Raw genomic sequence first — 45,953 nt, 5'->3', positions numbered from 1 at the left:
GCAACTTTCCAAACTTACCCGGCTTCAAGACTCAAAGCAAATCAGCGTTTCCGCGATCCGCCGGTCATCAAGACCAACCCCGCCGTCGCACAGCACGCCAAGTGGCGAACCGTTTTTCAGGCTGTTTAGAAGGGGATTTGGCCGCCTTCGGTAACCAGCATCTCGCCGGCCCCCTCTCGGCGACTTAGAAAACAATACACCTACTTTGGCCCCACCGCAAACCCTCCCCGGTATGGGTGCCAGCCCCCGCCAATCCGGGCCAAAACAGCCATCGGCTGCACTTTCCGCCGCGTCGGCGCCGTTCTTGGTTTCTGTGGGCTGTGTCACCGCGCCCGGACCCGGCGCGGGAACCTGGCGGCGGAAGCCTGTACCAGCGTCGCCCCGGAACCCTGCCCGGCAGCGCCCGCCAAGGTTAAATGCAAGAAGGGCCGGCAACCGTGAGGTTGCCGGCCCTTCTTAGACCGCTGGAATCAGCAGTGCTGGCTTAGCAGCAGTGTTGAATTACCAGGAAGACTTGGTGATGCCCGGGAGCTCACCGCGGTGAGCCATGTCGCGGAAGCGAACACGGGAGATACCGAACTTCTGGAAGGTACCGCGCGGACGACCATCGATGATGTCGCGGTTACGCAGACGTACCGGTGAGGCGTTGCGGGGCAGCTTCTGCAGGCCGAGGCGTGCAGCTTCGCGTGCCTCGTCGGTCGACGCGGGGTCAACCAGGGCCTTCTTCAGTTCGAGGCGCTTTGCAGCATAGCGCTCGACGATGACTTTACGCTGTTCGTTCTTAGCGATCATTGACTTCTTAGCCATAGTGCTTAGCGCTCCTCTCGGAATTCGACGTGCTTACGGATGCGGGGGTCGTACTTCTTCAGAACCATGCGGTCCGGGTCGTTACGACGGTTCTTGCGCGTGACGTAGGTGTAACCCGTGCCAGCGGTCGACTTGAGCTTGATGATCGGACGTACGTCCTTGTCCTTAGCCATTAGAGCTTCACTCCTCGTGCCAGGATGGCGGCTACGACTACGTCGATGCCACGCACGTCGATGGTCTTGATGCCACGTGCAGAGACCTGCAGGGTGACATTACGGCGCAGGGACGGAACCCAGTAGCGCTTCTTCTGGATGTTCGGGTCGAACCGGCGCTTGTTGCGGCGGTGCGAGTGCGAAATGCTGTGTCCAAAGCCCGGCTCGGCTCCGGTCACCTGGCAGTGTGCTGCCATGACGACTCTCCTCATGAAAATAAATGAAACGGTCCGCAGCGTTCCGCGTACCGTGCGACAGGGGGCGTCTGCATCCAGCGTTCACATCTCGGGTGTTCCGCAGGCGTGGACATCCGGCGAGAGCCGGCTGTCTTCCGCACTGCGGCGAAGATGATTGGCCACAAGTACCGGGCAGAGGAATCCACTGCGAAGTACCGGGATGCTGGGCGAATACAGGAGTGCACGCAACTTGAGCCCCTAACTACCGGCCTTGAGGACTGCCATCATTGAGGACAGATCCCGCCAACCGGAGCAATTGCACACGCTCCGCGCCACCTAGCGCCTACCAAGTCTACGAGCTTGACTAATTAAAGGCCAATCGGGTAACCGTCAATGCCGCCCACGGGTGTATAAGCCCGCCGCCCTCACCGTTCCGAAGTCACATCGGCACCGCAGCCTTTTCACAGCAGAATGAAAGGGTGCCGCCGGAGTCTTGAGGCATGAACACAGAGCTCCTGCCGGCGTTGGCCGCCAGTCCTCGGGCCGCAGATGCCCGGGGCACCATCAAAGCCAGGCACCGCCGTCGGCTGTTTCACGCCGACCTGCTGGTAACTGTTGCCTGGGCGTCCGTGGCTGCTGCGGTGGCTTTGTGGCTGGCCGACGGCGGAGCAACAGGATTCTCGACGCTCGCCGGATCATTTACCGCCCTGGGCATTGTGGCCGGGCTGGCCGGCATGGACTTGGTCCTGCTGATGCTGCTGCTGGCGGCACGGATTCCGCTCATTGACCAGACCGTCGGCCACGACCGCGCCCTGGAATTCCACCGGAAGCTCGGCAAACCGTCACTCTACCTCCTGCTGACGCACGGAATCCTGATCGCCATCGGCTACGGGATGGCCGAAGGGCTGGATCCCGTCAGCGAAGCCGTGTCCCTTTGGGTGCTGGTACCGGATATGTGGCTTGCCTATATCTCCATGGGGCTGTTCATCGCCGTCGTGGTGACATCCCTCGTGGCCGTCCGCCGTCGTTTTCCCTACGAGTTCTGGTACGCCGTGCACCTGCTGACGTATGCCGCAGTCGCAACCTCCCTTCCCCACCAGTTCAGCGTGGGCGGGCTGTTCGCTGAAGGGACGTGGCAGCGCTGGTATTGGCTGGCTGTGTGCATTGCAACAGGCGCAACCCTGCTGCACTACCGTGTCCTGGAACCCGTCATTGCAACGTTCCGGCACCAGCTCACGGTCAGCCGCGTGGTGACGGTGGCGCCCGGTGTGGTCAGCATTGAGATGCACGGGCTAAACCTCAACGAACTGGCCGGAACCGGGGGCAGGTTCTTCATCTGGCGGTTCCTGGCCCGCGGCCTGTGGTGGCATCCGCATCCGTTCAGCCTCTCCGCCGAACCGCTCCAGTTCGATGCTTCGGGGCGGGGCCTGTTGAGGATCACCGTCCGCAATCTTGGGCGGGGATCGGCCCAACTCGCCGGGCTGAAGCCCGGAACCAAGGTGGCGTTGGAGGGGCCCTACGGAATCTTCAGCACGGCCGCCCGGAGCCGGGACAAAGTGGTGATGATCGGCGCCGGCATCGGCATCACGCCGCTGCGCGCGCTGCTTGAGTCGACGCCGTTCACGCCGGGGCAGGCGACCGTGATCCTCCGGGGCCGCAGCGAGCAGGAACTCTACCTCGGCGACGAAATCCTGGACCTTTCCCGGCGCCGCGGCGCCACGCTGTTCCACCTGACCGGTGCCCGCTCGGGACGGCACGCGGACAGTTGGCTTCCTGACCATGCCACCGACGCCGGCCACCGGCTGACGGATTACGTGCCCGGCATCGCGGATGCGGACGTCTACGTCTGCGGGCCGGCAGCGTGGGCACGGAACGTGCTCATGGAGGCCCGCGCCGCGGGCGTCAAGGAAGACCAGCTCCACTACGAAAGGTTTGACTGGTGAGAATACGGGCAGCAGTATCCGCAGCACTTGCCTCGGCCGGGATCCTCCTGGCCGGCTGGCAGTCGGGCACCTATGTGGAGGACGCCGGGAGCGCCGCGGCAAGCACATCGGCCGGGACAACGGGCACGGCCGCGGAACCCACAACCGGTGCCACGGCGAATGCCGGCGGAACCTACGCGGGCAGTGTGGCGCAGACCAGATTCGGTGCCGTCCAGGTGCAGATCACCGTGAAGGCAGGGTCCATTACCGACGTCGAGGCCCTGCAGCTGACCGACGACGACCGCAAGTCCATCCAGATCAGCAACCGGGCAGCACCCCTCCTCAGGGCCGAAGTGCTCGCTGCCCAGTCAGCCGACGTGCAGACGATCGGAGGCGCCACTGTGACCAGTGACGCCTACCTGAATTCCCTCCAGGCGGCCATCGATGCTGCGAACCTCTGATCTCCCGGGCGCCGCGCTCCAGGAGCCGGTTCCGAAAGAGAGCCGGCCGGCGCTGCAGGCGAGGACATTCAACTGCATGGGAACGGTCATCAGCCTGACCCTGCCCTCAGCCTCGGGTGAGGATGAGCTGGTGGCCGCCACCGCCGTCGTCGAACGGCTCTTTGCGGGCCTGGACGAGACGTTCAGCCTGTACCGTCCCGAATCGGAGGCGAGCCGGCTGGCACGGGCTGAGATCAAACTGCCCGACACCTCGGAAGACATGCGCCGGCTCTATGCCGATGCGGTTGGCTGGAGGCTGGCCACTGAAGGTGCCTTCAGTCCAGAGCGGCCCGACGGCGTCCTGGACCTTTCCGGAATCGTCAAGGGACATGCCATCAAGGAAGCCGGAACATCCCTGTTGGCGCTGGGCCTGCGCGACTGGTGCCTGAACGCCGGCGGCGACGTGCTGGTCAGCGGCTCGCCCGGGTCCTCGAGCGTGGTGCCCGCAGGCGTGGAACCCGGGAACAGGGAGCCGTGGCGGGCCGGGATTGTGGATCCGGAGGACCGCCGCACGCTGATTGCCGGTTACCGGCTGGGCGGCCAGGCCGGTGCGGATCTGGCACTGGCAACATCCGGCTCAGCTGAACGGGGAGACCACATCTGGACCGCGGGAGCGGGCAGCCTGCTCCGTACAGGATCGGCGGCGTCCGTGTTCCGCCAGGTATCAGTGGCTGCGGCGGACATCGTCACGGCCGACGTGCTGGCGACGGCGATCGCGGCCGGCGGGCTGCCGATGCTCGACCGCGCCACGGACGGGTGGGACATTGAGGTGCTGGCCGTGCGCGCCGACGGCGAACTCCTCGCGACGCCGGGCTTCCGGCGCTAGCTTGCGGTGGCGCTAGAGGCGGGTGAGCGCCGGGTACCGAGGCTCGAGGCCGTCGCCCGAAGACTTGCCCGTGACCCGGCGCATCACCCACGGGCCCGCGTGCTCCCGCACCCAGCGCGCATTTGAGCGGATTGCTTCGGCCCGGCTGAGCTCGGGCACAGGTGTCATCGGCGGCACTTCGATGGAGTGGTTGTGCTCAAGGACTGCCAGGACCCTTTTGGCCATGTTCGCGTGGCCGGCAGCGGACATGTGCATCCGGTCCTTGGCCCACATGCCCCAGTCGTAGTACTCGCTGAAACGCCAGTAGTCCACCAGCAGCGCGCCGTGGTCACCTGCGATCCCGCGGACCAACTCGTTGTAGATGGCAGTGCGGCCGCGCATGGTGCCGAAAATCTTGGAACCGCGGGCGTCAAAGCCCGTAAACATCACCACAGTGGCGCCGGTGGCGCTCAACTTGCGGATACCGGCGTCGTACTCCTCCAAAAGGCCGTCTATATCGATCTTGGGGCGGAAGATGTCGTTGGCCCCCGCGTAAATGGTCACCAAGGAGGGTTTAAGTTCGACGGCGGCGTCCACCTGCTCGGCCATGATCTGCCGGAGTTTCCTCCCGCGGATGGCCAGGTTGGCGTAGCCGAAGGAAGGGTCAGCCGCGCCGAGTTGCTCCGCCACCCGGTCCGCCCAGCCGCGCACACCGTTGGGCCGGTCCGGATCGTCGTCGCCGAGGCCTTCGGTGAACGAATCTCCAAGGGCTACGTAGCGGGCGGCAAAATCCATATCGATAGTCTGCCACCTGTTGCCGGGAGCAACAAAGCGGGACGGCCGGGGCTCCGGGCAGGAAAGTCAGGACTCGCGCAGGATCCAGTGATCAGAGTCCAGGCGGCCCACGATCTTCTCGCCAATGCGGGCCAGGTCAGCAACATCGCGTTCGGACAGTGCGTCAAGGAACAGGGAACGGACAGCTTCCACATGACCTGGCGCGAGCTCCACGATGGTGGCCATTCCGGCGTCGGTCAGGTGGGCGGTGGTGACGCGCGCGTCGCGCGGATGCGGCTGGCGTTCCACCCAGCCCCGGTTCTGCAGCTTGGTGACCACATGCGACAAGCGCGACAGCGAGGCGCTGGTGCGGGCGGCGAGTTCGCTCATGGGCAGGAAGCGGCCTTCCGCTTCGGAGAGCATGGCGAGCACGTTGTAGTCGAAGAGCGAAAGTTTGCCCGCCGCGTGGAGTTTCGTGTCCAGCGCTGCCGGTAACAAGGTATTAATGCTGAGCTGGGCCAGCCAGGCACGGCGTTCGTCGGCGTTGAGCCAGCGCGGTTCGGTCATGGATACATCCTAGATTGCGGAACCGGTAGGCTGACCGCATGTACGTAGTCTCCCTGACCTACAAGGTTCCCGAAGAGATCGTCGATTTCCATCTGAAGGCGCACGTCGAGTGGCTGCAGGACGCCTTCGACCAGGGCATCTTCATTGTCGCCGGCCGAAAAATTCCCCGCACCGGCGCTCTGCTGCTGTCCAATGCGGACCGTGCCAGCCTGGATGCGTCGCTGGTCAAGGACCCCTTCTACACGAACGGGGTGGCGGAGTTCGACGTCGAGGAATTCCACGCCGGCAGGGTGGCACCGGGCTACGAGAACCTGCTCGATAGCTAGCTCTTCTTCGGTGCCGCGTCCGGCGACTTTGCCGTCAGTTTCTTCAGTCCACCCTTCCGCGGCACCTTCACCGGTTCCGGCCAGCGCGGGCTGAGGCTGTCCCCGAGGGTGACGCCGCGCAGCTTGCGACCAAAGAGCGGCAACACCCAGTCGTGCACCCAGCGCCGCTGCAGCTGTTCCCACTCCCGCAGGGTGAGCCTCGCTGGCGGCTCCCACTCCAAGGGACTGATCTTGTGCGGCACGCCCAGATGGTCCAGGACCTGCGCGGCAAGGTATTTGTGGCCTGCCTTGGACATGTGCAGACGGTCCGAATCCCACATCCGCCGGTCATGGAACGCATCGAAGCACCAGTAGTCCACCAGCACGGCGTTGTACTTGGCCGCGATTTCCCGGACCCGGCGGTTGTAGGCCGTGTTGCGCTTCTTCAGGGGCTCCAGGACGGCGGACACCTTGACGTCGAAACCTGTGAACAGCACCACCGTGGCACCCGTGGCGGCGAGCCGGGACACCAGGGTTTCATAGTCGGCCATGAGCGCATCCACATCGGTTCCGAAGTCGAGGATGTCGTTGCCGCCGGCATACAGGGTCACCAGTGTGGGCTCCATGGCCAGCGCCGGCTCCAGCTGCTCGTCGATGATGTGGCGGAGCCTCTTGCTGCGGATGGCAAGGTTCGCGTACTGCCACCCCGGTTCGGCCTTGGCCAGCTTCTCCGCCACCCGGTCAGCCCAGCCGCGCACGCCATTCGGCAGCCGCTTGCTGCGGTCCCCCACGCCCTCGGTGAACGAATCCCCCAAGGCAACAAACCGCCGTCGCCCTTCCCGGTCCGGAAGCAAAGGAAATGAACCCACCCCGGCACCCTACCCACCGAAAGAAACGACAGGGTTAACGGCCAGCCACAGGAAGTGCAAGAGCGTTTGCGATTGAGCGACAGGAAGTGCGAGAGCGTGCCAAGAAAACGCGCAGGAACTGAGAGAGCGTTGGAGTCAGCGGGGAAGCCGGCGGCTGAGGCGGAGGAGGAGCGGACCGCGCTGGAGGCTAGACCTCGGCTTTCCCCTGACGCCAGTAGCCCATGAAGGCGACCTGCTTGCGGTCGATCCCGACGTCGCGCACCAAGTACCGGCGCATGTCCTTGATGACTCCTGCTTCGCCGGCAATCCAGGCGTAGAACGGCATGGCGCCTGCGGGCATCCCGGGGTTCTTCGTGGCGGCGATGGCTGCGGTTTCCATCCTCGCGGGCGTCTCCCAGAGGATGTCCTGGTCCACGTCCACGTCTTCCGGTTCCGGGCCGGCGCCGCCGGAGGCTGATTTGATGCCGACCCAGCCCGGCTCGGGAACAGCGGCGCGGACGGCTTCCTGCAGGAGTTCGCCGTGCGGACGTGAGCGCCCGATGGAGGCGCCGCGCGCAAGCCAGGTGATCTCGACATCGGCATCCGACTTCAGGTCCAGGAAGTCGCCGGCCTCGGGGACCTCAAGGAACGCGTGCCCGGTCATGTAGGCCGGGAGGCTTTCCAGGATGGCACTGATGGCGGGAACAGCGGTTTCGTCACCTGCGAGCAGCACCCGCTGGGCCAGGCCCGGCCGCCATTCGATGCCGGAGTAGATCTCGGCCGTGACGCAGTGCGCGGCCCGGTTGTTGGGTCCGATGAGGGTGAGGGCGTCCCCGGGCTTGGCGTTCAGGGCCCAGTTTGCCGCGGGACCGCCGTTGCCCGCGGAGTCGAAGTGCATCACGAAGTCCACGTCGATCTCGGGGTAGACGGCGTCGAGCCGTTCCTGGCGCACGGTGTAGGTGCGCATGGAACCGCGGGTCGCGGGATCCATGGCCAGCCATTCGCGGTACCAGCCGGACTGCTCCATCTGGAAAACCGGAAGCGGCAGTTGGGTGCCGTCCTCGGCAAGGGACGGGATCATCAGCTTGACGCGAAGGTCCAGGGTTCCGCCGTGGACGCCGAAGTCACGTAGGGAGTACCCGCCCAAGGTGATGCGGCGGAAGTTGGGGCTGAGTTCCTGAACGGCGGAGACCGTCACGTCGAACGCCAGGGTCATGGGTTCGGTGGCCGGCTGGTCCCTGACCGCCGAATTCGCACGGGTCCCGTTTGCACGTCGTGCCCGTGCCTGGCTGATGTCTACTGCTTTGCTGTCGGCTGCATTGCTGTTAACTGCCCTCATAGGACCAACTCCAGGGTTGTGGTTTCGGCTTTTGGGAAATCAGTGTGGTGCCGGCCGAGCGGAATGATCAGCGGCGTGCCGGAAATGGGGTCGGGAAGCACCCGCGAGTCCAGGCCGAACACGTCCCGGACCAGGTCCTCAGTGACCACGTCGGTGGAGGCGCCCTCGGCCACGATCCTGCCGCCCTTCATGGCGATCACGTGGTCCGCGTAGCGCGCCGCGAGGTTCAGGTCGTGCAGGACGATGGCCACGGTGGTGCCCCGCTTGCGGTTGAGGTCCGTGATCAGGTCCAGTACTTCCACCTGGTGGGCGAGGTCCAGGTAGGTGGTGGGTTCGTCCAGGAGCAGCACCTCGGTCTCCTGGGCCAGTGCCATCGCGATCCAGACCCGCTGGCGCTGGCCGCCGGACAGTTCGTCCACGTTGCGCCCGGCGAGTTCCAGCGTTTCGGTGGCCTCGAGCGCGCGCTGTACGGCGGCGTCGTCGTCCGTTGACCAGCTGCGGAAGAAGCCCTGGTGCGGGTAGCGCCCGCGTCCCACCAGGTCGCGGACGGTGATGCCGTCCGGGGCGGTGGGATGCTGGGGCAGGAGGCCCAGGGTCCGGGCCACGTCGCGGGCGGAGCGGGCGTGGATGTCCTTGCCGTCCAGTGTCACAACGCCGGCCGCCGGCTTCAGCAACCGGGACAGGCCGCGGAGCAGCGTGGACTTGCCGCACGCGTTGGCGCCCACGATCATGGTCACTTTGCCTTCGGGGATCTCCGCGTGCAGCCCTTCAACCACGGTGCGCTGGGCATATTTAAGGGTGAGGTCCGTGGCGCGTAGAACAGCCATCTCAGGCATCCTTTCGGTTGGAAGTGACCAGCAGCCACAGCAGGAACGGGGCGCCAAGTGCGCCGGTGATCACGCCTACCGGCAGGACGGTGCCGTCCAGCAGCAGGGGGGCGATGTTCGCGGCGAAGTAATCCGCGGCCAGCACGATCAGTGCTCCGACGAGGGCCGACGCCGGGAGGCTGGCTTTTGCGGTGAAGCGGCGGGCGATGGGTCCGGCCAGGAAGGCGACGAACGCGACCGGGCCGGCTGCCGCCGTCGCCACTGCCGCGAGGGCCACGGCGACGACCACCACGGCCAGCCGGGTAAAGCCGACCCGGATGCCGAGCCCGGCAGCAGCGTCATCGCCCAGCTCCAGGATGCGCAGGGGGCCGGACAGGGCAGCCACGGCAGGGACGAGGACCAGCAGGGCCAGGCTGAGGACTCCGGCGCGGTCCCAGTTGGCGGAGTTGAGGGAGCCGTTGAGCCACACCAGGGCGTCGGCCGCCGTGCGGATGTCCGCCCGGGTCATGAGGAAGCTGACCACGGCGTGGAGCGCGGCGGCGATGCCCACGCCCGCCAGGATCAGCCGGCTGCCGGCCGCGTTGCCGCTGTTCCCGCCGCCCGACCCCAGTGACCCGCCCCGCGAGATGCCATAGATGAGCGCGGCAACACCCAGGGCGCCGGCGAGGGCAGCGCCGGAGACCACGGCGCCGGACGCTCCGAAAACAACGATTGCCGTGACGGCGGCGGCGCTGGCCCCGTAGCTGATGCCGATGACATCCGGGCTGGCCAGCGGATTGCGAAGCATGGTCTGGAAGAGGCCGCCGGCGAGGCCGAACGCGGCACCGATCATGGTGCCAATCACCGCCCGGGGGAGCTTGTTTTCCATCACTATGAAGCTTGCGCCGGGGATTTTCTGGCCGCCGGTGAGGTGGGCGAGCAGGATCTTGAAGAAGTCGGGGATCGTCACGGTGTAGCTGCCCAGCAGCACACTCACGGCGAAAAGGACCACAACGGTGAACGCCAGGACGGCGGTCCGGTTCAGGACGGTGCGGCTCAGCATGCTGGCGCGAACCGGCAGGCAATGCCCTGTTTCCGCGGTTTTGAGGGCATTATCTGCCCGTTCGCGCCCGAGGGAGGCGAGGTCTGACTTGCTCACAGCCCGGCCCCCTTCCCGCGACGGACCAGCCACACGAAGACGGGGGCGCCCACGAGGGCGGTCATGATGCCCGCCGGGACTTCGCCGGGCAGGAGGATCACGCGGCCCAGGATGTCGGCGGACAGCAGGAGCACCGGGGCCAGGACGAGGGAAAAGGGCAGGATCCAGCGGTAGTCGGGCCCGGTCAGGAATCGGACGGCGTGCGGGATGACGAGACCCACGAAGCCGATGGGGCCGGCGAGGGCGGTGGCGGCTCCGCACAGCAGGACGATGCCGAGGGCGGTGACACCGCGGACCAGCCCTACCCGCTGTCCCAGACCGCGGGCGATGTCGTCACCCAGGGCCAGGCTGTTCAGGATCCGGCCGGTGGCCAGCACAATGCCCGCACCAAGAATAAGGAACGGCACGCCGGGCAGCACCACTGACCAGTCTCGCCCGGCGATTCCGCCCACCTGCCAGAACCGGAACCGGTCCAGGGTGTCCTGGCTCGAGACCAGGATGACGTTCATGAGCGAGTAGAGTCCCGCGCTCAGGGCGGCGCCCGCAAGGGCAAGCTTCACCGGCGTCGCACCGTCCCGGCCCAGCGAAGCGACCAGGTAGACGACTGCGGCAGCGGCCGCGGCGCCGATGAAGGCGAACCAGATGTAGCCGGCCAGGGAAGAGATTCCAAAGACGTAAATGCCGGTGACCACTGCCAGCGCGGCTCCGGCGTTGACCCCCATGATGCCGGGGTCGGCCAGCGGGTTGCGGGCCACACCCTGCATGGCGGCGCCGGCCAGGCCGAGGGCCCCGCCGGCGAGCAGGCCCAGGACGGTGCGCGGGATGCGCGCATGGACCACGGCGTGATCACCGTTGGTGGGATCAAACTGCGTCAGCGCCTGCCACACGGTTTCCAGGGGAAGCCCGCGGGCACCGACGGCCAGTGACACTGCGGAAACGACAACAAGTACGACGACGGCGGCCAGCAGCCAGGCGGTTTGCTTGCCTGCTGCGCTTTTGCCGGCGCGAACGGGCAGTTGCGGCCCCTGTTCAGGCGTTTTGAGGGCCTCAACTGCCCGTTCGCGCGTGGTGCCGGGGGCCGGGGGTGCGCCGGGCGCACTACCGGCGGCCGCCGTCGTCGTACTTTTCGTCATGGAAAGGCTGTTACTTTACTGCGCCGGTAACTTTGTCCGCCGCGCTCGCCAGCTGCGGCAGGAAGGTGTCCAGCGACCACGGCAGGCTCAGCGGCGAGGAGGCCGAGATGGACAGCGTGAGGGTGTTGTCCGAGTCAGCAACCAGGGCGCCGCTCTTGATGGCCGGGATCTGGCCCAGCAGGGGGTCCGCCTTGATGGAATCGGTGGTGGCGGCATCCGGAACCCAGGTGACAAAGATGTCCGATTCGAGTTCGTTCGCCTTCTCAGCGGACCACGGGATGAAGAACTCCTTGGAGCCCTTCGAGTTGTCCTCAACGACCGGGGCCAGCTTCATGCCGATCTCGCTCAGGAAGCGGGGGCGGTTGTCGTTGGCGGTGTAGACGTTGACGCCGTCGCTCTTGGCCGGTTCCAGGTTGCCGTAGATGAAGCTCTTGTCGGCCAGCTGCGGGTACTTGGAGACCTTGTCCTTGATGGTGGATTCGGTGTCGGAGACCAGCTTGGTGGCCTCCGCTTCCTTGCCCAGGGCCTTGCCGATGATGTTCGTGGAGTCCTGCCAGGAGGTGCCGTAGGCGATCTCGGGGTGGGCCACGACCGGTGCAATCTCGCTGAGCTTCTTGTAGTCCTCCTCCGTAAGGCCGGAGTAGGCACCCAGGATGACGTCCGGGTTGAGCTTGGCGATCTCAGTGAAGTTGATCCCGTCAGTCTCGGAGAACTGGACCGGAGCCTTCTCGGTGCCGAAGCCGGCGCCCAGCTCTTCCAGCTTGGCGTCCTTCCACGGCGTGGAGCCCTTGTCGTTGCCGCCCCATTCGTTCTTGGGGACGCCCACGGGAACAACGCCCAGGGCCAGGGCAACATCGTCGTTAACCCAGGAAACCGTGACCACGCGCTGGGGCTGGGACTTGATGGTGGTCTCGCCGAAGACGTGCTTGATGGTGACGGGGAAAGCAGCCGATGCGGCCCCGGTCGACGCCGGAGCGGTGGTGGCGGGCCCAGTGGAGCAGCCGGTGAGTGAAAGGGCGACGGCGGCCAGGGTGACCGTCGCGGTGCCTGCGGTCTTCAGCAGGGCGCGGCGTGGGAGAAGGGTAGCCACGGGACTCCTTAAGTAGGTGATGCGAACCCGAGTAAGGCTAGCCTATCCTTCTGTGAATTAAGTAAGGTTTGCGTAACGTAATTGTCTCAATCCTCCCGCGGGACCGCATTGGCGGGCAAAAGTGGCGCGTCACACGGTGAAATTGGTTGATGCCGCGCGGTGAACGATGGTTCACTTCTAGGAGAGTAAACGCGCGTTCACCCCTTGTGGCCGCCTCCATGCCCAGAAGGTCCCGCCCCATGTCCCAACCCCGCAGCAGATCCCTGTCCCCCGGCGCCATTACGGCGGTCCTCGCACTGAGCGGCACCGTGGTGGCGCTGATGCAGACCCTCGTGGTGCCGCTCCTTCCGGATTTTCCCAAGATCCTGGGCGTGACTGCCGACGACGCGTCCTGGCTTGTGACGGCGACCCTGCTCTCCAGCGCCGTGGCTACCCCGATCGTGTCCCGGAGTGCGGACATGTACGGGAAGCGGAAAATGATGGTGATCTGCCTGGCCATCATGGTGGCCGGCTCCATCGTTGCGGCGGTCGGCGGCAGCTTCCTCTGGCTCATCGTCGGGCGGGCGCTGCAGGGATTCTCCTCGGCCCTGATTCCGGTGGGCATCAGCATCATGCGCGACGAACTTCCCAAGGAAAAAATGGGGTCCGCCGTCGCCCTGATGAGCGCCACGCTGGGCATCGGCAGCGCCCTGGGCCTCCCTCTCGCCGGACTGCTTTACGAAAGCCTGGGCTGGGAATCCATCTTCTGGGTATCCGGCGCCGCCGGCACCCTGCTGCTGGCCGCCGTCGTACTGGTGGTCCCCGAATCCAAGGTGCGCACCCCCGGCCGGTTCGACTACCTCGGCGCCGTGGTTCTGTCCGCGGCCCTGGCGGCACTGCTGCTGGCCATCTCCAAGGGCGGATCGTGGGGCTGGGGTTCCGAGCCGGTGCTGCTACTGTTCCTTGCCGCCGCAGTCCTCCTGGCCATCTGGCTGCCGTACGAACTGAAGGTCAGCCAGCCGATGGTGGACCTCCGCACGTCCGGCCGGCGCTCCGTCCTCCTGACCAACCTGGCGTCCCTGCTGGTTGGCTTCGCAATGTTCGCGAACATGCTGCTCACCACCCAGCAGCTTCAGTTGCCTGCCTCCACCGGCTACGGTTTCCAGCTGAGCGTCATCACGGCAGGCCTCTGCATGGTTCCCTCCGGCCTGGCCATGGTGGTTTTCGCACCCGTTTCCGGCGGCATCATCAGGCGGTTCGGCGGGAAGTCAGCTCTGATCTCGGGCGCGGCCGTCATGGTGGTGGGCTACGTGGGCCGCGTCTTCTTCTGGGATTCCATCACCTCGGTAATCATCGGCTCCACGGTGGTCAGCATCGGCACGGCAATCGCCTATGCGGCAATGCCCACCCTGATCATGGGTGCCGTTCCCATCACCGAAACAGCCTCGGCCAACGGCCTGAACAGCCTGGTGCGGTCCATCGGAACCTCGACGTCGAGTGCAGCCGTCGCTGCGGTCCTCACGTCCGTGACCATCACCGTGGGATCCACCCGGCTGCCGTCCTTCGAGGCGTTCAAGGATGTCTTTTGGCTGGCTGCCCTCGCGTCTGCGGCGTCTATGGTGGCTGCGGTGTTCATTCCCCGGGCCGCGGCCGCCGCGAAGGCCGTGGTCCCGGTGCCGGCTGCCACCGAACTGGTGGTGCAGGGCCGTGTCCTCACGTCCGACCGCCGCACCGTTACTCCCGCCGTCGTCACCGTCCTGCAGACCAGCGGCGACCCGGTGGACTGGAGCCGGGTGGACAGCGACGGCAACTATTCGGTGGCGCTGCCCGGCGCCGGCAAATACCTGATGGTGGCCAACGCCGCCGGCTGGGCGCCGATGGCGGAGGTGTTCGATTTCGACGGCCGCACGCTTCAGCAGAATTTCCACCTGGACCACCGCCTGGAGCTGGCCGGAACCGCCACCGTGGGAGGCGCAGTCCTTCCGGACGCCGTGGTGACGCTGCTGCAGGCCTCCGGCGAACACGTGGGCACCACCACCACGGACTCCCGGGGCCGGTATGCACTGCCGCTGCCCTTGGCCGGCCGCTACATCGTGACCTTGCTGCATCCGGAGACCCACCAGGCCATGGCCCGGAAACTCGCTGTGGACAACCGCTCCGTGACGGCGGACTTGGCGATGGACGCTCCGGCCGGACAGCTGGTGGACGCATGAGCGCGGGCAGTCCTGCGGTTCGTGCAGGTGGCGCCGGCGCCGGCCGCGACGGCGTTTCCAGCCGCGACGCCATCCTGGATTCCGCCGGCAGGATGTTCGGTGAGCGCGGCTACCGCGGCGTGACCGTCCGCGACATCGCCTCCGACGCCGGTGTTTCCGCAGCGCTGGTGATGAAGCTGTACAGCTCCAAGGAAAAGCTGTTCGCCCAGGCCAAGCCGGACGAATCGCTGCTGTCCGACCTCGACGTGCCGGCCGCAGAACTGGGCAGCGCCCTCGTGTTCCGCGTGCTGATGCGCCGGGAACGCGGGCTGAAGGAGCCGTGGGCCATGCTTCCGTTCATCATCCAGGACTCCCCCACGCCCGACGACGCCCGTGCCGAAACGCGCGAACGGTACCTTTCCAGCATTGCCGGCCTCCTGAAAGACACGACGCCGGAGCGGCGTTACGCTTCCACCGTGGTGGCGCTCATGACCGGGTTCGGCGAGGCGGTGCGCACGCTCGGCATGTTCGAAGGCTGGGACTTCGACGAACTGGTGGCCCACTACGGGGCGATCGTCCAGGCGCAGGTCGACGCCTGCCGGGCCGCCTGCCCCTGACACCCCCAACGCTCTCTCACTTCCTGCGTCCCTTTCCCGAACGCTCTCTCACTTCCTGCGTCCCTTTCCCGAACGCTCTCTCACTTCCTGCGTCCCTTTCCCGAACGCTCTCTCACTTCCTGCCGCCCTTCCCCCAACGCTCTCTCACTTCCTGCGTGTGGCAGCGTTGCCGAGATGTCGCGGATTTGGGAGGATGGCGAGGCGGGCCACTGGCGCCCGGCCAAGAGGCGGTTCGGATCGGACCGGCCGGGAACGAGGGGATGAGCATGCTGAAGACCATTGAGGTCATCGCAGCCGTGGGAAGCGGGGCGGCCGCAATGGCCTGCTTTGCGTCCGCAGCGACGTCAGCCTTCCCGCACCGGATCTGCCAGTAGTCGACCCGACAAACAATGCCCACGAATGGGCCTTCTTTAATGTGCGCGGATTCTGCTGACACGGACCGTCATTTCCCCCATGGGACCACACGACTTCGAAGGCTCACCACCATGCAAAAAATCACTGCCCAGCAGATCCGTTCATCCTTTGTAAATGCGAGCCGTTCCGAGGCTGCCAAGCTGACCTTGCCCCGGACCTTCGACACGCTGAACTGGGACAGCCTGGACTTCCTCGGGTGGCGGGACCCCAAGATGCCGCTGCGCGGGTATCTCGTTCTGCCTCGGCCCGGAGACCTCACCGGGATCATGCTTCGTGCGCCCGAAGGCGGAGCAAGGAAAAGCCGTTCCGTGCTCTGCGAACTCTGCCGCGACGTGTTCTCCAAAGATGACGTGCTGATGTGGGTTGCCAAGCGTGCCGGACAGTCCGGCAGGGACGGCAACACCGTGGGGACGCTCATCTGCGCCGATTTCCTCTGCTGCGACAACGTCCGCGGGGAGCCACCGGCCAACGAGATCAACCCGGACCCTGCCGCCGTCGTACTTCGGCAGATCGACGGACTGACAGCCCGGACCGGCCTGTTCCTGGACCGGGTGCAGGGACGCTAGCGACGCAGCTACGTCCGCCTCAGCCGCGGACGCTCCCTCACCTCAAGTGAGAGAGCGTCCGTGGAAACCCTGCGAAAAGTGAGAGAGCGTCGGCCGTTTCGCCGCAGGAAGTGAGAGAGCGTCCTGATGGGCGGGCCGGGTTGAGGTCCCGGGTTATGCGCGTGGGCGTTAGCGCAGCACGATGTCCACGGGGTTCGCCTCGGACCTCCACTGCCCCTCGGCACCGACGCGCGGCCCGATCACGGGAGCAGTCAGGACACCGGAGCGGTTGGTGCGCTTGTCCCGCAGGATCTCCGTGACGGAGCCCAGGTGCCGGGACAGGTCGATCACGTTCTCCGGGGCGGCCAGGAGCAGCTGGAAGCCGAATTCGTGCAGCGCCTTGATGCCGGCGCCCGCGAATTCCTCCGAGGCCAGGACAAACGCCTCGTCCATCATCACGGTGCCGTACGTGGTGAAGCCCTGCTCGGCGATTCCCAGCTGGTAGCTGAGGGCCGCGGCCATGATGAACGCAGTGAAGCGCTGCCGCTCGCCGCCGGACATGGAGCCTGTATCCGCGTGCATGAACACGTCGGTCCGCTTGCCGCGCTTCTTGCCCGAGGCCGGGTCAACCACTTCGCGGTGCTCCTTGCACTGGATGAACAGGTGCCCGCGCACGTCCAGCACCTCGGCACGCCAGCGCCGGTCCTCCGGGGTCTGCGAACCCAAACGCTTCACGAGCGTTTCCAGCGACTTGTAGCGGTTGGTGAGCTCGCCGTCGTCGTCCGTTTCTGTCCCTGCGGCTGACGTCTTGGCGTGCCGCGTGTGCCGTATCCTCAGCGCATTCTGGATGGCGTCCTTGAACTGCTTCGCGGTGGGTGGGAGGGTCTGCTTGATGTCGAGTTCCAGGAAGCTGCCCTCATGGAAATTGACCTCGGACAGGATGCCGTTCAGCGGCAGGATACGGCTGGTGATTGAGCGGCGCTCCTCATCCAGCAGGTGCAGCAGCGTGCTGAACGATTCGTGCGTGCGCTGGTTGAAGAACTGACGGAACTCGGCCTCCTGCGCGGGAAGGCCGTCGCTGACAATGGCGTGGTAGCGGGCCTCGAACTCCCCAGCGGCGCCGATGGACGTGCCGTGGTCCGCGGAAATCGACGTGCCCCATTCACGCACAAAGCCCTCGAAAATGCGGGTGAGGCGCTCCGAGGTGGCCTGGCCGCGGGACTCGGCGGTGTGCAGCTCGGCCAGGAGCCGGGTCCGTACCTCGTTGGCCAGGTTGTCCAGCTCATGCATTTCGGAGACCTCACCGAACGCGGCGAAGTACGGTTCCAGCGCCGTCACGGTGGACTCCGACGGCGGCGTCTGGCCAAGGCGCGTGCGCGCGGCTTCCAGCAGCGAATCCCTGGCGGTGAGCTGCCGGTCCAGCGCCTTGTATTCACTCTGGAGAACGGCTGCGGCTTCCGTGCTGGCCTGGTGCTTCTGCCTGGCCACTTCGATGTTGGCCCGCAACGGTTCCAGGTCAGCCTGCGCGGCGAGGGCATCCTTGAGGCGCTGCTCGATCTTTCCGAGTTCGTCCTCCGCCACTGCCGCAGAAACCTGCTCCCAGGGCCGGTGGTCCTCGGCGATCCGGCGCAGCGCGTCCAGCTGCCGGGTCATGCCCTGGTGAGACTCTTCGCGGCTTCGCGCGAGCTCGGCGGCCTTCGCGAGTTCCTGCTGCAGATCCTCCACCTGCGTGGCCACGAGTTCCAGCTTCGAGGCGTTGTCGAAGCCGAGGACGTAATCCTGCCTGCTCGTGAAGCGGTCGTCCTTCTCCACGGTGTGGCGGTTGCGCTTGACCACGCCGCCCAGGCTCAGGCCCTTGTCCAGCCTGGCCAGTTCGTCCGGGTCCTCGACGCACGGGTACGCGAAGTCTACGGCGATCCGCTCACGGATCCACTGCCCGGCGTCGGCGGCCGGCCCCGTGGTGAGGATGTCCAGCTTGGTCAGCAGCTCGCCGTCGGCCACGTCCTCCACGGCCAGCGCACCTCCGGGCAGCGGCTTGGACACGTCAACGGCGCGGAGTGCACCGCGGACGGAGTTGCCGTTGAGGTAGCGGGTGACGGCGCCGAAGTGTTCGCCGGGAACCAGCAGCGTGGTGGCCAGGTTCCGCAGCGCGCGCTCGGCGGCCGGCCGCCACTGGTCCTCCCCCTCGGCGAGGTCGATGAGCTCGCCGCCGAACGGCATCTGCTCTTCGGGCACGCCGGTCGCCGCGGCGATCGCGGTCCGGTTTTCAATGCTCGACGGCGGCAGCAGGGACTTGCGCGTCTTCAGCGAGACGAGCTCCTGCTGGGCCGCCGCAAGTTCACGTTTCTTCGCGGCGTGGCCGTCGAACGCCTCAAAGCGCAGCTCCTTGAGCGCCTCCGAGTCGCCCTGCAGTTCAGCCGTACGTGCGGCGGCGTGTGTGTGGGCCTGCTCCCAGCCCTCCGCTGTCCACTCGAGGTCCAGTCCGGCCTCGGCCAGGGCCTGGCGCGCGGCTTCCTCGACCTGCTGGCGCAGTTTGAGCCCCACCCGGGCGTTTTCCAGGGACTGCTCGATCGCCGAGATCGCGTTGCCGCCCTGGTTGTTGTAGTCCGCTTCCAGCTGCCGCAGATCCTTGGCCAGGCCGTCCCGGACCGCACGCTCTGCGGCCAGCTCCTTGGCCTTTGCCTGGGCGAGGTCCTTGTACCGGACCAGGGTCTTCTCGTGGACCGTGACTGCGAGCTGCTGCTTGTAGGCATCGAACTCTTCGCCGGCCAGCTCCCGCAGCCGGTTCGCGTCCAGCAGGGACTGCGCGTACTCCTTGTTCAGGCCGGGCACCGGAGCCAGCTGGTCACGCTGCTGCCGCACATCCTCCAGCCGCTGCCGGATGGACATCAGGTTGCTGAATTCCTCGACGACGTCGTCCGCCGCGGCCAGCGTGGCCGGCGCGTCGAGCACCTGGTCGCGGAAGAAAGTGTTGACGCTCCCGCCCAGCCCCTTACCGGCCTGGATCACGCGGAGCAGCGGCAATGCCTGGTCCGAGTTGATGCCCAGCAGCCGGCGGAAACGCTCCGCGAACGCCTTGTGCACATCGAAGACCTGCGCGTCCGGGAAGAGGGCATCGAGGGAAGCCTTGGTAAAGCGCTTCTCCGCAATGCCGTCCACAGCCTCCATGTCCAGCGGCTTGTTGTCGATCAGGTAGAACCGGCCGACGTTCGACTCTGTGCCGTTCTTGGGCAGGTCGAACAGCGCTGACACCGTCACCTTCGTGCCCGCTGCGTTATCGAACGTCAGGGCGACGGCGGACCACATGGCTTCAGGGCGCTGGAAGGCACTGGCAGAGCCCTCGCCCACGGCCTTGTCGCCCACCTTGCCGCGCATGTACGTGAACGTGGTCCTCTTGTCCTCCACGGCACCGGAGCGCTGCGCCGCGGCCTCGTTCGAACGCGGCCGGGCGTCGAACACGCGCAGCATGGCGTCGAAGAGCGTGGATTTGCCCACGCCCGAATTACCGGTCAGCAGCGTGCCGTTGCGGTCCACGTGCATGGTGTGTGCCCCGTGGAACGTGCCCCAGTTGACCACCTGAACCAGCGCCAGCCGCATCTGGCCCGGGTTGGTGAGCTCGCCCATCGGCAGCATGGTTGCGATGCTCACTTGGTGTCCTCTGCTTCGTTGGTTGCCGGTTCGGGTGACGACGACGGAGATACCGCCCCCGCAGCGGCATCGGCGTCGTCGCTGTCCTCCTCCGCGGAGCTGTCGCCGTCGAGCTCTATCAGCGCTTCCGTACCGGTGGGGTCTGCCGTGGCTGCTACCAGCGCCTCTATCTGGGCGGGGATGTCGCCGATGTTTTCGAAGGGGAGGGCCAGCGGGAGGGCGTTGGAGATGGTGTAGACGTCGTCGAGGCCGGTGGGGATGAGGAGCTGGCGGGCCAGGAGCTTGGTGATGGCGCGGTTGACCACGTCGGAGTCCCGCAGCGCGTCCTGCTGGCCGGACGGCTGGTAGTGGGCCACCAGCTCGGCGATCTCCTCTTTTGTGATCGTCGGATCCGTCTGCGCCGTGACGTGGCGGTCCAGGAGGAGCCTCAGGCGCAGCAGCACGATGGTCTCCACCCGGCTCAGCGCACGCTGCTGGCGGAGGATGCTGGAGCGGGTGCCGCCGCCGATGGCGTCTGGATCCACCGGGCGCAGCACTGCCACCTTCCGTTCGTGGTCAAGCTGGAGCGTCAGGAAAAGCTCCGACAGGCGGCTGCGGAGGATCAGCTGGTTGTCCAGCAGCGTCGTCCACAGTTTCTCGTCCCGGCCGCCGTCGATGTACGGCCCCTTGAGCAGCTTCACCAAAGCCTGGCGGACCTTCATCGGCAGCACGCCCGTATCTCCAGGGAACAGCGCGGCGCCGTCCACGAAGGTGTCCCGCGGGGTGACCGTAAACGGGTCTGCGTAGGTGTGTTCAGGCGCTGAGGGGGCTTCCGGGGTTTCGACGGGCTCGACCACCGGGGCTGCCGTCGTCGTCATCTCTTCAGTCATCGTCAATCCTTCTTGAGGGTGACCACCGGCAGGAATGCCTTGCGGGTGGTTCCGTCTATCTGTTCGAAGTCGATGGCGTCCCAGCCGGCGCGGTCGAAGCCGGCGCCGTCGTGCAGTGCGTGGGACAGCAGCGCGCGGATGGAGTTGATGTGGCGTTCCTCCGGCGGAAGCTGCTCCCATGCCTCCGGCAGAGTGGCGGCTCCGGCGAGCGCGGCGCGGACTGCCGCCGGCTTAGCCTTCCCCGTGCGCGGCGAGCGCACGCGGTCGGAGTCGCTGAAGGCAATGGGGTCGGCGAGCTTGGGCGGCGCCGCGAACTCGTCGGGGTCGAAGAGCTTGACCATGGACAAGGACTCGAATCCGGCATTGAAGAGCACCGGTCCCGGCACCAGGCCCGGGCGTTCCCGCTCGTAGGGCAGGGAGCGGATGGCCTGTTCAGCCTCGCGGAGCACCTTGCGGAGCCGCACGGACTGGCGGAAATCGTCACTCTGGACGTAGGTGTTGAGGCTTTCGCTGAGCTTGCCGTAGATCCGCTGGATCTGGCTGTGCTGGGTGCGGAGTTCGGCCACCAGGTTCTTGAGGGTTTCACGGTCCTCGTGGCTGAGGTCGTCCGCGAACTGGCGGCTGAGCACCTCGCCGATCGCGGAACGGAACCGCAGCTGCTGCTGGGGGTCATCCAGGAACGCCGTGAATGAACGGAACGTCCTGCCCTCGGGGCTTTGCCGGAGCCGTTTGTCCGCCTCCAGCACCTGCGCCATGGTGGCGCCCTTGCTGAGGGACTCCTCGATGATCTGGTTGCGGAGTTCGCCCACCAATTCCTCGATCCGGTCACGCATTTTCTTGTAGTCCGCCGGGAGGCTGGCCGCGAGGTCCAGGATGTTTCCGGCGGCCTCCACGGCCTCGTCGTCGTCCAGGAGCCCATCGAAGTCGCCGGAACTGATGTCCTCGATGAGCTGCTGCCGTTCCTCGATCTCGTCCTCGAGGGACTCCAGCCGCGCGGTCTGGTCCGGGTTGGTCTCATTGGCGAGCTTTTCGACATCGCCCAGCAGCGTCCCCAGCCGGGATCCGTTCAGGGTGGAGCGTTCGCTGGAGAGGCTGTCGAGGAAGGCAAGGACGCGGGCCGCGGGCTCGGTGACTTCGTAGACGATCTGCCCCGACTGGTTGCGGCGGGTCAGGAAACTCTTACGGGTCCATTCGTCACCGAAGGACTTTCCGTTGGCGGCGCCACCCAGTCCCGGGTCCTGCCGGCGGAGCTGCTCAAGGAAGGCGTCGACGTCGGCGTGGAATTCTTCCAGCGGGAGCTGCGGACGGGCGCGGGTAAAGGATGCCTGCAGGACGGCGATAACCCACGGCGCGGACCGAGTGAGGGCCCAGGCCGGCCCTTTGGTGAGGAGTTCGAGGTCCCGGAGCCGGGCACTGATCGCGTCCGCGGAGGACGGGGCGGATCGGGACACACACTCTCCTTCAGCTGCCTCGGAACTCGTTGGGCAGCGGAAAACCCGAAAACTGCCAACTACAAGGTTAACGCAGTAGCCGGTGGGGCTGCTCCGGTTGGCCCGGCCCGGCCCAGGCCCTGTTACGGGTGTTACTGGTGGGGTTTCAGTGACCGCGCCGTGACCTACGGGCCGGTAGCATTGCGATCCCGTATCAACGGCCCCCGCCACGGCGTCGGACTCTGGTTGACGTACGCGGCGCACCCTACGCTCGTGCTACTTGATCCAACCAGGCAATGACGCAGGGGGAAACCATGCAGTTCGATCTCAGCGCAGTAGAGACAGGCACTTTCGTGTTCATCGGAACGCTCGTGTTTGGCCTGCTGATCGTGGGTTTCATGATGTCGGCCGCATTCGTGGCAATGGTGATGGTGGGGGTGGGCCGCTTTGCGTGGTTCGTCATAGCCGGCACGCTCCTGGGACTGGTCCACGGCATCAACCATCTTTGGGTCCGTCTTGTGCACCACGCCTCCACCGTGGAACTCCCCGGCGACTTTCAGGGGCAGCCAGCCCCTAGCACGGGAACTTACCCGCGGGTAGCATTGAGGGACAGCTGAAGGGTTCCCCACCCAAGGCGGACCCAGGGCTCGAGCCGGCCTCGCCGGTTAGAGGAGATGCCCCGTGAGCTCTGCCACTGACAGTCCCGCCGCCGATGTTCCCGTAGCCCCGGAAAAGATCGGTCCCGGCGCCACCGAGGCCGATGCCCGGGCCATCACGGAGGCCGCCCGGGAAACCGCCTGGGACAGGCCCAGCTTCGCCAAGGGTTTGTATCTGGGGAACTTCGACCTCTCGCTGATCCACCCCTGGCCCGAAGCCAGAACCGACGATGTGGAACGCGGCGAGGAGTTCATGGCCCGTCTCACGGCCTACTGCCGGACCATGTCCGGCCGCCTGATCGAGCGGAACGCGATAATCCCGGATGAATACCTCGCCGGACTGGCCGACCTGGGCGTCTTCGGCATGAAGATCCCCCGCGAATACGGCGGCCTGGGCCTTTCCCTCGTTTACTACGGCCGGGCGCTGGCCCTTTTGGGTTCCGTGCACCCGAGCCTCGGGGCGCTGCTGTCCGCCCACCAGTCCATCGGCGTCCCGGAGCCGGTGAAGGTGTTCGGCACTCCGGAACAGAAGCGGGAGTACCTGCCCCGCTGCGCCGCCGGCGCCATCACGGCGTTCCTGCTGACTGAGCCCGACGTCGGCAGCGACCCCGCCCGGATGGGCAGCACCGCCGTTCCCACGGACGACGGCGACGCCTACATCCTGGACGGCGTGAAACTCTGGACCACCAACGGCGTGATCGCCGAACTGGTGGTGGTGATGGCCCTGGTTCCGGGCCACACGGATTCCGACGGAACCGTCCACAAGGGCGGCATCAGCGCGTTCGTGGTGGAAATGGACTCCCCCGGCATCACGGTGGAAAACCGCAACGCCTTTATGGGGCTGCGCGGCATTGAGAACGGCGTGACCCGCTTCCACCAGGTGCGGGTTCCGGCGGCCAACCGGCTCGGCCGCGAAGGCCAGGGCCTGAAGATCGCGCTCACCACGCTCAACACGGGACGGCTGTCCATCCCCGCCCTCTGTGTGGCATCCGGCCGGTGGAGCCTGAAGATCGCCCGCGAATGGTCAAACGCACGCACGCAGTGGGGGCGGCCCGTGGGGAAGCATGAGGCCGTGGGCAAGAAAATCGCGTTCATCGCCGCAAGCGCCTTCGCGCTGGACGCCGTATTCGAGCTGTCCGCCGAAATGGCCGACGCCAGCCAGAAGGACGTCCGGATCGAGGCCGCGTTGGCCAAACTCTGGTCCACGGAGATCAGTTGCCGGATCGCGGACGAACTGGTGCAGATCCGTGGTGGGCGCGGTTTCGAGACGGCCGATTCGCTGGAGGCCCGTGGTGAGAGGGCCGTACCGGCCGAACAGCAGCTCCGCGACCTCCGGATCAACCGGATCTTCGAGGGCTCCTCGGAAATCATGAGGCTCCTGATTGCCCGCGAGGCCGTGGATGCGCACCTTACTGCCGCCGGGGACCTTGCCTCCGCGGATGCCAGCCTGTCCGATAAGGCCAGGGCCGCCGTCGGCGCTTCAGGTTTCTACGCGAAGTGGCTGCCCAAGCTTGTGGCGGGCGCAGGAATGGACCCGCGGTCCTACTCGGAGTTCGGCAGGCTCGCCAAGCAGCTGCGGTTCGTGGAGCGGTCTTCGCGGCGGCTGGCCCGGCAGACGTTTTACGGGATGGGCCGGTGGCAGGCCGGATTGGAGCACAAGCAGGCATTCCTGGGACGGATCGTGGATATCGGCGCCGAGCTGTTCGCCATGGCGGCCTGCTGCTCGCGGGCCGAAGGAATGCTCCACACGAACCCTGAGCGGGCCGCCACCGCCTACGAACTCGCCGAGGCTTACTGCGAGCAGGCGCGGGTCCGCGTTGACGAGTACTTCGACCAGCTGTGGCGGAATACGGACGACGCCGACCGCGGACTCACGGAAAAGGTCCTCGCCGGGGACTACACGTGGCTGGAGGCGGGGGTGCTGGACCAGTCCGAAGGAACCGGACCATGGATCGCCGACGCGGCTCCCCGGGCCACCGTGAAGGAGAACCTGCACCGCAAATACCGCTGAATCTCGGCGGTTCTGGCCCCGCCCCCGATGCTAAGCATCCTTGCTACCGCCGTTGCGCCGTGGTTAGGTGGAGAAGAGACCATCATGCAGGTCTCCGCATAGCGGTGGCCGGCCCAACCGCTGGGTCCGGTTCAATCGATGAAAGCGAGAACGCCTGATGAGCAGCACAGTGGGGCCCGAAGACAGACAGTCGCGCCGCGCCGCGCGTGGCGCGGACGCCAACCGCGTGGACGGCGCCGGCCGTGAGGTCGGCACCGGGAACGTTGAAAACAGGAATGTCGAAGACAGGCTGGAGGGCCGGCGCAGCCCTGCTGACGCACCGCGGGCCAGCCGGAACTACGTCCCTGCAACAGAGCCCGACGACGACACCCGCGCCTACGCGGTGACACCCACCGCCGAGGCCGCTGCGCTTGCGGACCCGAATGCCGCGACCCGCGAGACCGTAGTGGCGCGCGAGAAGGAGCAGTTCGGCGGCATCAAGATCGGCTCCGCCTTCTTTGGCTGGCTGGCTGCTACGGGCACGGCCGTGTTGTTAACCGCACTGGTCGCTGCGGCCGGAACGGCCGTTGGGCTTGCCACCAACACCGACGTGAACGAAGCCGTCAATCAGGCCTCCTCCGACCAGACCGTGGGCCTGACGGGAGTCATCGTGCTGCTGGTCATCCTCTTCGTGTCGTACTACTGCGGCGGTTACGTTGCCGGCCGCATGGCACGATTCGGCGGCGCGAAGCAGGGATTCATGGTGTGGGTCTGGGCCGCGATCTTCGCAGTGATCATTGCCCTGCTGGCCATGATCGCCGGAGAACGCTTCAACATCCTGGCCAACCTGAACAGCTTCCCGCGCATTCCTGTTAATGAAGGGCAGCTGACCACCACCGGCATCATTGCCGCCGTCGTAGTGGCTGCGGTCGCCCTGGTCGGCGCAGTGGTGGGCGGCATGGCCGGTATGCGCTTCCACCGCAAGGTGGACCGTGCCGGATTCACCCCAGTGGAAGCTGACTCGGAACGCTAAACCGGGGCTGCCACAGTGGAACGCTAGGAGGCCTCGTCGAGGTAGTACCAGCGCCGGTCCACGCGCAGGAACCGGCTCTTTTCGTGGTGGACTCCCCGCTCGCCGTCGTGCCGGAAATGGGCTTTGAACTCCACCGTCCCTTCCGAGTCCAAGGGACCGCCGCGGCTGGTGGACACAATGTCCAGCCGCCGCCACTTCATGGCCGGGTCCAGCTCGAGCTCCGCGGGCCGGGTGTCCGGGTGCCAGGTGCGGAACAGGTAGGCGACATCCCGCACCACAAAGGCGCTGTACCGGGAGCGCATCAGCTGTTCCGCCGTTGGGGCCTCGTCACCGCGGTGGAAGCGGCCGCAGCAGTCCGCGTACTGCTCACCGGACAGGCACGGGCAGTTCCCGCTGAACGCCGGGGAACTGCTGTCCCTGATTTCTTCGCGGCCTCCCGGGCGCGGGTTTTCAGGCTCGGTCTGCTGGGGCACGGAGCGTCCTTTCGGTGCTGTCGGAGGGCGCCAACTTGGCTGCTTCCGACTATATGCGCAGGTCAGATTGAAACGGCTGTGTCATATCGGATAACAGGTTCGACACAACCCGGCCGCGGACCTGTAATGCGGGCGTGTTGCACCGCAAAAGTCCGTATTGTTAAGGGGTGCCTATTGCCGGTGGATTACTGCCGGCACACGGGCGCAGCAGGCCCTGAGGAGAGGTAAATGGAAGATCCCAACACCATTGCCCTGAACCTGACATTTTTCGGCACGCTGGGTGTGGCGTTCGTCATGTTCATCGGCCTCTTCCTGGTTTTTGTGGCCACCCTTCTGATTGCCGGCCTCGGCCGGCTGACGGGCGTCGCGGTTATGACCTTGTTCGGCCGCCGCCCCGGCAAGACTTCCGGAACGGGAAACCCTGCCCGCGCCCCACGCCGGACGTTCAACCTGAAGACGTCCTGGGCGCCCTCCTCCCTCCGGGCCAAGCTGCGCACCGCGAGGGAAGAAGCGGCGCAGAAACGCGCCGCGCGCAGGGAAGCGCCTGCACTGTCCGAAGACTGGGCGGCAGCCGTTGCCGGGGCCGATGCTCGGGCGGCCGCCAGGGCCAGGGCTGCAGCGGCGCCCGAAGTGAAAGTCACGGTCCGCGATCTACCCAGCCCGGACGCCCCGGTCGAGGAAGTCAGGGCCGTGGCTCCCCTCGTGGAGTCCGCCACGGACCAGCACGCCGCTGTCAGGGCCATCCCGCGTTCATTTGAGAAGCCTCCCGGACCTGGTCCGTTGGCCATGCTGGATACCGGGTCCTTGGTCTCGCTGGCCGGCCACCCTGCCGCTTTGCGGGGCACATTGCCGGTGGAGCAGCGCCGCGCCGGCTGATTGGTTGCCAAAAAACCCGTTCACAAATCGTCATTGGCAACACCTGCGTTACCCCCGGCTACGGAAAGCTAAGAAGTGCTTCGCCAACGGCCTGCGCACGGCTGATTTTGTGTAGCCTCGTGACGATCCACAGCAATCAGCGTGGAGTCAAACGTGAGGAAAACCGGGATGAGCCTCAACCAGCTACGAGTGTTCGGGCGCAGCGGGACACTGATCAGCCCGCTCACCTTGGGCACCATGAATTTCGGCGAAGGCGCGCCGGCCGGCTCGTCCGCAGCAAACGCTGCCGCAGCGCACGGCGCCGCCCAGGGCTATGCGCCCACGGGTGCGGAGGAAAGCATCCGCATCATCAACGCGGCACTGGACGCCGGCATCACCGCAGTGGACACGGCGGACGTCTATTCGCAGGGGCAGAGCGAACAGGTGGTGGGCCGTGCCCTGCAGGGCCGCCGCGACGACGTGTTCATCGCCACCAAATTCCACGGCCAGATGAGCGCCAACCCGGCGCACTCGGGCAACTCGAGGCGGTGGATCATGCAGGCAGTGGAGGGCAGCCTCCGCCGGCTGCAGACGGACCGGATCGACCTTTATCAGGCACACCGTCCGGACTACAACACGGACGTCCTGGAGACCATCACGGCCCTGAACGACCTCATCCGCCAAGGCAAGATCCTCTACTACGGAACGTCCGTGTTCACTCCGGCGCAGCTGGTGGAGGCCCAGTGGTTGGCCACCACTAACCATCTCATCCCGCCCGTGGCGAACCAGGTTCCGTATTCGATGCTGGTCCGCGGCACCGAACGCGACGTCCTGCCGATCGCCCAGCAGTACGGTTTGGGCGTGCTGGCCTACGGTCCGCTGGCCGGCGGCTGGCTGTCCGGAAGCTTTGTGCTGGACGCCGGCAAACCGCCCACGCGGGTCCACTCCCTTCCGGGGCGGTACGACATCTCCGGCCCGGCGAGCGAGCGCAAGCTGCTGGCCGCGGATTCCCTGGCCCGGCTGGCGGACAAGCTGGAACTGCCGCTCGTGGACCTGTCGGTCGGTTTCGCACTGAACCACCCGGCTGTCAGCAGCGTGATTGTGGGTCCCCGCAGCGAGGAACACCTGCAGGCGTACCTGAGGGCCGCGGACACGGTGCTGGACGAAACCGTGCTGGATGCCATTGACGAGCTGGTGCCGCCCGGAACCAACTTTATGGAACGGGACGCCGGCGCCGTGGTCCCCTCCCTCGAGTACGCCGAACTGCGACGGCGGTAAGCCGAAGGCAGCCGCCGGAAAACCCTTACCCTGAGCAACCAATTGGGCTACGGTGAAACCCATGGAATTCAGATACCTCGGCAACAGCGGCTTCAAGATCTCCGAAATCACCTTCGGCAACTGGCTCACGCACGGCTCCCAGGTGGAGAACGATGTAGCCATCCAATGCGTACGGGCAGCGCTGGACGCAGGCATCAGCACGTTTGACACCGCCGATGTCTACGCCAACACGGCAGCTGAGACGGTGCTGGGCGAAGCGTTGAAGGACGAGCGCCGCCAGTCCCTGGAGATCTTCACCAAGGTGTTCGGGCCCACCGGGCCCAAGGGCCACAACGACGTGGGGCTGTCCCGCAAGCACATCATGGAGTCCATCAACGGTTCCCTGACGCGCCTCCAAACCGATTACGTGGACCTGTACCAGGCGCACCGCTATGACTATGAGACGCCGCTGGAAGAGACCATGCAGGCGTTCGCGGACATCGTCCGGCAAGGCAAGGCGCTGTACATCGGCGTCAGCGAATGGACAGCCGACCAGATCAGGGACGGCCATGCCCTGGCCAAGGACCTGGGATTCCAGCTGATCTCCAACCAGCCGCAGTACTCCATGCTCTGGCGGGTCATCGAAGCCGAGGTCATCCCGACGTCCGAAGAACTGGGCCTGTCCCAGATTGTATGGTCCCCCATCGCCCAGGGCGTGCTGAGCGGCAAGTACCGGCCCGGCAAGCCGGCGCCGGAGGGAAGCCGCGCCACGGACTCCAAGGGCGGCGCCAGGATGATCGAACGCTGGATGTCCGATGAAGTGCTCAGCGGCGTCCAGCAGCTCAAGCCGATAGCAGCGGAAGCCGGGCTCACCATGGCCCAGCTGAGCATTGCATGGGTGCTGCAGAACAAGAACGTCGCCTCGGCCATCATGGGCGCGTCCCGTCCCGAGCAGATTGCCGGCAACGTGGCGGCCGCTGGCGTGAGGTTGGACGAGGCCATCATGGACAAGATCGACGACGTCATCGGGTCGCTGGCCGAACGCGACCCGGCCCAGACCAAGTCGCCCGCGTCCCGCGAGGCCTAGCCGTGGCGGACACGGGAACCACCACAGGCATAGGAACGGGCACCGGGTCAGGCGGATCACTGCCGGAGCTGGCCGTCACCGGCTCCACTGGGCAGCTCGGCGGACTCGTGGCCACGGTCCTCGCCGGCGCCGGGCAGCCGCAGCGGCTGCTGGTGCGCGACGCCGCGCGGGCCCATGACCTTCCGGGCGCCGTTCCGGTGGTCTCCGCCTACGCGGACCCGGTGCTGGCGAGGTCCTCGCTCGAGGGTGTGAAAACCCTCTTCATGGTGTCGGCCTCCGAAGCCGAGGACAGGCTCCGGACTCATTTCGCGTTCGTGGACGCAGCGGCGGCGGCCGGGGTGCGGCACGTCGTCTATACCTCCTTTTTCGGAGCGTCCGCTGACTGTACATTCACGCTGGGCCGGGATCACTACGCCACCGAGGAGCGGATCAAGGCCGCCGGGCTCGACTACACGATCCTGCGGGACAACTTCTACCTCGACTTCCTGCCCCTGCTCACCGGAGAAGACGGCGTCATCCGCGGCCCGGCGGGCGACGGCGTGATGGCGGCCGTGGCCCGCGCGGACATTGCCCGGTGCGCCGCGGCGGTGCTGCGTGACCCGGCGCTGCACGTGGGCCGCACCTACGATCTGACTGGGCCGGAGGATATCTCCCTGCAGCGGGCCGCGGAACCGCTCACGGAAGGCACCGGCCGTAGCATCAGCTACCGTCATGAAACCGTGGAGGAAGCGTACGCGTCGCGGGCCCCGTACGGCGCCCCCGGCTGGCAAGTGGACGCCTGGGTCAGTACTTACACGGCCATCGCCAACGGCGAACTTGCGGGCCCGACGTCGGACGTTCATGCCCTCACGGGCAGGGAGCCCCTGGGGCTGGCGGACTTCCTCAAGGAGGCGCACCACCTCTAGCTGCGAAGGACCGGAGCCTGACCTTGACGCACCCGTGGAGGCGGCGTAGACCTGTGAACACGGGCTATGCCCGCCACAGCATCCGCACCATCCAGAATCCGGCCCTACCCAGAAACGCAGTGCCATGACGAAGCAGATTTCCCGGCGCCGCCAGACCGAAAAACCCACGGCGCATACCGGAGAACCCACGAACGGCCCGCTCACTGCAGAGGAACTGCAGCTTGCGGTCAGGAACCATTCAATGCCGCTGGAGGCCCTGCAGGAGGATGTCACGCCACCGGGGCTGCACTACGTCCTGACGCATTTCGACATCCCGTTTATTGACGCCAATGCCTGGCATTTGCGGATCGGCGGCGCCGTGCAACGGGCCGTCGAAATCAACCTCCGGGCGCTCCGTCGGGACCCCGCCATCAGCATTCCCGTCACCCTTGAATGCGCAGGCAACGGCCGGTCGCTCCTCCGGCCGCGCCCGCTAAGCCAGCCATGGCGGCTCGAAGGCGTGGGCACTGCGGTGTGGACCGGTGTTCCGCTGGCCTATCTGCTGGCCCAGGCGGGGGTAGATGAAGACGCGGTCGAAGTGGTGTTCACGGGCGCCGACGAAGGCATTCAGGGCGGCGTCCGGCAAAAGTACGGGCGCAGCCTGCCGATCAAGGAGGCGATGCGTCCCGACGTCGTGCTCGCGTACGAGATGAACGGCCGCGAGCTGCCGCCGCAGCACGGCTTCCCGCTGCGGCTGGTGGTGCCCGGCTGGTACGGCATGGCCAGCGTGAAGTGGCTGGAATCCATCCAGGTGGTGACCCACGCCTATGACGGCTTCCAGCAGTCGGTCGCCTATCGCTACCAGAAGGACGCGGACGACGCCGGTGCACCAGTCACTCGCATCAAGGTCCGGTCACTCATGGTTCCGCCAGGAATCCCGGACTTCTTCACCCGCACCAGGGTCCTTTCCGCCGGGCCGGTGATGCTCAAGGGCAGGGCATGGTCCGGCGAAGGCTCCGTGGTCCGCGTCGAGGTGGGGATCGACGGGAAGTGGGTGCCGGCGCATCTCGGGCATTCCGCTGGTCCGTTTGCGTGGTGCGAATGGACGTTGCCGTGGGTGGCGGACCGGGGCGAGCATGAACTCGCCTGCCGGGCCACCGATTCCACCGGATCAATGCAGCCGCTGGAGCAGGCCTGGAACTACCAGGGCATGGGCAACAACGTGGTGCAGCGCGTGAAGGTGAACGTCGAATAGTTGCCGCCCTGCTTTGTCTTCGCGTTGGCTGGGGTCAGCAGCCTACGAAGTCGGTCAGGACCTTGACCTTGCCCGCACCATGTGCCGCCTCACAGGCAACGAGACGCTGCTCCATTCCTGGGAATCACTGGAGGGCGGACAACCTGGTGGCGTAGAAGGCCCTGCTCCACGCCTACGCTGGGCACATGAGCGAGCAAAGGAACACCTGGCATGCGGAGCACAAGGCCGGCCTGAGTAGGGGGCAACGGGCAGCTGACGTCCTGCGCAACGGCATGGGCAGCTGGCCGTTCGTGGGGATCTTCATAGCGTCCATGATGGTGTGGGCGCTGGCCAACTCACTTGTTCTTGCCAACAATGCCTGGGATCCCTATCCCTACATCCTGCTGAACCTGTTCCTGTCCATGCTGGCTGGCCTACAGGGCGCCATCCTGCTCATCGCCGCCAAGCGGCAGGATGCCATCGCAGCCGCCATGGCCCAGCATGACTACGACACGGATGTACAGGCGGAAGACGAAATCCGGAAACTCACCGCCATCAACAACCAACAGTTGGAGATCCTCCGGGAGCTGCGGCAGCTCCTGGCCGAACGTGCCGGCAAGGCGACGCCTCAGTAGTCCACGATCGCGCCGCAGGAAATATTCACGGTGGCGTCGGTGATGGCGCCAGCCCGGTCCGAGGCGATGAATACGGCCACGTTGCCCACGTCGGCGAGCGTGGCCGTCCGGTTCAGGTGCGCCGTCCGCGTGATTTCCTCTACGATCTCTTCACGCCCCTCGGCCTGCCAGGGAATTGTTTCCACGATCCCGCCCGTAACGAGGGTGACCACCCGGATGCCGTTCTGGCCGAGCTCCAGGGCCCATTGCCGGCGCTGCCCTTCCACGGCGTCGAGTGCTATCTTGAACCCGCCAAGCCCGGCCAGCGTCCGCGGGCCGGAACCACCGAACATCAGGACGACGCCGGAACGCTGCCTGATCATGTGCCGCGCCGCGGCGCGGGTGGTGAGGAAGTGGGTCCGGGTTGCGACGCTGACGGGCTGGCTGAAGTCCTCGGCGGAGATTTCCATCAGCGGCCGCTGGACATCCCCGTAGGAGATCAGGTTGAAGGAGATGTCGATGCGTTTGGTCTTCTTTGCGGTCCGGTCAACAAAAGCGTTCACCTGGTTTTCGTCCAGGGCGTCGACGACGGCGGTTTCCGCTCTGCCGCCCGCCTCACGGATGTCCCGGGCTACTTTCTGCAGGCGTGATTCGGTGCGGCCGGCGAGGAAAACGTCGGCGCCTGCCGCCGCGAAGGCCGCGGCAACTGCTCCGCCGATCGGGCCGCCGGCGCCGTAGACCAAGGCGGTCCGGCCCTGCAGCAGGCCCGCCGGCCCGGTACCGTCTTCCAGCAGCATTGCGGACCTCCTGCCCGGGAGTGGTGAATCCCTCCACTATGTTCTCGTGGGCGGCAGGTGGCAAGGGTTCCACTTCGGCTGCAAGCTCAGAAGCGGCGGGGCCACCATTTCCTAGTGGTGGCGCGATCCTAGGGTTGGCGGGGTGCGCCCGGAGGCTCCGCACGAGGGGGCACCGGGGGCGGTTCCGTGGCCGGGGGCACCGGAGTGCCAGGGGGCACGGCGGATTGCGAGGCGGGCACCGGGGGCGGCCGATAGCCTGGCGGCGGAGTGGCGGCCGGATCCGTCGGCCCCATGTCGAGACGGAAGGGCGGGTATTCGTCCCGCATCAGCGCCACGTAGGCAATAACACGGTGGGTCCAGCGGTTCAGGCCGATCAGCAAGTCAAAAAGCCTCCGGCCGAAGCGGCCCGTAAACAACAGGCTGAACCCGGCCACAATCACCAGAAGGCCGATCAGCGAGATCCCGCCGCCGCCCTGGTATCCCACCCAGGTTCCATCAACCCAGGTGCCGTCCACCCATCTGCCGTCCACCCATGTCCGCCGGTTGCCCCAGGTGCTTGCCGCACCCGAGAAGGCGGCGACGATCAGGAGCTGGGGAAGGGCCAACAGCCACCACTTGACCAGAACCAGGCCGCGGGAGAGGTGCTCGGGGTACTCGACGTCGAAATCTGCCGGGTAGTCGGTCCGCGCCAGCGTGAACGGCGGGTAACGGTCTGTCCCGATTGCGGCGTAGGCGTAGAAGGCGACTCGCCAGTTCCACCGCAAGACGCCCACGTTGAAGTTGAACAGCGAGCGCGGATAGCGGCCGGTGAACAGGATGGCGAAGCCGGCCACGATAGTGGTCACGAAGAAGGCGAACCACAGGAAGAAAAGCACGATGTAGTGCGGGATCGCCAGGAACCACTTGATCAGCCACATACCGCGGGAGAGCCCGGGGTCGAGGTAGCCATTCAGCCGCACGGGGTACCCGGAGGTTTCCGAGGGCTGCGGGTCGGTGGGCAGCGGCGTGCGGCCGCCTCCGGGCGGAATCGCGGCAGCGGCTGTGGCGTAAGGGCCTGCGGCACCCGGAGTGGTGGCGTAAGGGGCATGGTCGTCCGGGCCCACCGGCACAGGCCCGGGGCCCGCGGGCGCGGCCGCCGGGTAATGCGGCGGCGGGCCGTGCCTGCCGAGCCCTGCGGCGCCGGCCACAATCAGCGGCACACCCACGGCCAGCAGGGCGATGCCGCCGATCAGGAGTCCGATGAAGACCGGCAGCAACAGATCGGACCGGACGCCTGCCTGCAGGTCCACTGAAACCGGAGCGGCGCCGTCGGCGTTCATGACCACCACTGCCCAGCGGCCGCTGCGCAGATCCCACTCAATCTGCTGGGTTCCGGTTCCCTGGGCGGACGTGGACCAGAATGACTGGGCGCCCGGGGCTGCCGGTACGGCGTCTCCGGGGACTTCCCGGTACTGGACGCGGAACGGGTAGGAGTTCAACTCGGTGATTTCGGAATGCCGCACGCTGTCTAGGTACCGGGCCACGTCCTCCTGGGGTCCGATACCGATGAAGATCTGTTGGCCGGACGCCGACGTGCCGCGCAACAGCAATCGGCCTGCACTGTCCACCGGCAGGACGTCCGGCAGTTCCTCGTCCACCAGGACGTTCAGGCCGGGCGAGGTGATGGCACGCGTGGCCACGTCGTAGCGCTCTGTGGGTGTGGTCAAATATCCGTTGTCACGCTGCTGGAAGTTGACCCATCCGACGGCGGCGGCAGCTGTCAGGAGTCCAAGCCCCATCAGGGCGGCGAGGGTGCCGAGTACCAGCATGACTATCCGGCCTGGTTTCATGGCCAGTCCTTTCTTGCCTCTTGCTTGGCCCCCCGGACTCTTATGCGCCCGCTCTTTGAGCGGGCGCCGATTTCACGCCGTGATCACGACTTTGAGTGCCCGACGTCGGTGGCGGCGAACTCGCGGGACTTTTCCAGCCGGTTCGCGTCAAGGTCGATCGCGATGATGGTTGCCGCGCCGTACAGCCCGGCAGTGGCGATAGCTGCCAACCCGACCGGACCTGCGCCGACAACCGCCGCGGTGTCCCCCGGCTTGACCCGCCCGTACTGCACGCCGATTTCAAAGCCGGTGGGAAGGATGTCGGAGAGCATCACGGCCTGGTCGTCGCTGACCCCTCCAGGGAGGAGGTGCAGCGAGTTTTCCGCGTACGGCACCACGCCTTCGTGGCCCAGGATCCGGCCTTTCTGCACCGCCGGCACATCCCCTTTGAGGATATGCACGTCCGTTCCACAGATGGTGGTGGTGTCCACTTTGACGATCACGTCGCTGGGGTTCTGGATCTTGGGGTCCGGGACGTCGGTCCACGACTTTTCACCGGCGCCTCCGTACACGAGTGCTTTCATGCGTACTCCTTCACTCTGTGGATGAAGCCGGGATCCACTATTTTCACGCGGCAAGGCACTACCGAGCTGTCCACTCCCGTGGCCAGCCGGGACAGGCGTGCACATTCATGGAGTTGCTCGAGGACCGTGTCGGTGACCCGTGCACGGGAAAGATCGATGGTGAGCTCCTTGCCGTGCAGCAGCGACGTTGTCCGCCGCGCCACCACATATAGCGCACGGAGGCTGGCCCCAGTGACCACGCCGCGGACTTCAAGGCTGGCGGCCTCCAGGTCCGCTTCAATGCGGACCACGATCTTCAGCCGGTGCTCTGAATGTTCGTAATGCGTGGTGGATGGGGCTCCATGACGGGAGTGGACGGCGGGTCGGGTACCCAGGACAGTTCGTGCGTGCTGATTCATGAAGCCGGGTCTCCTGCTATGTCCGGGAGGCGCACTGCGCCAGCCCTTCCCCAATTTTTAGCGAGACCGGTTGCTGATCGGCGAAGCATTTCCCCTCCCCAGGGTGCGTGCGTGAGTAACGCAGACGTGAGATGCCCCACATCAAGGATGGCGGCTCGGCCCAGCAACGGTAAGGGACGAAAGTCCCTTATACGGAAGGCATGGGGGCAGGCAGGTGTGAGCCTGCCGGAGTAAACCGGCCCGGGGCTTATGGCCCGTGACAGGGGAATCGGCGGTCTGGAGAATTGCCTGATGACGAAGCCACGGACCATGAAACATATTTCCAAGCCCGCAGTGCTCGCCTGGCTGATGGCATCGGGCTTCCTGTTCCGGCGCTTCCACTTGCGCTGGGGCGCGACCACCACCGAAGCCGACGGCGGGCTGCCAGGCGACGACTTCCTGTCCACGGCGGATCTGCAGTCCACACGGGCCATCACCATCAAGGCTCCGGCGAATGAGGTGTGGCCCTGGCTGGCGCAGATGGGGCAGCGACGCGGCGGACTCTACAGCTACGACTTCCTGGAAAACCTCGCCGGCCTGAACATCCACAGTGCCGACCGCATCCACCCGGAGTGGCAGGACATCAAAGTCGGCGACCGCTTTCACCTGGCGCCGGCAGCCTCGGCGGACCTGGAAGTGGGACTGGTGGACCCGGGCAACGCGCTCGTGCTGCGTGTTCCTCCCGGATCACCGCCAGGGCCGTTCGATTTCAGCTGGGCATTTGTCCTGCAGCCGCAGCCCGCCGGCACCACCCGCTTGGTGGTACGGGAACGGTACGCCTACCGGCAGTGGTGGGCCCGGTGCCTGGTCGAGGCGGTGGAGGTTGCCAGTTTCATCATGTCCCGGCGCATGCTCCACGGGATCAGGAGCCGTGCGGAGGCGAACTCTTAGTAGCCTGTCCCTATGCCTGAACCCGCTGCGCCCGACCTCGTCCTTGCCTCCGTCCGGGAGCCCGGGGGGACGGACTGTTTGGACATCCACATTGCCCGGGGCGTGGTCACTCGGATAATGGCGGCGGATGAGCAGCGGAGCGGCGCGCGCACCGTTGACTTCGGCGGCCGGTACGCAATCCCGGGCCTGTGGGATGAGCATGTGCACATGACCCAGTGGGCCATGGCTGCCAACCGCGTCGACCTTTCGCACGCCGCGTCGGCGAGTGATGCCGTCGACGTCGTTCATTCCCATCTCACCGGTGGCCGTCCCGCGGAGGGGGACGATGGCGACGGCGGCCCGACGCTGGTGGGCGTCGGCTTCCGCGACGCCGTCTGGGCGGACGACCCTAGCCTGGCGATGCTCGACGCCGTGACGCAGGGCGTTCCCGCGGCGCTCATCAGCCACGACCTCCACTGCGTCTGGGTGAACAGTGCCGCCGCAAAACGCTACGGGGTGGACGTGGACGCCAGCGGCCTGCTGCGCGAGGACCCGGCGTTTGCCCTGACGCGCGAGCTCGGCCGCCTGCCGGACTCCGTAGTCGACGCCTGGGTCCGCGAAGCCGCGCAGAAAGCCGCCGCCCGCGGGGTGGTTGGGATCGTGGACTTCGAGATGACCTGGAACCGCGAAGTGTGGCTCAGGCGCGTCAGCGGCGGTTTCGGCTCACTGCGGGTGGACGCCGGCGTCTATCCGGAGCACCTGGACCGTGCCCGGATTGAGGGCATGCGGACAGGCCAGGACATTCCGGGCGGGAACGGCCTGCTCCGGGTGGGGCCGCTCAAGGTGCTGATCGACGGCTCGCTCAACACCCGGACTGCCTACTGCGTGGACCCTTACCCGCATGGTGGACGCGGGCTGCTGACCGTCAGCGAAGCGGAACTGCGGGCATTGCTGGTCCGGGCCAATGAATCCGGCTTCGTTCCCGCTGTCCACGCGATCGGCGATGCCGCGAACAAAGTTGCCCTGAACGCGTTCGAGGCCGCCGGCATCCGCGGACGGATCGAACATGCCCAGTTTGTCCGGCAGGAGGACTTCGCCCGGTTTGGCCGGCTGAGCCTGACTGCGAGCGTCCAGCCCGCGCATGCCCTTGATGACAGGGACGCGGCCGACGCCAACTGGGGCGACCGCACCGACCGGGCGTTCCCGCTACGGTCGCTGCTGGCGGCAGGGGCCACGCTGGCGCTCGGCTCCGACGCGCCCGTGGCTCCACTGGATCCGTGGACTGCGATGTCGGCAGCGACCACGAGGTCCGCCCTGGACGGCCGCGCACCGTGGCACCCGGAGCAGGCCATCACCCGGGCGGAAGCCCTGTTTGCGTCTTCCCGGGGACGGTCCCGGATCCGCGTGGGAGATCCGGCGGACATCGCCGTGCTGGATGCCGATCCGCTCGGCGTCCCGGACAGGACGTTCGCGTCGATGCCGGTGGCGGCGACGCTCGTTGCGGGGCGGTTCACGTACGACGGCGGCGCGGCGGCTACGCCGGGCAGCTGAAAAAGCGCGAACGGACACTTATGGCCCCAGCGCCGCCCGATTCTAGCCTCTTACCCGGGCCTGGACCAGGTTGGCGAACGGCAGCCGGTCGAATTCGTCGCGGAAATCCGCGTGGTACGTGGCCTCTGCCTGATTCAGCCCGCCGGCCGGGAGCTCCTTCCAGGCAATGAGCAGGGACTTGGCGTTCGCGAGCTGCCAGATCAGCCGCCCGTCCCAGTGACCGGGCGGCTTTCCCTGGCCGAAATCCATGAATTCCTGAACCTGCCGGCGCAATCCGCGATTGCCCTTGCTGCCGGGTCCGGCCTTGCCCACGTAGAGGACGTCGGCGCCGTCGACCCATTCAGCCGCGAGTGCCGCCTGAGTGAGGGATGGATCCTTCTTTTTGAACACACCAGCCGTGCTCTTGGCCAGGAACTGCACCTGGAAGTCTTCGGGTTTGAGGACGGCGAAGATCCCCGGTGCCTGTGGAATCCGGTTGATTTCCAGTTCCGCGAAGGGCCTGAAACCGGCGAAGCCGTCGGCACGGAGCGCCTGTCTGTTGACCTGCATGGGTGGGGTCCTTGGCTCGTGGACACGTGAAACGGCGGCGGCCGCCAATTAAACTCTAGCCGGACGGCCTCGCTGTGGTTATAGTAAGCATGCTGACTACTTGGCGGATCCTTCGTCGTCGTCAGGCCCCGGCATCATTCGTTCCAGTCCAAGGAGACACCATGAGCACGAAGGTCGACAAACGCATTCTGGTCAACGTCCCGGCAAGCGCGGCGTACAACCAGTGGACCCAGTTCGAGGAATTTCCGCACTTCATGGGAGGCGTGAAGAGTGTGACGCAACTCAGCGACGACCGCCTCGAATGGGTGGCTGAAATCGCAGGTGTCCGCCGGAAGTGGGAGGCGAAAATCCTGGAGCAGGTCCCGGACCGGAAGGTTGCCTGGGCAGCGACGGAAGGTGCAACGAACGCGGGGACCGTAACCTTCGAAGACGTGGGAGGGGGTCAGACTTCGGTGCAGCTTTCGCTCGAGTACGAACCGGAAGGCATCGTGGAGACCCTGGGCGACAAGCTGAATGTCGTCGACCGTCAAGTGGAAGCGGATCTGAAGAGGTTCAAGGACTTCATCGAGGACGAAGGATATGCGAGCGGCGCCTGGCGCGGGACCGTCAACGAAGGCGCCTCTCCAGGGACTCCCGGAGTCGACGCTGCGGCGGCTTCACGCGGCGACTCCGGCAAGGCCGGTGTCTCGGGAAAGGTCGCGGCCGGACTGGGAGTCGCGGCAGCAGCGGCAGCGGGAGTAGCCGCGAGCATGCGGGACAAGGACACCAACCCCGCCCTCACCACCACTAGTGCGCCCCTCTCCGAGACAACAGTTCCACCCGTTCCGCCCACCAACGCATCCGGCTACGTTGAGCCAACAGACGGGGCCAGCGCAACAGCCGACTCAGGCTCCGCACTCAGTGGCGAGCGGATTGCTAAGCCTTTCGACCAGACGAACGGCCTGGTCGATTTCGAAGGCGATTCGGACCAGACCGCGGCGAGCGACACACGAAGCGCGGCTGAGCGGAAGGACGAGGAAAAGCGCGACGGCGGCCTCCCGCCTGCGGCAGGAAGCCTCGGCCAGCACTAGGACAAACTCACCTTCCTCGAAACGGCCCGCGCGTGCAGCATTCGTGCCCGGGCCGTTTCGAGGAGGGGGCGGTTGTGGCGACATCGGACGTTCCGTCGCCGCTTTATTGTCAGCGGTCGCAGGGAGACTTCTTGCATGGACGGCGAGCGGGGGCCTGAAGTGGCTTCGAGAGCAGTGGGTGTGACGGTCACGGACATGATCCGCGCCCTGGCTGACATGCGGCCGGCTGCGGACAGCGCAGGGATGATTGACCAGCTGCGCGAACTAGAGGATTGGAGGTCCGCTGCGTGTGCACTGCAGGCCCGGATAACAGTTGCCTTCGACGTGAGGCAGCGCCGCGATCAGGCCAGCGCTGGTGTGCCCGCCGAAGAGCTGGGCGCTGGAATCGCTGCGCAGGTCGCCCTCGCCCGGCGGGAATCACCAGCCAGAGGTAGCCGGCTCCTGGGTCTGGCGAAGGCGCTCGTCACCGAGACGCCGCATACGCTTGCCGCCCTGGAGACGGGACAGCTCAATGAATGGCGCGCCACGCTTTTGGTACGTGAGACCGCCTGCCTGTCCGCCGCTGACCGCAGCGCCGTCGCCAGGGAACTGGCGCCCGACGCCGGGAGGCTAATTGGCGCGGGCGATCGTACCGTTATCGCCGCGGCACGGTCCGCCGCCTACCGGCTCGATCCGCGGTCCGTTGCGATACCTCACGCTCAGACGGAGACCCCCGCTCCCGCGGCCAGCTCATGGCCGACGCGCTCGTTGAACGCACCACGGGGACGGCAGGTGGAATCAGCGGCATCGAGATCCAGCTGGTCATGACTGACCGCACGCTGTTACAGGGAGACAGCGAACCGGCGCGGCTCCCCGGCTACGGCGTTGTCCTTGGTGGGTGGGCCCGGGAGATCGTCGTCCGGGACCAGGACCGGCCGATGAACATCTGGCTCCGGCGGCTCTACACCGCCCCGGGCACCGGAGATCTGGTGGCGATGGAGTCGAAAGCAAGGCCCTTCCCGCCCGGACTGCGCCGCTTTGTTCAAATCCGGGACCAGACCTGCCGTACGCCGTATTGCGACGCACCGATCAGGCATCTGGACCACGTCCTCCCCTGGCACAGCGGCGGAACGACGACGCGGAACAACGGCGCCGGACTCTGCGAAGCTTGCAACCACCCCAAGGAAGCACCCGGGTGGAGCGCCCACCCCCGGCCGGGACCCCGGCACCCGATCCACCTGACAACGCCCACTGGGCACAGCTACCAGTCCACCGCCCCGCCATTGCCTGGGCATCTGCCTCCTGAAACAGCAGCCTCCCGTCACCGGCGCGAACTCCGGCATCAGGCCAAGGCGCTCAAACGCGACAAGCTAAGAGCCGTGGCCGCGGCATGAGACGCGGCCTACCGAAAGCCGCCAGCACTGCCGATCCTCCCTCCCTGCGACCCGGAGCGGGTTTGGTGCGCTAGGTCAATACTTATGTAGCCAACCACTTAGCGAAGTGAGCGCAAGAGTTGAAACCCGCTGAACATCAACCCCGGCCAAAAGCGTAGAGTGGAACCAGACGCCTGATTCTGGACGCCGTGTGCTGAGGGAGAAATCGTGACGATTGACTGGGACGAAAAAAAGGCCCTGCTGCAGGAACCGAACATCGCTGCTGTAACCCAGCTTTGCGACGAACTCATGGAAAAGAAGCCGGGCTCAGTAGTCCCGTACATCGACCCCGTCCACGATGAGGACGAGTGCAGGATCGTCAGTCTCCATGTCAGCCCCGGCAAGGGCACTGAATCCGGCTTTGTTTCGCACTTCAACGACGACGAAGCAGCCCGGCGGGCCACCTCAATCTACGAAATCGTGGAACTCGACCCCCGCTACGTGATGCCGTGGAACGCCTATCCCTGGGTTCGCGACCCGGATCTGCCGTCGGCCCTCAACGTCCAGGAAAAGACGGACGGCCTCAGGCCCTTCCGCCAGTTCCTCAAGATCAACAAGCGCGTCTCCGCCATCATCGCCCACGGCACGGACGCCCAGACCTTCCTGACCCTCTTCGAAAAGACGTACCACCAGTCCTTGAAGAACTCCGGGATCAAGGTCTACAAAGCCAGCGCCCTCGGCGGCCGGGCCTTCGCGGTCTCCGCAAACAAGCAGGAAGAACTGCTGAGCAAGAGCGTTGAAATCTACAAGGATGCGATGCAGCGGGCCGGGATCCAGCACCTCTAAGTACTTCTTACGCTTCCAGCAGCCGGCGGCGGTGCTTCAGCTCCTTGAGCCACGATCTGGTGACCATCGCCGAAAACGGCGCGGCGCCGTCGTCGTTCGCTCCCGTGAAGGCCGTTCCCGCTTCCAGATCGGCCACCAGCGGACCCGACGCCTTCAATCCCAGTTCCAGCACCTGCACTGCGGCGCGTTGGGCCAGCCCCAGTCCGGTGGCCCAGCCGAGGAAATGCCTCCGCGAGATCCCGGTCCGCTTGCCGTCCAGCATCAGGGCCAGCGTCTTATCGCCGTAGACCACCGTGGAGGGAATGTCGTACACCGGCGCGATGGACCACTCCCCCGATGGCTGCTGCACCATCGACACATTCTTGGCATGAAGATCGCCGTTCCCGCTCAGCCATGCGAACGCGGCCTGGATGGCCAGGTTCCGCAACGCCGGCAGCGGCGCCGCGCAGTATTCCGCCAAGGCATGGCACACCTGCCCGTAAGCCACGTTGTACTTGTCCGCCGGGTAGAGCCGCAGCACCTGCGCACCGTCCTCGACAGCGAGCCGCTGCACCGCGCCGTGCGCGCCGCCCGGCAGCGGAATCCGGTCGAACCGCTCCACCAGAAGCCCCGGCCGCCCACCGACGTCCCGGATCAGCCGCACCTTGCTCAGCGGAATACGCAGCTTGGCGGCATACCGGAACATCACCAACTCGTTCTCCACCACATGCGGGAACTCCGGCGCGTTGAGCTTAAGGATGTAGCGCCGGCCGGCACTGGCCACCGGCATGGAGATCATCCCGGCCGACAGCTTGTCCTGCACGCCGGCGAGGGCCACGGGGTCGATCAGCCCGGAATCGCCCAGCAGCGCGTCGAAATCAACCGGCGTCTTCGGGTTCAGCTCGACGGCGTGCTCGTCCGGGTCCAGCGGCTCGCCATGGCCCACGATCTGCACGTCGCCCACCGGGTTGGCGCCGGCGACGATCAGGAGCGAGAGTTCGTCATCCACGCTCGTTTTTACCGAGCGCCGCAACGCGTTCAGCCGCCTGCCCTCCGGCAGGAGCCCGGTGAAGTACGGCGGCGCGGCGCCCGCGGCAGACAGCACCGGTTCGGCGGTCAGGGGGAGGGAACTGGCGACGGCGGGACCTCCGGCTGCGAGGTACGCCGGCAGGTAGCTGAACCTTGTGCCGCCCTCATACCGTTCGAGCCGCGCAGCCAGCACGCCCGCCTTGTAGACGTCGGCGACGCGGTGCCTCATGGCCCGTCCTCCGGCAGGGGCCTGTCGGCGGCACGGCCGGCGGCGCTTCGCTGCCCGTCGATGGCCCGGGCTGCGGCACGTGTCCGCGTGGTCAGCTGAAGCTCCAGCCCGAGCGTCTCAAGAAGCGCCAGGAGTGAGTCCAGCTGCACGCTGCGCTTCCCCTGCTCAACGAAACGGACGAAGCGCTCGGACACTCCGGCGAGCTGGGCCAGGTCGTGCTGGGTGAGCCGCAGGGCAGCCCGGCGGGCCCGGACCTCGGCCGCAAGCCCGTCAGTGAACGCATCCGCCATCCCAAACCTCCCGATAGGCACGAACGTACCGTTCTCTTGCCTACTGTCCATGATACGGAGGGATGCGCCCGCGTGAACAGGCGACTTCGGAACGAACGTACCGGGCGGCGGGTGCGCGGGCGCACCCGCCGGCCTTCCACGCCCCGCCGCCCGCGCTGGAAGCTGACTTCACAATTGACAGTCCGTGTGACCCGTGCCATATTTGAAGCGTGATGAACCTGTCAGACAGCCGGACAGCAGGACAGCCGCTCGCCCGCCTCAGTGCGGCCGAAGCAGTCTTCAATGCCCTCCGCACGGACATCGAATCCGGCAAGCTCGAGGTCGGCGCCAAGCTGAGCGCCGAAGCCGCCCTCGCCCAGCAGTACGGTGTGAGCCGTTCCGTGGTCCGTGAGGCATTGCGCTCCTGTAACGCCCTCGGCCTGACCATGACCAAAACCGGCCGCGGCACGTTTGTAGTGGCCAACCGGGTGGCCAAGGACCTGGTGCTCGGCCAGTACTCGGCCCTGGACCTCACCGAGGCCCGACCGCACATCGAAGTCCCGGCCGCCGGCTTGGCCGCCGAACGGCGCACCCCCGAGGAACTTGACGGGCTGCGGGACATCGTCGCTGCAATGGCCGCCGAGGACGACCCCGAAGCCTGGGTGGCCCTCGACTCCAGCTTCCACGCAGGAATCGCCCGTGCCAGCCACAACAAGGTGTTCGAAAACGTGGTCTCCGACATCCGCGACGCTCTGGCACACCAGTCCGAAATGCTCAACATGGTGGCGGACCGCCAGCATGCCTCCGACCACGAACACCAGCGGATCCTGGCCGCCATCGAATCCGGCAATGCCGCTGAGGCCAGCTCCGCCATGCGGGAACACCTGCATGCTGTGGGCGTAGCCCTCGACTCCATCCTCAGCCAGTAGCTCCCGGCAACCGACGCACAACCGACGCACAGCACCGAAACCCAAGGACCCCATGCTCTCCCCAGCCCTGCCCGTCCATGCCCAGACTCCGGTTCAGACCCCGGACCTCACGGCCCTGCCGCAGCACACCGCTTTGGCGGTGCAGACCCGGGACGGGCTTGTGGAAAGCATCCACTACGGTTCGTTGATCGCCACCGCCCCGGATGAATCGGCCGACGGCGGGCTCCGCACGCTTTTCTCCGCAGGCGACCCGCTTGCCCCTTTCTATCCGCGGTCGTCGCTCAAACCGCTGCAAGCCGTGGCCATGGTCAGTGCCGGCCTCGACCTTCCCGCCGATCTCCTGGCCCTCACGGCTGCCAGCCACTCCGGGGCCGCGATGCACCGAGACGGAGCCCTCCGCATCCTCGAAATGCACGGCCTCACGGCGGACGCCCTGGAAAACAGCACGGACCTCCCTTACGGGACGGATGAGCGGGAGGAATGGCTCCGCAACGGCGGAACCGCCACCCAGCTGACCCAGAACTGCTCCGGCAAGCACGCCTCCATGGCAGCAACCTGCGTCATCAACGGCTGGCCGGTCCGCGGCTACCTGGATCCCGGACACCCCCTGCAGCAGCTCGTGCGCACCACAGTCCGGCAACTCACCGGGGAAGAACCCGGGCGCACCAGCACCGACGGCTGCGGCACCCCCCTGTTCGCCCTCACCCTCCGCGGCATGGCCCGGGCGTTCGGCCGGATCACCTCCGCAGTGGTGGCCGACCCCGAAAGCCCGAAAGCCGCCGTCGGCCGCGCGATGATGCAGCACCCCGAAATGGTGGCGGGCGCTGGCCGCGACGTCACCGAACTGATGCGCTTCGCCCCCGGGCTCATTGCCAAGGACGGCTTCGAAGGCGTGCAGCTCGTGGGACTGCCGGACGGCCGCGCCGTGGCATTGAAGATTTCCGACGGCGGGGACCGCGCCCGCATGCCGGTCACCGTCCGCGCGCTGGAAGCGCTCGACGTCGACACCGCACCGCTCGCCGGCATCGCCACCGGCGCTGTCCTCGGCGGCGGACGGTCCGTGGGCATGTTGCAGGCCGCCGATTTCCTGTCCACGCCAGTCAACGAAGCCCTGTGAGGACCACATGACCACCATTGCCGATACCGCCCCGGACACCCGCTCCGAACACGATCTCCTCGGGGACCGGGACATCCCCGCCGCCGCGTACTGGGGCGTGCACACCCTTCGCGCCGTGGAGAACTTCCCCATCACCGGCCAGCCGCTGTCCACGAACATGTACCTGGTCCGCGGCCTCGCCGCCGTGAAACTCGCCGCCGCCCGCACCAACCGCGAACTCGGCCTCCTGGACCCCGAACGCGCCGACGTGATCGAGCAGGCCTGCACCGACATCATCAACGGACACCTCACCGAACAGTTCGTCGTGGACGTCATCC

General features: G+C 66.4%; 44 protein-coding genes and 3 pseudogenes. 25 read left to right on the top strand and 22 right to left on the bottom strand.

Annotated elements, in window-relative coordinates:
* Window positions 1–501: 501 nt before the first annotated feature.
* Genes rpsN through rpmB form a run of 3 tightly spaced genes read right to left on the bottom strand, consistent with a single transcriptional unit; the run spans window position 502 to window position 1,216 of the window.
* The gene (gene rpsN, locus J7I79_RS16905; RefSeq protein ID WP_011693742.1) at window positions 502–807 is read right to left on the bottom strand and encodes a 30S ribosomal protein S14; all 306 of its coding nucleotides are present in this window, start codon (window positions 805–807) and stop codon (window positions 502–504) included.
* 5 nt (window positions 808–812) lie between these two features.
* Window positions 813–980: a 50S ribosomal protein L33 gene (gene rpmG, locus J7I79_RS16900; protein ID WP_011693743.1), complete on the bottom strand. Its 168-nt coding sequence runs from the start codon at window positions 978–980 to the stop codon at window positions 813–815.
* Window positions 980–1,216 (bottom strand): 50S ribosomal protein L28, encoded by a 237-nt coding sequence (gene rpmB, locus J7I79_RS16895; RefSeq protein ID WP_011693744.1) that lies wholly within the window; start codon window positions 1,214–1,216, stop codon window positions 980–982. Before rpmB ends, rpmG begins: the two co-directional genes overlap by 1 nt.
* Window positions 1,217–1,695: 479 nt before the next feature.
* Between rpmB and J7I79_RS16890 the strand changes: the two genes are divergently transcribed.
* The 3 genes from J7I79_RS16890 (at window position 1,696) to J7I79_RS16880 (ending at window position 4,443) form a co-directional block, all read left to right on the top strand.
* The gene (locus tag J7I79_RS16890; protein WP_214955134.1) at window positions 1,696–3,138 is read left to right on the top strand and encodes a ferric reductase-like transmembrane domain-containing protein; all 1,443 of its coding nucleotides are present in this window, start codon (window positions 1,696–1,698) and stop codon (window positions 3,136–3,138) included.
* Entirely contained in the window at window positions 3,135–3,578 is a 444-nt protein-coding gene (locus J7I79_RS16885; protein ID WP_214955132.1) for an FMN-binding protein, read from the top strand. The genes J7I79_RS16890 and J7I79_RS16885 overlap by 4 nt, the downstream gene beginning before the upstream one ends.
* Before the next feature lie 76 nt (window positions 3,579–3,654).
* Window positions 3,655–4,443 (top strand): FAD:protein FMN transferase, encoded by a 789-nt coding sequence (locus J7I79_RS16880; protein ID WP_214955130.1) that lies wholly within the window; start codon window positions 3,655–3,657, stop codon window positions 4,441–4,443.
* A gap of 12 nt (window positions 4,444–4,455) precedes the next feature.
* Here J7I79_RS16880 and J7I79_RS16875 read toward each other — a convergent pair whose 3' ends face one another.
* Window positions 4,456–5,217, bottom strand: a complete 762-nt coding sequence (locus J7I79_RS16875; RefSeq protein WP_214955128.1) for an SGNH/GDSL hydrolase family protein — start codon at window positions 5,215–5,217, stop codon at window positions 4,456–4,458.
* Between the two features lie 66 nt (window positions 5,218–5,283).
* A complete protein-coding gene (locus J7I79_RS16870; protein WP_104176016.1) occupies window positions 5,284–5,763 on the bottom strand; it encodes a MarR family winged helix-turn-helix transcriptional regulator in 480 nt (159 codons plus the stop codon).
* A gap of 38 nt (window positions 5,764–5,801) precedes the next feature.
* Here J7I79_RS16870 and J7I79_RS16865 point away from each other — a divergent pair, with 38 nt between their 5' ends.
* The gene (locus tag J7I79_RS16865) at window positions 5,802–6,089 is read left to right on the top strand and encodes a YciI family protein (RefSeq protein WP_214955126.1); all 288 of its coding nucleotides are present in this window, start codon (window positions 5,802–5,804) and stop codon (window positions 6,087–6,089) included.
* Here the strand turns inward: J7I79_RS16865 and J7I79_RS16860 are convergent.
* The 6 genes from J7I79_RS16860 to J7I79_RS16835 all read right to left on the bottom strand — a co-directional run bounded on the left by J7I79_RS16860 (window position 6,086) and on the right by J7I79_RS16835 (window position 12,443).
* Window positions 6,086–6,937, bottom strand: a complete 852-nt coding sequence (locus tag J7I79_RS16860) for an SGNH/GDSL hydrolase family protein (protein WP_214955124.1) — start codon at window positions 6,935–6,937, stop codon at window positions 6,086–6,088. The two genes, J7I79_RS16865 and J7I79_RS16860, sit on opposite strands and share 4 nt — an antisense overlap.
* A gap of 187 nt (window positions 6,938–7,124) precedes the next feature.
* Window positions 7,125–8,132, bottom strand: coding sequence for a siderophore-interacting protein (locus tag J7I79_RS16855; RefSeq protein ID WP_214955144.1), 1,008 nt, complete (start codon window positions 8,130–8,132; stop codon window positions 7,125–7,127).
* Between the two features lie 119 nt (window positions 8,133–8,251).
* Entirely contained in the window at window positions 8,252–9,082 is an 831-nt protein-coding gene (locus J7I79_RS16850; protein WP_214955122.1) for an ABC transporter ATP-binding protein, read from the bottom strand.
* 1 nt (window position 9,083) lies between these two features.
* The gene (locus J7I79_RS16845) at window positions 9,084–10,124 is read right to left on the bottom strand and encodes an iron chelate uptake ABC transporter family permease subunit (RefSeq protein ID WP_214955142.1); all 1,041 of its coding nucleotides are present in this window, start codon (window positions 10,122–10,124) and stop codon (window positions 9,084–9,086) included.
* 92 nt (window positions 10,125–10,216) lie between these two features.
* The gene (locus tag J7I79_RS16840) at window positions 10,217–11,353 is read right to left on the bottom strand and encodes an iron ABC transporter permease (protein WP_214955120.1); all 1,137 of its coding nucleotides are present in this window, start codon (window positions 11,351–11,353) and stop codon (window positions 10,217–10,219) included.
* Window positions 11,354–11,363: 10 nt separating this feature from the next.
* Window positions 11,364–12,443, bottom strand: a complete 1,080-nt coding sequence (locus tag J7I79_RS16835) for an iron-siderophore ABC transporter substrate-binding protein (RefSeq protein ID WP_214955112.1) — start codon at window positions 12,441–12,443, stop codon at window positions 11,364–11,366.
* 239 nt (window positions 12,444–12,682) lie between these two features.
* Between J7I79_RS16835 and J7I79_RS16830 the strand changes: the two genes are divergently transcribed.
* The 3 genes from J7I79_RS16830 (at window position 12,683) to J7I79_RS16820 (ending at window position 16,211) form a co-directional block, all read left to right on the top strand.
* Complete coding sequence (locus J7I79_RS16830) at window positions 12,683–14,635, top strand: MFS transporter (RefSeq protein ID WP_214955110.1); 1,953 nt, start codon at window positions 12,683–12,685, stop codon at window positions 14,633–14,635.
* The gene (locus tag J7I79_RS16825; protein ID WP_214955102.1) at window positions 14,632–15,231 is read left to right on the top strand and encodes a TetR/AcrR family transcriptional regulator; all 600 of its coding nucleotides are present in this window, start codon (window positions 14,632–14,634) and stop codon (window positions 15,229–15,231) included. The genes J7I79_RS16830 and J7I79_RS16825 overlap by 4 nt, the downstream gene beginning before the upstream one ends.
* A gap of 485 nt (window positions 15,232–15,716) precedes the next feature.
* A complete protein-coding gene (locus tag J7I79_RS16820) occupies window positions 15,717–16,211 on the top strand; it encodes an FBP domain-containing protein (protein WP_214955100.1) in 495 nt (164 codons plus the stop codon).
* Between the two features lie 168 nt (window positions 16,212–16,379).
* On the opposite strand, the gene J7I79_RS16815 is transcribed toward J7I79_RS16820, so the two are convergent.
* The 3 genes from J7I79_RS16815 to J7I79_RS16805 are packed head-to-tail and all read right to left on the bottom strand — an operon-like array spanning window position 16,380 to window position 22,158.
* On the bottom strand, window positions 16,380–19,838 hold the full coding sequence (locus J7I79_RS16815; protein ID WP_214955098.1) for an ATP-binding protein: 3,459 nt from the start codon (window positions 19,836–19,838) through the stop codon (window positions 16,380–16,382).
* Window positions 19,835–20,707: a DUF4194 domain-containing protein gene (locus tag J7I79_RS16810; RefSeq protein ID WP_214955096.1), complete on the bottom strand. Its 873-nt coding sequence runs from the start codon at window positions 20,705–20,707 to the stop codon at window positions 19,835–19,837. The genes J7I79_RS16815 and J7I79_RS16810 overlap by 4 nt, the downstream gene beginning before the upstream one ends.
* Window positions 20,708–20,709: 2 nt before the next feature.
* Entirely contained in the window at window positions 20,710–22,158 is a 1,449-nt protein-coding gene (locus J7I79_RS16805) for a DUF3375 family protein (RefSeq protein ID WP_214955094.1), read from the bottom strand.
* Window positions 22,159–22,451: 293 nt separating this feature from the next.
* On the opposite strand from J7I79_RS16805, the gene J7I79_RS16800 reads away from it, so the two are divergent.
* The 3 genes from J7I79_RS16800 (at window position 22,452) to J7I79_RS16790 (ending at window position 25,816) form a co-directional block, all read left to right on the top strand.
* Window positions 22,452–22,754, top strand: a complete 303-nt coding sequence (locus J7I79_RS16800; RefSeq protein WP_214955092.1) for a hypothetical protein — start codon at window positions 22,452–22,454, stop codon at window positions 22,752–22,754.
* A gap of 64 nt (window positions 22,755–22,818) precedes the next feature.
* A complete protein-coding gene (locus J7I79_RS16795) occupies window positions 22,819–24,804 on the top strand; it encodes an acyl-CoA dehydrogenase family protein (RefSeq protein ID WP_214955090.1) in 1,986 nt (661 codons plus the stop codon).
* A 157-nt stretch (window positions 24,805–24,961) separates the two neighbouring features.
* Window positions 24,962–25,816: a TIGR04086 family membrane protein gene (locus J7I79_RS16790; protein ID WP_214955088.1), complete on the top strand. Its 855-nt coding sequence runs from the start codon at window positions 24,962–24,964 to the stop codon at window positions 25,814–25,816.
* A 23-nt stretch (window positions 25,817–25,839) separates the two neighbouring features.
* Here J7I79_RS16790 and J7I79_RS16785 read toward each other — a convergent pair whose 3' ends face one another.
* Window positions 25,840–26,238, bottom strand: a complete 399-nt coding sequence (locus J7I79_RS16785; protein ID WP_214955140.1) for a YchJ family protein — start codon at window positions 26,236–26,238, stop codon at window positions 25,840–25,842.
* Between the two features lie 279 nt (window positions 26,239–26,517).
* On the opposite strand from J7I79_RS16785, the gene J7I79_RS16780 reads away from it, so the two are divergent.
* The 7 genes and pseudogenes from J7I79_RS16780 to J7I79_RS16755 all read left to right on the top strand — a co-directional run bounded on the left by J7I79_RS16780 (window position 26,518) and on the right by J7I79_RS16755 (window position 32,241).
* Entirely contained in the window at window positions 26,518–27,165 is a 648-nt protein-coding gene (locus J7I79_RS16780) for a hypothetical protein (protein WP_214955086.1), read from the top strand.
* A 168-nt stretch (window positions 27,166–27,333) separates the two neighbouring features.
* Complete coding sequence (locus J7I79_RS16775) at window positions 27,334–28,422, top strand: aldo/keto reductase (protein WP_214955084.1); 1,089 nt, start codon at window positions 27,334–27,336, stop codon at window positions 28,420–28,422.
* Between the two features lie 61 nt (window positions 28,423–28,483).
* On the top strand, window positions 28,484–29,488 hold the full coding sequence (locus tag J7I79_RS16770; RefSeq protein WP_214955082.1) for an aldo/keto reductase family protein: 1,005 nt from the start codon (window positions 28,484–28,486) through the stop codon (window positions 29,486–29,488).
* Window positions 29,489–29,490: 2 nt separating this feature from the next.
* Complete coding sequence (locus tag J7I79_RS16765) at window positions 29,491–30,393, top strand: SDR family oxidoreductase (protein WP_311380599.1); 903 nt, start codon at window positions 29,491–29,493, stop codon at window positions 30,391–30,393.
* Between the two features lie 124 nt (window positions 30,394–30,517).
* Window positions 30,518–31,627, top strand: coding sequence for a sulfite oxidase (locus J7I79_RS16760; RefSeq protein ID WP_214955080.1), 1,110 nt, complete (start codon window positions 30,518–30,520; stop codon window positions 31,625–31,627).
* A 58-nt stretch (window positions 31,628–31,685) separates the two neighbouring features.
* Window positions 31,686–31,763: pseudogene (locus J7I79_RS24790) on the top strand (GntR family transcriptional regulator); the annotation flags it as partial.
* Between the two features lie 49 nt (window positions 31,764–31,812).
* A complete protein-coding gene (locus J7I79_RS16755) occupies window positions 31,813–32,241 on the top strand; it encodes a DUF1003 domain-containing protein (protein ID WP_214955078.1) in 429 nt (142 codons plus the stop codon).
* Here J7I79_RS16755 and J7I79_RS16750 read toward each other — a convergent pair.
* The 4 genes and pseudogenes from J7I79_RS16750 to J7I79_RS16735 form a co-directional block, all read right to left on the bottom strand.
* Window positions 32,235–33,017, bottom strand: a complete 783-nt coding sequence (locus J7I79_RS16750) for an SDR family NAD(P)-dependent oxidoreductase (RefSeq protein WP_214955077.1) — start codon at window positions 33,015–33,017, stop codon at window positions 32,235–32,237. The genes J7I79_RS16755 and J7I79_RS16750 overlap by 7 nt on opposite strands.
* 128 nt (window positions 33,018–33,145) lie before the next feature.
* The gene (locus tag J7I79_RS16745) at window positions 33,146–34,846 is read right to left on the bottom strand and encodes a DUF4389 domain-containing protein (RefSeq protein WP_214955075.1); all 1,701 of its coding nucleotides are present in this window, start codon (window positions 34,844–34,846) and stop codon (window positions 33,146–33,148) included.
* Between the two features lie 101 nt (window positions 34,847–34,947).
* Window positions 34,948–35,409 (bottom strand): annotated as a pseudogene (locus J7I79_RS16740) (alcohol dehydrogenase catalytic domain-containing protein); the annotation flags it as partial.
* Window positions 35,406–35,807, bottom strand: a complete 402-nt coding sequence (locus tag J7I79_RS16735; RefSeq protein WP_156037192.1) for a hypothetical protein — start codon at window positions 35,805–35,807, stop codon at window positions 35,406–35,408. The pseudogene J7I79_RS16740 and the gene J7I79_RS16735, both read right to left, overlap by 4 nt.
* A gap of 291 nt (window positions 35,808–36,098) precedes the next feature.
* On the opposite strand from J7I79_RS16735, the gene J7I79_RS16730 reads away from it, so the two are divergent.
* Both J7I79_RS16730 and J7I79_RS16725 read left to right on the top strand, forming a co-directional pair.
* Window positions 36,099–36,737, top strand: coding sequence for an SRPBCC family protein (locus J7I79_RS16730; RefSeq protein WP_214955073.1), 639 nt, complete (start codon window positions 36,099–36,101; stop codon window positions 36,735–36,737).
* Window positions 36,738–36,749: 12 nt separating this feature from the next.
* Window positions 36,750–38,267, top strand: coding sequence for an amidohydrolase (locus tag J7I79_RS16725; protein ID WP_214955071.1), 1,518 nt, complete (start codon window positions 36,750–36,752; stop codon window positions 38,265–38,267).
* 42 nt (window positions 38,268–38,309) lie between these two features.
* Here the strand turns inward: J7I79_RS16725 and J7I79_RS16720 are convergent, their stop codons facing one another.
* Entirely contained in the window at window positions 38,310–38,816 is a 507-nt protein-coding gene (locus J7I79_RS16720; protein ID WP_214955069.1) for a hypothetical protein, read from the bottom strand.
* A gap of 161 nt (window positions 38,817–38,977) precedes the next feature.
* Here J7I79_RS16720 and J7I79_RS16715 point away from each other — a divergent pair, with 161 nt between their 5' ends.
* From J7I79_RS16715 to J7I79_RS16705, 3 genes and pseudogenes are all read left to right on the top strand, one after another.
* Window positions 38,978–39,886, top strand: coding sequence for an SRPBCC family protein (locus J7I79_RS16715; RefSeq protein WP_214955067.1), 909 nt, complete (start codon window positions 38,978–38,980; stop codon window positions 39,884–39,886).
* Between the two features lie 135 nt (window positions 39,887–40,021).
* Window positions 40,022–41,259 (top strand): annotated as a pseudogene (locus tag J7I79_RS16710) (HNH endonuclease).
* A gap of 207 nt (window positions 41,260–41,466) precedes the next feature.
* On the top strand, window positions 41,467–42,084 hold the full coding sequence (locus tag J7I79_RS16705) for a uracil-DNA glycosylase (RefSeq protein WP_214955065.1): 618 nt from the start codon (window positions 41,467–41,469) through the stop codon (window positions 42,082–42,084).
* A 7-nt stretch (window positions 42,085–42,091) separates the two neighbouring features.
* Here the strand turns inward: J7I79_RS16705 and J7I79_RS16700 are convergent, their stop codons facing one another.
* Both J7I79_RS16700 and J7I79_RS16695 read right to left on the bottom strand, forming a co-directional pair.
* Window positions 42,092–43,321: a type II toxin-antitoxin system HipA family toxin gene (locus J7I79_RS16700; protein ID WP_214955063.1), complete on the bottom strand. Its 1,230-nt coding sequence runs from the start codon at window positions 43,319–43,321 to the stop codon at window positions 42,092–42,094.
* Window positions 43,318–43,611: a type II toxin-antitoxin system Y4mF family antitoxin gene (locus J7I79_RS16695; RefSeq protein WP_214955061.1), complete on the bottom strand. Its 294-nt coding sequence runs from the start codon at window positions 43,609–43,611 to the stop codon at window positions 43,318–43,320. Before J7I79_RS16695 ends, J7I79_RS16700 begins: the two co-directional genes overlap by 4 nt.
* Before the next feature lie 212 nt (window positions 43,612–43,823).
* Here J7I79_RS16695 and J7I79_RS16690 point away from each other — a divergent pair, with 212 nt between their 5' ends.
* The 3 genes from J7I79_RS16690 to J7I79_RS16680 form a co-directional block, all read left to right on the top strand.
* Complete coding sequence (locus tag J7I79_RS16690; RefSeq protein WP_214955136.1) at window positions 43,824–44,519, top strand: FadR/GntR family transcriptional regulator; 696 nt, start codon at window positions 43,824–43,826, stop codon at window positions 44,517–44,519.
* Between the two features lie 52 nt (window positions 44,520–44,571).
* A complete protein-coding gene (locus J7I79_RS16685) occupies window positions 44,572–45,636 on the top strand; it encodes an asparaginase (RefSeq protein ID WP_214955059.1) in 1,065 nt (354 codons plus the stop codon).
* A 7-nt stretch (window positions 45,637–45,643) separates the two neighbouring features.
* Window positions 45,644–45,953 (top strand): lyase family protein (locus J7I79_RS16680; protein ID WP_251042916.1); only part of this gene is annotated, 310 nt, incomplete at its 3' end.

Origin of the sequence: Arthrobacter sp. ISL-69 (assembly GCF_018613775.1) — a bacterium.
Taxonomy (GTDB): Bacteria; Actinomycetota; Actinomycetes; order Actinomycetales; family Micrococcaceae; genus Arthrobacter.
The sequence above is the reverse complement of the archived record's forward strand: the minus strand, read 5'-3'. Positions and strand labels throughout refer to the sequence as shown.

Bases quoted from the DNA above. Each gene is read 5' to 3' on its own strand.
- rpsN (WP_011693742.1), bottom strand. From the start codon at position 807: ATGGCTAAGAAGTCAATGATCGCTAAGAACGAACAGCGTAAAGTCATC.
- rpmG (WP_011693743.1), bottom strand. From the start codon at position 980: ATGGCTAAGGACAAGGACGTACGTCCGATCATCAAGCTCAAGTCGACC.
- rpmB (WP_011693744.1), bottom strand. From the start codon at position 1,216: ATGGCAGCACACTGCCAGGTGACCGGAGCCGAGCCGGGCTTTGGACAC.
- J7I79_RS16890 (WP_214955134.1), top strand. From the start codon at position 1,696: ATGAACACAGAGCTCCTGCCGGCGTTGGCCGCCAGTCCTCGGGCCGCA.
- J7I79_RS16880 (WP_214955130.1), top strand. From the start codon at position 3,655: ATGGGAACGGTCATCAGCCTGACCCTGCCCTCAGCCTCGGGTGAGGAT.
- J7I79_RS16875 (WP_214955128.1), bottom strand. From the start codon at position 5,217: ATGGATTTTGCCGCCCGCTACGTAGCCCTTGGAGATTCGTTCACCGAA.
- J7I79_RS16870 (WP_104176016.1), bottom strand. From the start codon at position 5,763: ATGACCGAACCGCGCTGGCTCAACGCCGACGAACGCCGTGCCTGGCTG.
- J7I79_RS16865 (WP_214955126.1), top strand. From the start codon at position 5,802: ATGTACGTAGTCTCCCTGACCTACAAGGTTCCCGAAGAGATCGTCGAT.
- J7I79_RS16855 (WP_214955144.1), bottom strand. From the start codon at position 8,132: ATGACCCTGGCGTTCGACGTGACGGTCTCCGCCGTTCAGGAACTCAGC.
- J7I79_RS16850 (WP_214955122.1), bottom strand. From the start codon at position 9,082: ATGGCTGTTCTACGCGCCACGGACCTCACCCTTAAATATGCCCAGCGC.
- J7I79_RS16845 (WP_214955142.1), bottom strand. From the start codon at position 10,124: ATGCTGAGCCGCACCGTCCTGAACCGGACCGCCGTCCTGGCGTTCACC.
- J7I79_RS16840 (WP_214955120.1), bottom strand. From the start codon at position 11,353: ATGACGAAAAGTACGACGACGGCGGCCGCCGGTAGTGCGCCCGGCGCA.
- J7I79_RS16830 (WP_214955110.1), top strand. From the start codon at position 12,683: ATGTCCCAACCCCGCAGCAGATCCCTGTCCCCCGGCGCCATTACGGCG.
- J7I79_RS16825 (WP_214955102.1), top strand. From the start codon at position 14,632: ATGAGCGCGGGCAGTCCTGCGGTTCGTGCAGGTGGCGCCGGCGCCGGC.
- J7I79_RS16820 (WP_214955100.1), top strand. From the start codon at position 15,717: ATGCAAAAAATCACTGCCCAGCAGATCCGTTCATCCTTTGTAAATGCG.
- J7I79_RS16810 (WP_214955096.1), bottom strand. From the start codon at position 20,707: ATGACTGAAGAGATGACGACGACGGCAGCCCCGGTGGTCGAGCCCGTC.
- J7I79_RS16800 (WP_214955092.1), top strand. From the start codon at position 22,452: ATGCAGTTCGATCTCAGCGCAGTAGAGACAGGCACTTTCGTGTTCATC.
- J7I79_RS16790 (WP_214955088.1), top strand. From the start codon at position 24,962: ATGAGCAGCACAGTGGGGCCCGAAGACAGACAGTCGCGCCGCGCCGCG.
- J7I79_RS16780 (WP_214955086.1), top strand. From the start codon at position 26,518: ATGGAAGATCCCAACACCATTGCCCTGAACCTGACATTTTTCGGCACG.
- J7I79_RS16775 (WP_214955084.1), top strand. From the start codon at position 27,334: ATGAGCCTCAACCAGCTACGAGTGTTCGGGCGCAGCGGGACACTGATC.
- J7I79_RS16770 (WP_214955082.1), top strand. From the start codon at position 28,484: ATGGAATTCAGATACCTCGGCAACAGCGGCTTCAAGATCTCCGAAATC.
- J7I79_RS16760 (WP_214955080.1), top strand. From the start codon at position 30,518: ATGACGAAGCAGATTTCCCGGCGCCGCCAGACCGAAAAACCCACGGCG.
- J7I79_RS16755 (WP_214955078.1), top strand. From the start codon at position 31,813: ATGAGCGAGCAAAGGAACACCTGGCATGCGGAGCACAAGGCCGGCCTG.
- J7I79_RS16750 (WP_214955077.1), bottom strand. From the start codon at position 33,017: ATGCTGCTGGAAGACGGTACCGGGCCGGCGGGCCTGCTGCAGGGCCGG.
- J7I79_RS16745 (WP_214955075.1), bottom strand. From the start codon at position 34,846: ATGAAACCAGGCCGGATAGTCATGCTGGTACTCGGCACCCTCGCCGCC.
- J7I79_RS16735 (WP_156037192.1), bottom strand. From the start codon at position 35,807: ATGAATCAGCACGCACGAACTGTCCTGGGTACCCGACCCGCCGTCCAC.
- J7I79_RS16730 (WP_214955073.1), top strand. From the start codon at position 36,099: ATGACGAAGCCACGGACCATGAAACATATTTCCAAGCCCGCAGTGCTC.
- J7I79_RS16725 (WP_214955071.1), top strand. From the start codon at position 36,750: ATGCCTGAACCCGCTGCGCCCGACCTCGTCCTTGCCTCCGTCCGGGAG.
- J7I79_RS16720 (WP_214955069.1), bottom strand. From the start codon at position 38,816: ATGCAGGTCAACAGACAGGCGCTCCGTGCCGACGGCTTCGCCGGTTTC.
- J7I79_RS16715 (WP_214955067.1), top strand. From the start codon at position 38,978: ATGAGCACGAAGGTCGACAAACGCATTCTGGTCAACGTCCCGGCAAGC.
- J7I79_RS16700 (WP_214955063.1), bottom strand. From the start codon at position 43,321: ATGAGGCACCGCGTCGCCGACGTCTACAAGGCGGGCGTGCTGGCTGCG.
- J7I79_RS16695 (WP_214955061.1), bottom strand. From the start codon at position 43,611: ATGGCGGATGCGTTCACTGACGGGCTTGCGGCCGAGGTCCGGGCCCGC.
- J7I79_RS16690 (WP_214955136.1), top strand. From the start codon at position 43,824: ATGAACCTGTCAGACAGCCGGACAGCAGGACAGCCGCTCGCCCGCCTC.
- J7I79_RS16685 (WP_214955059.1), top strand. From the start codon at position 44,572: ATGCTCTCCCCAGCCCTGCCCGTCCATGCCCAGACTCCGGTTCAGACC.